Annotated in this window: 39 protein-coding genes; 20 read left to right on the plus strand and 19 right to left on the minus strand. The window is 62.4% G+C overall.

The features are described 5' to 3' along the window. Positions 1-118: 118 nt before the first annotated feature. The 5 genes from ybiB to AQ12_RS14310 all read left to right on the plus strand — a co-directional run bounded on the left by ybiB (position 119) and on the right by AQ12_RS14310 (position 3,978). A complete protein-coding gene (gene ybiB, locus AQ12_RS14290; RefSeq protein WP_048440612.1) occupies positions 119-1,030 on the plus strand; it encodes a DNA-binding protein YbiB in 912 nt (303 codons plus the stop codon). An 11-nt stretch (positions 1,031-1,041) separates the two neighbouring features. Beyond that, the gene (gene cobA, locus AQ12_RS14295; protein ID WP_048440647.1) at positions 1,042-1,818 is read left to right on the plus strand and encodes a uroporphyrinogen-III C-methyltransferase; all 777 of its coding nucleotides are present in this window, start codon (positions 1,042-1,044) and stop codon (positions 1,816-1,818) included. Beyond that, complete coding sequence (locus AQ12_RS14300) at positions 1,818-3,062, plus strand: NAD(P)/FAD-dependent oxidoreductase (RefSeq protein WP_048440613.1); 1,245 nt, start codon at positions 1,818-1,820, stop codon at positions 3,060-3,062. The genes cobA and AQ12_RS14300 overlap by 1 nt, the downstream gene beginning before the upstream one ends. Positions 3,063-3,217: 155 nt before the next feature. Continuing rightward, the gene (gene rpsU, locus AQ12_RS14305; protein ID WP_012346814.1) at positions 3,218-3,430 is read left to right on the plus strand and encodes a 30S ribosomal protein S21; all 213 of its coding nucleotides are present in this window, start codon (positions 3,218-3,220) and stop codon (positions 3,428-3,430) included. Between the two features lie 98 nt (positions 3,431-3,528). Beyond that, positions 3,529-3,978 (plus strand): GatB/YqeY domain-containing protein, encoded by a 450-nt coding sequence (locus AQ12_RS14310; RefSeq protein ID WP_048440614.1) that lies wholly within the window; start codon positions 3,529-3,531, stop codon positions 3,976-3,978. A gap of 118 nt (positions 3,979-4,096) precedes the next feature. Here the strand turns inward: AQ12_RS14310 and pmbA are convergent, their stop codons facing one another. After that, positions 4,097-5,473, minus strand: coding sequence for a metalloprotease PmbA (gene pmbA, locus AQ12_RS14315; RefSeq protein ID WP_048440615.1), 1,377 nt, complete (start codon positions 5,471-5,473; stop codon positions 4,097-4,099). 24 nt (positions 5,474-5,497) lie between these two features. Here pmbA and yjgA point away from each other — a divergent pair, with 24 nt between their 5' ends. Then, positions 5,498-6,160, plus strand: a complete 663-nt coding sequence (gene yjgA / locus AQ12_RS14320; protein ID WP_048440616.1) for a ribosome biogenesis factor YjgA — start codon at positions 5,498-5,500, stop codon at positions 6,158-6,160. Between the two features lie 9 nt (positions 6,161-6,169). Further along, positions 6,170-6,769, plus strand: a complete 600-nt coding sequence (gene mog / locus AQ12_RS14325) for a molybdopterin adenylyltransferase (protein WP_048440617.1) — start codon at positions 6,170-6,172, stop codon at positions 6,767-6,769. Here the strand turns inward: mog and AQ12_RS14330 are convergent. From AQ12_RS14330 to AQ12_RS14350, 5 genes are all read right to left on the minus strand, one after another. After that, positions 6,694-8,697: a response regulator gene (locus AQ12_RS14330; protein ID WP_048440618.1), complete on the minus strand. Its 2,004-nt coding sequence runs from the start codon at positions 8,695-8,697 to the stop codon at positions 6,694-6,696. The genes mog and AQ12_RS14330 overlap by 76 nt on opposite strands. Next, positions 8,690-9,148: a response regulator gene (locus AQ12_RS14335; protein ID WP_048440619.1), complete on the minus strand. Its 459-nt coding sequence runs from the start codon at positions 9,146-9,148 to the stop codon at positions 8,690-8,692. The genes AQ12_RS14330 and AQ12_RS14335 overlap by 8 nt, the downstream gene beginning before the upstream one ends. A 2-nt stretch (positions 9,149-9,150) precedes the next feature. Next, positions 9,151-11,331 (minus strand): ATP-binding protein, encoded by a 2,181-nt coding sequence (locus AQ12_RS14340; RefSeq protein WP_053076745.1) that lies wholly within the window; start codon positions 11,329-11,331, stop codon positions 9,151-9,153. 175 nt (positions 11,332-11,506) lie between these two features. After that, entirely contained in the window at positions 11,507-12,292 is a 786-nt protein-coding gene (gene cysE, locus AQ12_RS14345; RefSeq protein WP_048440621.1) for a serine O-acetyltransferase, read from the minus strand. A 30-nt stretch (positions 12,293-12,322) separates the two neighbouring features. Continuing rightward, positions 12,323-13,093: an RNA methyltransferase gene (locus tag AQ12_RS14350; protein ID WP_048440622.1), complete on the minus strand. Its 771-nt coding sequence runs from the start codon at positions 13,091-13,093 to the stop codon at positions 12,323-12,325. A gap of 110 nt (positions 13,094-13,203) precedes the next feature. Here AQ12_RS14350 and AQ12_RS14355 point away from each other — a divergent pair, with 110 nt between their 5' ends. Further along, positions 13,204-14,136, plus strand: coding sequence for an inositol monophosphatase family protein (locus AQ12_RS14355; RefSeq protein WP_048440623.1), 933 nt, complete (start codon positions 13,204-13,206; stop codon positions 14,134-14,136). 237 nt (positions 14,137-14,373) lie between these two features. On the opposite strand, the gene AQ12_RS14360 is transcribed toward AQ12_RS14355, so the two are convergent. Beyond that, complete coding sequence (locus AQ12_RS14360; protein WP_152682805.1) at positions 14,374-16,494, minus strand: hybrid sensor histidine kinase/response regulator; 2,121 nt, start codon at positions 16,492-16,494, stop codon at positions 14,374-14,376. A 211-nt stretch (positions 16,495-16,705) separates the two neighbouring features. Between AQ12_RS14360 and AQ12_RS14365 the strand changes: the two genes are divergently transcribed. The 4 genes from AQ12_RS14365 to AQ12_RS14380 are packed head-to-tail and all read left to right on the plus strand — an operon-like array spanning position 16,706 to position 21,044. Then, positions 16,706-17,872, plus strand: coding sequence for an acyl-CoA dehydrogenase family protein (locus AQ12_RS14365; RefSeq protein WP_048440625.1), 1,167 nt, complete (start codon positions 16,706-16,708; stop codon positions 17,870-17,872). Then, the gene (locus AQ12_RS14370) at positions 17,869-18,675 is read left to right on the plus strand and encodes a crotonase/enoyl-CoA hydratase family protein (RefSeq protein ID WP_048440626.1); all 807 of its coding nucleotides are present in this window, start codon (positions 17,869-17,871) and stop codon (positions 18,673-18,675) included. The genes AQ12_RS14365 and AQ12_RS14370 overlap by 4 nt, the downstream gene beginning before the upstream one ends. A gap of 19 nt (positions 18,676-18,694) precedes the next feature. After that, positions 18,695-19,846: an acyl-CoA dehydrogenase family protein gene (locus AQ12_RS14375; protein ID WP_048440627.1), complete on the plus strand. Its 1,152-nt coding sequence runs from the start codon at positions 18,695-18,697 to the stop codon at positions 19,844-19,846. Between the two features lie 34 nt (positions 19,847-19,880). Then, positions 19,881-21,044 (plus strand): acyl-CoA dehydrogenase family protein, encoded by a 1,164-nt coding sequence (locus tag AQ12_RS14380; RefSeq protein ID WP_048440628.1) that lies wholly within the window; start codon positions 19,881-19,883, stop codon positions 21,042-21,044. Between the two features lie 28 nt (positions 21,045-21,072). Here the strand turns inward: AQ12_RS14380 and AQ12_RS14385 are convergent, their stop codons facing one another. Together AQ12_RS14385 and AQ12_RS22200 are read right to left on the minus strand one after the other, a co-directional pair. Further along, on the minus strand, positions 21,073-21,885 hold the full coding sequence (locus tag AQ12_RS14385; protein WP_048440629.1) for an enoyl-CoA hydratase-related protein: 813 nt from the start codon (positions 21,883-21,885) through the stop codon (positions 21,073-21,075). Further along, positions 21,882-23,039 (minus strand): ABC transporter substrate-binding protein, encoded by a 1,158-nt coding sequence (locus AQ12_RS22200; RefSeq protein ID WP_053076746.1) that lies wholly within the window; start codon positions 23,037-23,039, stop codon positions 21,882-21,884. The genes AQ12_RS14385 and AQ12_RS22200 overlap by 4 nt, the downstream gene beginning before the upstream one ends. 295 nt (positions 23,040-23,334) lie before the next feature. Between AQ12_RS22200 and AQ12_RS14395 the strand changes: the two genes are divergently transcribed. The 5 genes from AQ12_RS14395 (at position 23,335) to AQ12_RS14415 (ending at position 29,482) form a co-directional block, all read left to right on the plus strand. Further along, on the plus strand, positions 23,335-23,841 hold the full coding sequence (locus AQ12_RS14395) for a hypothetical protein (RefSeq protein WP_048440630.1): 507 nt from the start codon (positions 23,335-23,337) through the stop codon (positions 23,839-23,841). Positions 23,842-23,849: 8 nt separating this feature from the next. Further along, complete coding sequence (locus AQ12_RS14400) at positions 23,850-24,323, plus strand: DUF2442 domain-containing protein (protein WP_053076747.1); 474 nt, start codon at positions 23,850-23,852, stop codon at positions 24,321-24,323. A 220-nt stretch (positions 24,324-24,543) separates the two neighbouring features. Continuing rightward, positions 24,544-26,844, plus strand: a complete 2,301-nt coding sequence (locus tag AQ12_RS14405; RefSeq protein WP_161799033.1) for an ATP-binding protein — start codon at positions 24,544-24,546, stop codon at positions 26,842-26,844. Positions 26,845-26,929: 85 nt separating this feature from the next. Continuing rightward, positions 26,930-28,498: a DUF2779 domain-containing protein gene (locus AQ12_RS14410; protein WP_048440632.1), complete on the plus strand. Its 1,569-nt coding sequence runs from the start codon at positions 26,930-26,932 to the stop codon at positions 28,496-28,498. Positions 28,499-28,534: 36 nt separating this feature from the next. Next, positions 28,535-29,482: a YafY family protein gene (locus tag AQ12_RS14415; protein WP_238587728.1), complete on the plus strand. Its 948-nt coding sequence runs from the start codon at positions 28,535-28,537 to the stop codon at positions 29,480-29,482. A 9-nt stretch (positions 29,483-29,491) separates the two neighbouring features. Here the strand turns inward: AQ12_RS14415 and AQ12_RS14420 are convergent, their stop codons facing one another. From AQ12_RS14420 to AQ12_RS14465, 10 genes are all read right to left on the minus strand, one after another. Further along, a complete protein-coding gene (locus AQ12_RS14420; RefSeq protein WP_152682807.1) occupies positions 29,492-30,307 on the minus strand; it encodes a hypothetical protein in 816 nt (271 codons plus the stop codon). 52 nt (positions 30,308-30,359) lie between these two features. Then, positions 30,360-30,677 carry a hypothetical protein gene (locus AQ12_RS14425; protein WP_048440635.1) on the minus strand — a complete coding sequence of 106 codons (318 nt, stop codon included), beginning with the start codon at positions 30,675-30,677 and terminating at the stop codon, positions 30,360-30,362. A gap of 105 nt (positions 30,678-30,782) precedes the next feature. Then, entirely contained in the window at positions 30,783-31,736 is a 954-nt protein-coding gene (locus tag AQ12_RS14430; protein WP_053076749.1) for a hypothetical protein, read from the minus strand. Beyond that, positions 31,733-31,960 (minus strand): hypothetical protein, encoded by a 228-nt coding sequence (locus AQ12_RS14435; RefSeq protein ID WP_048440636.1) that lies wholly within the window; start codon positions 31,958-31,960, stop codon positions 31,733-31,735. Before AQ12_RS14435 ends, AQ12_RS14430 begins: the two co-directional genes overlap by 4 nt. 48 nt (positions 31,961-32,008) lie before the next feature. Further along, on the minus strand, positions 32,009-32,977 hold the full coding sequence (locus AQ12_RS14440) for a YafY family protein (protein ID WP_048440637.1): 969 nt from the start codon (positions 32,975-32,977) through the stop codon (positions 32,009-32,011). Positions 32,978-33,211: 234 nt separating this feature from the next. Further along, a complete protein-coding gene (locus AQ12_RS14445; protein WP_048440638.1) occupies positions 33,212-34,225 on the minus strand; it encodes a hypothetical protein in 1,014 nt (337 codons plus the stop codon). A gap of 59 nt (positions 34,226-34,284) precedes the next feature. After that, positions 34,285-35,187 (minus strand): hypothetical protein, encoded by a 903-nt coding sequence (locus tag AQ12_RS14450; RefSeq protein ID WP_152682808.1) that lies wholly within the window; start codon positions 35,185-35,187, stop codon positions 34,285-34,287. 53 nt (positions 35,188-35,240) lie between these two features. Next, entirely contained in the window at positions 35,241-35,666 is a 426-nt protein-coding gene (locus AQ12_RS14455) for a DUF3293 domain-containing protein (RefSeq protein WP_048440640.1), read from the minus strand. Further along, positions 35,663-36,529 carry a hypothetical protein gene (locus tag AQ12_RS14460; protein WP_048440641.1) on the minus strand — a complete coding sequence of 289 codons (867 nt, stop codon included), beginning with the start codon at positions 36,527-36,529 and terminating at the stop codon, positions 35,663-35,665. Before AQ12_RS14460 ends, AQ12_RS14455 begins: the two co-directional genes overlap by 4 nt. Further along, entirely contained in the window at positions 36,526-36,837 is a 312-nt protein-coding gene (locus tag AQ12_RS14465) for a hypothetical protein (RefSeq protein ID WP_152682809.1), read from the minus strand. Before AQ12_RS14465 ends, AQ12_RS14460 begins: the two co-directional genes overlap by 4 nt. A gap of 430 nt (positions 36,838-37,267) precedes the next feature. Here AQ12_RS14465 and mutS point away from each other — a divergent pair, with 430 nt between their 5' ends. From mutS to AQ12_RS14485, 3 genes are read left to right on the plus strand one after another with little or no spacing between them, the layout of a single operon-like run. Next, positions 37,268-39,832 (plus strand): DNA mismatch repair protein MutS, encoded by a 2,565-nt coding sequence (gene mutS, locus AQ12_RS14475; RefSeq protein WP_048440644.1) that lies wholly within the window; start codon positions 37,268-37,270, stop codon positions 39,830-39,832. Next, positions 39,829-40,656 carry a proteasome-type protease gene (locus tag AQ12_RS14480; protein ID WP_048440645.1) on the plus strand — a complete coding sequence of 276 codons (828 nt, stop codon included), beginning with the start codon at positions 39,829-39,831 and terminating at the stop codon, positions 40,654-40,656. The genes mutS and AQ12_RS14480 overlap by 4 nt, the downstream gene beginning before the upstream one ends. Next, positions 40,653-41,459: an alpha/beta hydrolase gene (locus AQ12_RS14485; RefSeq protein ID WP_048440646.1), complete on the plus strand. Its 807-nt coding sequence runs from the start codon at positions 40,653-40,655 to the stop codon at positions 41,457-41,459. The genes AQ12_RS14480 and AQ12_RS14485 overlap by 4 nt, the downstream gene beginning before the upstream one ends. Positions 41,460-41,759: the final 300 nt, after the last annotated feature.

A 41,759-nucleotide genomic window follows, 5' to 3' on the forward strand; every position in this document is an offset into this window, starting at 1 on the left:
GGCTGTTCGGGAAAATTACCGGACAGTAGTGGACTTGATCCGCAATCCATCTTCGACACCTTCAATCCATCATTTACCAAATAGCCACCGGTCATGAGCCGTGGGAGACAATCGCCCCATGTCCATTGCGCACTACATCAAGGAGATCGGCCGCGGCAAGCAAGGCGCCAGGCCGCTGGATCGCGCGCAGGCAGCGGACCTGTTCGGCCAGGTGCTCGATGGCACGGTGACTGATCTTGAAATCGGCGCTTTCTGTCTTGCCATGCGGATCAAAGGCGAGACGGCGCAAGAGATGGCCGGCTTTCTCGATGCCACGGCCGCACGCACAAACAGGATCCCGGCCTGCGAAAAGCCGCTGGTGGTCTTGCCCAGCTACAACGGTGCGCGCAAGCTTCCTGTCCTCACGCCACTGCTCGCGCTGCTCGTCGCGCAACGCGGCCTGCCGGTGCTCATCCATGGCACGGCAACGGAATCCAATCGCGTCTTCGTGCACGATGTGCTGCAAGCCCTGGGCATCCACGCGCTGGAAAGCATTCGCGCCATCGCGCCGGGCGAGGCTGCTTTTGTCCCCACCGAATTGCTATGCCCCGGATTGAAGCGCCTGCTGGACGTGCGCCGCACCGTCGGATTGCGCAATTCGAGCCACAGCCTGGTCAAGCTCATGAACCCGTGCGACGGCCCGGCCGTCATCGTGAGCAGCTACACCCATCCCGAATACGCGATCTCGATGGGCGAGGTGTTCGAGCTCATGCATTCCACCGCCTTGCTCCTGCGCGGCACCGAAGGCGAGGTCGTGGCCGATGCGCGGCGCCTGCCGCAGATGGATGGGTTCATCGCGGGGAAGCGGATCGCACTCGAAGAAGGCCGCAAGGGCACGATCACCGACATGCCTTTTCTGCCGAAGGAAATCGATGCGAAATCCACTGCCGCGTACATCCAGAGTGTGATGAGCGGTAACACTCCCATACCAGCGTCTTTGGGGCTGCAGGTGGAACACATATTGCGTCTTGCGTCCACACAATCACAATGACGCGAGGCGACATGAACACGAATAACTTCAACGCAAAGGTGACCCTGGTGGGCGCTGGTCCGGGCGATCCCGAGTTGCTCACCATCAAGGCCCTGAAAGCGATCCAGGCTGCAACCGTGCTGCTGGTCGATGACCTCGTCAATGCAGATGTCGTTGCGTTCGCATCACCCACAGCGCGCATCGTGCATGTCGGCAAGCGCGGCGGCTGCAAGAGCACACCGCAGGCTTTCATCGAAAAGCTGATGGTGATGGCCGCACGCGAAGGCGAGAACGTCGTTCGGCTCAAAGGCGGTGACCCGTTCATCTTTGGGCGAGGCGGTGAAGAAGTGGAGCATCTGCTGGCAGCAGATGTAGAAGTTGAAGTCATCAATGGCATCACCTCCGGCCTTGCTGCGGTCACCTCGCTGCGCGTTCCACTGACACATCGGGAACACGCGCACGGCGTGGTCTTTGTCACCGGGCACTCGCATCCCGGCTCGCAAGGCGCCGACTGGCGATCGCTGGCCGTGGCTGTGCGCGAAGCAAAGCTCACACTGGTGATTTACATGGGTGTCAGCGGGGCGGCGCGCATTCAGGAGCAACTGCTCACCGCGCTGCCCGCGGCTACCCCCTGCGTGATCGTGCAGCGCGCCAGCTTGCCCGATCAGCGCCAGGCCGTGACCACACTCGGCGACCTCACACAGACCATCGCGCGCGAAAAGCTCGCCAGCCCTTGCGTCATCGTCATCGGCGATGTCGTCAAGGGTGTGGCCGCAGCAAGCTGCGCTCCTGCTGTCCGCGTTGCCTGATGCAGGAAGGGTCCGCACGCTTTGATGCAGTGATCATCGGAGCCGGTGCGGCGGGGCTTTTTTGCGCGGCGCTGGCCGGGCAGAAAGGCCTCAAGGTCCTGCTGGTGGATCACAGCGAAAAGGTGGCAGAGAAAGTGCGCATCGCTGGAGGCGGGCGGTGTAACTTCACCAACCGCGACCTCGACATCAAGGCACCCCACAAGCACTTCCTGGGAGAAAACCAGAACTTCTGCCGCTCGGCCCTATCGCGCTACACACCATCTGATTTCATCGCGATGGTGCAAAAGCACGGCATCCCGTTTCATGAAAAGCACAAGGGACAGCTTTTTGGCGACCGCTCGTCCGAAGACTTCATCCAGATGCTGCTGCGCGAATGCGATGCCGGTGGTGTTACCCGATGGCAGCCGTGCAGTGTTGACGGCGTTGCTTCGTCGCCGGACGGGTATGAACTCAAGACATCCAGGGGCGCCGTCAGCTCGCGCTTCCTGGTCATTGCAACGGGCGGGCTCTCGATTCCCAAGATCGGCGCGACCGATTTCGGCTACCGGATCGCCAGGCAATTCGGCCTGCGCATGGCAGCAACCCGGCCTGCCCTGGTCCCGATGACATTCGACGGTGAAGGCTGGGCTCCCTACTCCCAGCTTGCGGGGTTGGCGCTACCGGTGGTGATCGAGACGGGTGGCCCTTCGACTGGCTCAGGACGATCGGCCAAGGTGACTTTTCACGAAGACCTGCTGTTCACCCACCGCGGCCTGAGCGGGCCGGCGGTGCTCCAGATCTCCAGTTACTGGCGCGAGGGTGAGCCGATCCGCATCAATCTGGCTCCCGATATCCATGTCCCCCAGGCGCTGGCGCATGCCAAGGCCACATCCCGCAAGCTCGTCGCCAACGAACTCGCCCAGATCGTGCCTTCGCGGCTGGCCGATGCCTGGGTTGCGCAGGATCCCGCCCTGCAGCGCCCGATCAACGAGGCGAGCGACAAGGCGCTGGCACAGCTGGCCGAGCGCCTCACGCGCTGGACGCTAACACCATCGGGCACCGAGGGCTACAAAAAGGCAGAGGTCACAGCCGGTGGGGTCGACACGCGCGACCTGTCGTCGCAGACGATGGAATCGACCCAGCCGGGCCTGTATTTCATTGGCGAAGTGGTCGATGTGACGGGCTGGCTGGGCGGATACAACTTCCAATGGGCATGGGCCAGCGCCGCGGCTTGCGCAAACGCCATGGCAGAGGTAGCGGCCTAGCCACTTGCTGCACCCCGGATCAGGGCTATAATCTCAGGCTTTGCTGGCAAACCCCAACGGCCTGATCATCCCTAGTTGGGGAACATCGCCGACCAAGGCGCCTGGGCCCGATCTCCCTGGCACCCTCTGGCGGCACATCTGGAATTCACGAGCTGATGACGACCATCCGAGTTAAAGAAAACGAACCTTTTGACGTGGCACTTCGCCGCTTCAAGCGCACCATCGAAAAGCTGGGCCTGCTGACCGAACTTCGCGCACGCGAGTTCTACGAAAAGCCCACCGCAGAGCGCAAGCGCAAGAAGGCAGCTGCCGTCAAGCGCCATTACAAGCGCGTTCGCAGCATGCAGCTTCCCAAGAAGCTGTACTGACCGCGAAAGACACCCTTACCGGTGTCACCAAAGCCCGACTTGGGGACGCTCAAGCGGGCTTTGTCGTTTCTGGCCCATTTTCGAACAGGACAAACCTCATGACCACCCTCAAGGAACGCATCACCGAAGAGATGAAGGCCGCCATGCGCGCCAAGGACAGCGAGCGGCTCGGCACGATCCGCCTGCTGACGGCAGCCATGAAGCAAAAGGAAGTCGATGAGCGCATCGAGCTGGACGACGTGGCCGTGATCGCCATCGTCGACAAGATGCTCAAGCAGCGCAAGGACAGCATCGAAGCGTTCGAGAAGGCCGGTCGCCAGGACCTTGCCGACAAGGAAAAATCGGAAGTGCTCGTGTTGCAGGCCTACCTGCCTGCACGCCTTTCGGCGGACGAAGTGACCGCCGAGGTGAAGGCTATCGTTGCTGAGCTGGGCGCCACCGGCCCTGGCGATATGGGCAAGGTCATGGGCGCAGTGAAGTCGCGCCTGGCCGGCAAGGCGGACATGGGTCAGGTCAGCGCCGCGGTGAAGGCGGCTTTGGCTGGCTAGTGTTTCATTGCGAGCTTGAATTGGCTGTCACTGCGGCCTTGAGCCGCAGTCCATGCCTTCGACGGCCGTAGCCGCTGCGCGGTGGATACCGGGTCGAGCCCGGTATGACAGCCCTTTTTTAGCTGCCAGCCACCTTCATCTTGTTGACCAGCACCGACCCGACCGTCTTCGCGCCGTAGTTGTAGGTGTCGGCGCCAACGGCCTGAATCCCGGCCAGCATGGTCTTGAGATTGCCGGCGATCGTGATCTCTTGCACCGGATAGGCGATCTCGCCGTTTTCCACCCAGAAGCCACTTGCGCCTCGCGAGTAGTCGCCCGTCACGTAGTTCACGCCCTGGCCCATCAGTTCAATCACAAACAAGCCCGTGCCCAGCTTGCGCAGCATGGCGTCAAGGTCGTCTTGCGGCTTGGTCAGGCGTGATGTCAGCGTCAGGTTGTGCGACCCGCCCGCATTGCCTGTGGTCTTCATGCCCAGCTTGCGCGCCGAATAACTGCTGAGGAAATAGCCCTGAACAACGCCCTGGTCCACGACCTTGCGCGCCTTGGTACGAACACCTTCCTCGTCGAAAGGCGCGCTGCCCTTGCCGCGCTTGACGTGAGGGTCTTCCAGAATGTCGATATGGGCCGGCAACACCTTCTTGCCCAGCGAATCGGTCAGGAACGTGCTCTTGCGATACAAGGCCCCGCCGCTCGTGGCCTGCACGTAGCCTCCGAGCAGTCCGGCGGCCAGCGGCGACTCGAACAACACCGGGCATTCGCGCGTGCTGATCTTGCGCGACTTCAGCCGCGACAAGGCTCTCTGCGCCGCATAGCGCCCGATGGATTCCGGCGATGACAGCTCCGATGCGTTGCGCATCGAGCTGTACCACGCATCGCGCTGCATGCCGTCGCCCTTGCCTGCAATCGGCGCCACGGACACCGAGTGCCGCGAGCTGGCGTAGCCCCCTCGAAAGCCGCCGGTGTGAGAACTGAAGAAGTGGCTCTGCTGGGCCGAAACGCCTGCGCCTTCGCTGTTGGTGATCTTCTTGCTGGTGGCAAACGCCGCAGCTTCGCAGGCCAGTGCAATCTGCGCCGCCTCTTCGCTATTGATGCTCCACGGGTGGAACATGTCCAGGTCGGGCTGTTCAGCGGGCTGCGCGATTTCGTCGGGGTCGGGAAGGCCCGCGAAGGAGTCTTCGGCGGTGAAGCTGGCGATGTCATACGCCGCGCGAACGGTCTGCTCGATCGCGGCTTTGGAGAAATCAGAGGTGCTCGCATTGCCGCGGCGCTTGCCGACGTACACCGTCACGCCGAGCGACTTGTCCCGATTGCGCTCGACGTTTTCAAGCTCGCCCAGCCGGGCCGAGACGCTCAGGCCGCAACCTTCGGAGGCTTCAGCGCCGGCCGCGGTAGCACCGAGTTTTTTGGCGTGGGCCAGCGCCGTATCGACGAGTTCCTCGAAAGTGGCGCGGCTATAAGCGAAGCCATCTTGCGCGCTTGAATCTTTGTTCTTCATGTGGCAGCTATGATAGCTGCCCCCATGTCACGCAAACCCAAAAAAGGCTATTTCGTCCGCGGCCAGTTCGTCGCCGAAGGCAGCGAGCTCGACCTCGAACTCAAGGCGGAGCTCAAAGGCACGAATGAGGCGAGCCGTACGGACCTCAAACGCGAGAGCGACCAGCTGCAAAAGCTGGGCGAGGCTTTGCTGACACTGCGCGCCGATCTGTTCGAAGGCTTGCCGCTGTCCGAAAAGCTGGCCGACGCCATCGCCGAAGCCAAGCGCATCACCAACTTCGAAGGCAAGCGCCGCCAGATGCAATTCATCGGCAAGCTGATGCGCCTGCTCGACCCGGACGCGATCGCGGCTGTGAAAGAAGCCCTCGAAGCACAGCAAAAGGGATCAGCGCGTGAGTCCCAGTCACTGCACGAAGCGGAAAAGTGGCGCGATGACCTCATCGCGCGCGATGAAGCCTTCGAGGCCTGGCTCACCGCCAATCCCAAAACCGACACGCAGCAGCTGCGCGCCCTGATCCGGCAGGCACGCAAGGATGTGCAGCCCACGCCTGATCAGGTATCAAAGGGCCTGGTCCCCCGACACGGCCGCGCCTACCGCGAGATCTTCCAGCTGGTGCGAGACGGCCTGGACAGCGCCCACGATGCGCCGGAAAACGACGACGACTCGTACGACCCCCGCGATTCATAGCCGCCGCTCATGACACCCACCCATGACCCCGTAACGATTGGCATCGTCTCCATCAGCGACCGCGCCTCCAGCGGCGTCTATGAAGACAAGGGACTGCCCGCCTTGAAAGACTGGCTCACACGCGCGCTGAAGAATCCGATCACATTCGCGCCGCGCCTGATTCCTGATGAGCAGGCCGGCATCAGCGCCGCGTTGATCGAACTGGTGGATGCCGGTTGCTCACTCGTGCTCACAACGGGAGGCACCGGCCCCGCACTGCGCGATGTCACACCCGAGGCGACCCTTGCCGTCGCAGACAAGGAGATGCCCGGTTTCGGTGAGCAGATGCGCCAGATCAGCCTGCGTTTCGTGCCCACCGCCATCCTGTCGCGCCAGGTCGCGGTGATTCGCGGCAAGAGCCTGATCATCAACCTGCCCGGCCAGCCCAAGTCGATCCAGGAAACGCTGGAAGGCCTCAAGGGACCGGACGGCGCACAGCTCGTGAACGGCATTTTTGCGGCCGTGCCTTACTGCATCGACCTGATCGGCGGGCCTTACTTTGAAACCGACGAATTGGTCTGCAAGGCGTTTCGCCCCAAATCGGCCTTGCGTGCCGCAAGCGCTGCCTGAAGCGACTGATGAACGGTCTGCGGATCCGCAGGCTTGACCAGGTGCCCCGCAAAGCCAGCCAGAGCCGACCGCCGCAGGTCCGGTGCCGCGCCGTAACCACTGAGCGCCACCACCGGCATCCGGTCGCTGAGCGCCTGCCCCACGTCGATGCCGCTGCCATCGGGCAGGCCCAGATCGGTCAGGACCGCATCGAAGTCGTGTGAGCGCGCCAGCTCAAGCGCCTTCGCGCAGGTATCGGCATGCGTGACCCGATACCCGTAGAACTCCAGCAACTGCGCGAGCGTTTCAGCCGCATCGATGTTGTCTTCGACCAGCAGCAGCCGGCAGCCCTGCGAGGCACGCAGTTCGGAGCCGGCCTGCACCCCATCACCAGTGTCGGGTGAATCCAGGGCTTGACTGGGGAGGTCGAGCCTGAACGTTGCGCCCGTGCCGGGACCATCACTGTGCGCCGACAGTGTGCCGCCATGGTCCGCCGCCAGTCCGCGCGCAATCGCCAGGCCCAGGCCCAGGCTGCCCAATGGCCGCGGCACCTCGGGGCTGGCCTGTTCGAAAGCCGAGAATATCCGCTCGATGTCATCGGGGTGAATACCCACGCCCGAGTCGGTGCAAACGAATTTCACACGCTGCCCATCGAGCGCGGTGCGCAGCGTGATCCGCCCCCCATGCGGCGTGAACTTGACGGCGTTGCGAACCACGTTCCACACCACCTGCTGCAGCCGGGCTTCATCACCTTCCACGCGCGCGTTACCCGACGCCAGATCCTGCGTGACGATGACGCCCGCTTCCTCGATTTGCCCGGCCAGCATGTCCACGACATTGGCGATCACGCGATGCATGTCAACGCTCGCTTTCTTGAGCGACACCTTTCCGCACGAGATGGCCGTGACATCGAGCAAGTCGTCGATCAGCCTGGCTTCGAGGGCGACGTTGCGCCGGATCATCGGCAGCAGGTTGCTCTGCTGCTCGGGCACCACGGCGAGTCGTTCCAGCAAATGGGTTGCGGTGAGGATGGGCGTGAGCGGCGTGCGCAGTTCATGCGACAGGACCGCCAGGAACCGGTCCTTGGCCTGGTTGGCGCGCTCGGCCTGTTCCTTGGCCGCACGCAGCGCCTCGGCATTTCGGTATTGCTCGGTGGCATCGCGCACGATCTTGCAATAGCCATTGAGCTCGCGGTCGTCACCGTACAGGGGCGTCAGCACGCCTTCGGCCCACAGTCGCAGGCCGTCGCTTCGCATCATCCAGCGGTCGTCATTGGCCTTGCCGCGCTCGCGTGCGTCACGCAGCTCCTGCTCGAGAACACCCGCCTCGCGGTCTTCAGGCGTGAACAGCAACCGCGCAGATCGGCCGATGACGCCCGAACGCTCAAGCCCGAATATCTGCTGCGCGGCACCGTTCCACGAGCGGATTGCGCCCTGCTCGTCCATCAGGATCACCGCGTAATCGCGAAGGGCTTCCACGACCCTGGCGAACACCGCATCTGCCTCGCGCAGGCGTGCTTCCGCGCTCCAGCGCGCATCTTGCGCGGCTACTTCGCGCAGCGCCCGTTCGATCACCAGTGCCAGCCGTGACAGCCTGCCCTTGCTGACGTAATCGGTTGCGCCGCGCTTGAGCATCTCGACTGCGTTGTCTTCGCCGATCACGCCCGACACGAAAATGAAAGGCGTTGCAGGCAGGCGCTCGCGTGCTTCTTTCAGTGCCTGGGTCCCGCTGAAACCCGGCAGCTCATAGTCCGACAGGATCAGGTCCCAGCCGCCCTCGATCAGCGCGTCCACAAACGATTCCTCATCGGAGACGGTGACCACGCTTGCGCGTGGATGGCTGCGGGCCAGGCTCTCGCGCAGCAGTTCCGCGTCAAAGCGCGAGTCCTCCAGCAGCAGCAATTTCAGCGGCGTGGCCGAAAACAGGGTCGAGGTCGCGGTGTCATTCATAACGGCGGCTCGACTTCAGGGAGCCGGGCGGGGGCTCATTGAGAACGGCCCAGAAGATTCCCAGGTCTGCGATGGCGGCCACGAATTGCTTGAACTCCACCGGCTTGACCACGTACGCATTCACGCCCAGTTCGTAGCTTTGCACCACATCGGACTCTTCATGCGACGACGTGAGCATCACCACCGGCACGCTTCGCAGCGATGGGGTCGCGCGCACCGTCTGCAGCACTTCCAGTCCATTGACCTTGGGCAGCTTGAGGTCGAGCATGATCACCGCCGGATTGCCCTCTTCCCGGGTGCGAAAGTCGCCGTCGCGCAAGAGGTAATCGAGCGCCTGCGCGCCGTCGCGCACGACGATGACTTCGTTGGAGAGCTTGCTGCGCTCCAGTGCGACAAGGGTCAGTTCGAGGTCGCGCTTGTCGTCCTCGACAAGCAAGATGGGCTTGAGCATCTTTAAGGTTCCGGGTTGGGAAGGAAAAAACCAAACGTGGCGCCCTGGCCGGGTTCGCCGCGCGCCCAGACAGTGCCGCCGTGTCGCTCGACGATGCGCCGCACATTGGCCAGGCCGATGCCGGTTCCTTCGAACTCCTCGGCCTGGTGCAGGCGCTGGAACACGCCGAACAGCTTGTTCACGTATTTCATCTGGAAGCCGACGCCGTTGTCGGACACCTCGATGCCGACACCCGCAGGCGAGCGGATGCCGCGAATCGCAATTCGTGCCGGCGTGCGGCCGCGCGTGTATTTGACGGCGTTGGACAGCAGGTTGCGCACGGCGACCTGCAGCAGGAACGGATCGGCGCGAAGGGACGGCAACGGATGCTCGACCTCCCACTCGATGGAACGGTCCTTTTCATGCAACGCGGCCTCTCTCGTCAGCTCGCGCACGAGCGACGACACATTGACTTCCGACAGCTTGAGCGCCGATCGCCCCATGCGCGAAAAATCAAGCAGCGCATCGACCAGCTGCCCCGCATAGGCCGACGCTTCCTTCACATGCGAAAGATAGCGCCGTGATGTGTCGCCCAGCTGTTTGCCGTCCAGATCGAGTACGAGATCGACGTAGCCGGCGATGTGGCGCATGGGTGCCCGAAGGTCGTGCGAGACGGTGTACGAGAACGCTTCAAGTTCCTTGTTGACCCGGCCCAGCTCGGTAGCCACTTCGGCCATCTCTTCGGCACGCCGCAAGACGATGCCTATCAACGCCTGCCGCAACTCGTCGGCCGCGTCAATTTCCGAAGGCGACCACGGTGCAGACCGTCCTCGCACCTGCTCGCGCCAGCTCGCAAAGCTTCGCCGCGGATGAATGCGCCCGTCGCTGCCGCGTATCTCCTTGCGCGGATCGCCCGCCCACTGGATGGTTTGCACCAGCTCCGGCCGGAACCACATGACCAGATGACGGTGGACCTGCGAAATCGAAATGGCCAGCAGGCCCGCAGGCGCGTCCGGCTGATCGCCAGATCGGGCGAAACCGGCGAAATCCGCAGGCAGCCGGTCCGTCGAAAAGACAGCACGCCCTCGCGCCACCACCCACGACGCGAGCGCCTGCAAAGTCTCTGTCGGCGGCGTACGGCCCACCGTCCAGCATTCGTCATCGAGCACCACGGCGGCGCCTGTTGCAGACGCCAGCCGCAGCAACGGCACCGGCTCGCTCACCAGCCGCTGCAGCGTGGCGTCGCTTTCGGCCAGGTGCGACACGATCTCCAGCGTGAGCTTGCGAAGATCGCCGGCCACCGACACTTCGGCCTTGTCCTGCTTGGCCTCCACCTGCAACGACATCAGCTGGCCCAGGTGCTCGCAAGCGGCACGCACGGGATACGGCAGCATCAGCGGTTCATGGTGATGGCACGAGATCAGGCCCCAGAGCTGCCCGCGCACCACGATGGATACCGACATCGATGCCAGCGTGCGCATGTTCACCATGTATTCGAGATGCACCGGTGAGACGCTGCGAAGGCTCGCCCAGCCCAGGTCGATCGAACGAGGATCGAATCCCGGCTGGGCGCCTACCAGCGCAACCGGTTGATAGCTCGCGTCGGGAATCAGCCGGATGCGATTGATGCGGTAGAGCTCACGGGCCTGGGCAGGAATGTCCGCGCCGGGAAAGTGATGGCCCTCGTAGGAGTCGTAGTCCTGCTCGATGCGCTCGGCCAGCACCTCGCCATGACCATTCTCGTCAAAGCGATAAACCAGGCAACGCCCGAACCCGGTCAGGCGCTTCATTTCACGCGCTGCCAGTTGCGCCAGCTCGATGACGCCGGGGGCTTGCTGCAGCTCCTGCAGGAACCGGCGCGCAAGCGAATAGATCGGCGCCTGCGTGCCACTGCCCGCGACTGCAGGCTCGAACTCGAAGACGAGGAACTCGCCGCTTCGGTGGGCCAGAACGTCGCACGCCCCGCTCGAAAGCTCGACCGGCGGCAATGGCGTGGGCGCATCGGCTGGGGGCAATCGGGCGAATTCCCCGAACGCCAGGGCCTGCACCGCCGCGAGCGCCGATCCGGCCGCCTCGCGCGCACCCCAGTTCTCGCTCCAGGCGACGAGCTGCAACTGCCGATCGGCCACGACCAGACGGCCATGCGGCTGAATCGCTCCGGGCACGCGGATAGGCTCGTCAGCGCAATGCTGGATGTCCGGCACTGGCGACGAAGCTAGGGGGTCCTGAAAATCCAAGGTCCGGCGTAATTCGGGGTGGAGGGGAATACGTGCGTCCGCGCAAGTGCTGCGGACAATCGGCCAATATGCCAAAAGTCAGGCTGATCGAATGTAGGAATCGGCTGACGCGCAAGTCAGCGCAAACCGACTCAGGCCTGAATCACTTGCCCACCAGCTGGGTCAGCTTCTCGGCCTCGAAGCATTCCTTGAGCGCCGCGTCGCAAGGCACGCAGTCGCGACCGCCTTTGCCGGCGGCGGACGCCTCGGACAGCTTTTCGATCGCCTGCCACAGCAAGGCAATCTGGTGCTCCTGGGACGAAGCGTTGTCGATCAGCCCCTTCATGGCCTGCGACAGCGGATCGTCTTCCAGCGTGATGCCGTAAGCGGAGAACTTCGACGATGCCGTGGTGACATCAGCGCTGGTGCCCTCCTTCGAGGGAATGATCCGCGCCGGGATTCCCACCGCCGTCGCACCCGCAGGCACCGGCTTGATCACCACCGCATTGCTGCCGATCTTGGCGCCATCACCGACCAGGAAGCCGCCGAGCACCTTGGCGCCTGCGCTCACCACCACGTCGCGTCCCAGCGTCGGGTGGCGTTTCTCGCCCTTGTAGAGCGATGTGCCGCCCAGCGTGACACCCTGGTAGATGGTGCAGCCGTCGCCAATCTCGGCCGTCTCGCCGACGACGACGCCCATCGCATGGTCGAAGAACACGCGGTTGCCGATGATCGCGCCGGGATGGATTTCAATGCCGGTCAGCCAGCGCGACACCATCGACACAAAACGGCCCAGCCATTTCAGGCCGTGCGTCCAGAACCAGTGCGCAAGCCGGTGCATCACGATGGCATGCAGGCCCGGATAACACGTGAGCACTTCCCACTTGCTGCGCGCGGCAGGATCGCGGTCGAGGATGCACTGGATATCGGAACGCAGGCGGCTGAACATGACTCGTGGCTATGAGGTTATGCAGGCAGTCTATCGTTTAACTTTTGCGGCTGCTTGCGACATGGCCTTGGCAACACCACGCAGGATGTGGATTTCTTCGGGGGTCAGGTTCGCCCGGTTGAAAAGCGCGTTCAGGCGCGGCATGAGTTTCTTGGGCGCGGCAGGGTCGAGGAAGTCGATGTCGATGAGGGATTGCTCCCAGTGCGCGAGCATGCCGGCGACGGATTTGGCGTCGGCAATCGGCTCGGAGGCTGTCATTGCGGACTCGATCCGCAATCCATCTTCGACAGGGTCACTGCCTTGCGCAGCGAACCCTCCCAACGCCCCACGCCACTCATACGCGATCACCTGGATCGCCGCCGCGAGATTGAGCGAGCCGAACTTCGGGTTGGTCGGTATCTGCAGCGCTGCGTGGCACCGGTACACGTCGTCGTTGCTCATCCCGAACCGCTCCGAGCCAAAGAGAAAGGCGACGCCCTGATGGCCCTGCACCCTGGCCAACCCAGGCAAATGCTCGCGCGGCGAAAAAGTGGGTGGGCCGAAATCGCGCGGCACCATCGCGGTGGCGCACAGGTAGCTCATGTCGTCGAGCGCTTCGTCCAGGGTTTCGACGATACGCGCGTTCTGCAGCACATCGAGCGCGCCGCTCGCACGCTGGATGGTCTCTTCGCGCCTGAGCACGTTGGGCCAGCGCGGCGCGACGAGCACCAGATCATCGAACCCCATGACCTTCATCGCGCGTGCCGCCCCGCCGACATTGCCTGCATGGCTGGTATGGATGAGGATAAAACGGGTCTTCACGTGTGGGACAGGCCCATGTCAGGCCCCGGCTGTAAAATCACGCCATTGTCGCCGCCTGCATCGCCGGGCCGCGGTTCCGCCCTCACGGCGCCTGCTCCTCGATTAACAACATGTCGTCTCCCAATCTCCACCCCATGCTCAACGTGGCCGTCAAGGCCGCACGCGCCGCCGGCGCCATCATCAACCGCGCAGCGCTGGACGTCGAATCGGTCCGCATCTCGCAAAAGCAGGTCAACGATTTCGTCACCGAAGTCGACCATGCCAGCGAAGACACCATCATCGAGACGCTGCTCACGGCGTATCCACACCACGGCATCTGGGCTGAAGAATCGGGCAAGACGCATGGCGCCAAGGATGCCGACCACATCTGGATCATCGATCCGCTGGACGGCACCACCAATTTCATCCACGGCTTTCCGGTCTACTGCGTGAGCATCGCCTTGCAGGTGCGCGGCAAGATCGAGCAAGCAGTCATCTACGACCCGAGCCGAAACGACCTCTTCACCGCGACCAAGGGCCGCGGCGCCTACATGAACGACAGGCGCATCCGCGTGTCCAAGCGCATCGACCTGCGCCAGTGCCTGATCTCCACCGGCTTTCCGTTCCGTCCGGGCGACAACTTCAACAACTACCTGCGCATGATGGCCGACGTCATGCAGCGCACCGCCGGCCTGCGCAGGCCCGGCGCCGCAGCGCTCGACCTGGCGTATGTGGCGGCAGGTTTCACGGATGGATTTTTCGAGACCGGCCTGTCTGCATGGGACGTGGCCGCGGGCTCGCTGCTGGTGACTGAAGCTGGCGGTCTCATCGGCAATTTCACCGGCGAATCCGAATTTCTGGAGCAACGCGAATGCGTGGCAGGCAGCCCCAAGATTTATGGACAGCTCGTCGCGATCCTGTCGAAGTACAGCAAATTTGCGACGGCAGGCGAGAAGGCTGCATTGCGCCAGTCAACGCCAGAGCTGGTGCCCGCCGACACCACGCCCAGCGCCAAGCCCGACCCGGACGCCGAGCCTGATCTGGACGCCGAGCCTGCTGCCTGAGGCGCGGATTCCAATTGCCGGTCATTGCAGCCTTGAGAAAGCCGCGAACACAGCTGCCTCCCCCGGCTGTCATGCCGGACTTGATCCGGCATCCACCGCGAAGCGGCGACTGCGCCTGATCAGAGATGGATTGCGGATCGAGTCCGCAATGACAGCCTTTGGTTATCCGCAATGACAGCCTTTGGTCATTCGCAATCACGGCGTCTGGTCAGCCGCACTCACAGTCCTCGTGAAAGTTCAGCGCGTGATCCCCGTCGCGCGCGCCAGTGCGGCGCTCAGGACTTCCGCCGAACAGGGCTTGGGCAGCACCTCAAAGCCCAGCGCCGCAATCGATTCCAGCTGCTCGGCATAACCGGTCATCAGCACCAGCGGCAAATCCGGCCGCTCCTGGCGCAACGCCTTCGCCAGTCCGATGCCGTCCAGCTCGCCGGGCATGACCACATCGGTCAGGACGACGTCGGGCAACCGTTCCTGCGCAGCCAGCCATCCGCGCGCAGCGTCAGCACGGTCCAGCCGCGTGACCGTACAGCCGAGCGCCTCCAGCAAGGGAATGAGCGCGCCCGCAACCTGGTTGTTGTCTTCGACCAGCAGCACCGACTTGCCCAGGTCGCGATTGATGGGCGCCAGAACGCGAGCCGCCGCGCTTTCGGTGCCACCGGCCGGCGGGAAAAAGAGGCATACCCGCGTGCCCACGCCCACCGTGCTGTGAATCTCCGCGACACCGCCTGCGCGGTCGCAAAGCGCGTACACCTGCGCGAGCCCCAGGCCGGTGCCCTCACCCACCGGCTTGGTGGTGAAGAACGGTTCAAACACCTTGGCGAGCGCCGCCGGCTCGATGCCAACGCCGGTGTCCGCCGCTTCGATGAGGACCGCTTCCCGGCCCAACTTTTCCGGCACCTTTTCAAGGGCGTTGCGCGCGCTGATCGAGAACTTGCCGCCACCCGGCATGGCATCGCGTGCATTGATTCCCAGGTTGAGCAGAGCCAGTTCGAGCTCGGCCCAATCAACCATGACCGGCTTCGTATCGGGCGCCACCGCGACCGACAAGGCAATCTGGCTGCCCAGCACCGGGCCGATCAGATCCACCACTGAAGGCAGGCGCTCCTGCAACTGGACCCGCTCGGGTACCAGGGCCTGCCGCCGCGAAAACGCGAGCAATTGCCGGGTCAGCTTGGTGGCCGAATCCACGGCCCTCATGATCGAGCCGAGCTGCTTTTGTCCCGGCTCGGCCACATGCCGCTTGAGCAGGAACGAGTTGTTGCTGATGACCATCAATGCGTTGTTGAAGTCGTGCGCGACACCCCCTGTCAGACGCCCGAGCGCCTCCAGCTTTTGCGCCTGGCGCAAGGCGTCCTCGGCCCGCTGCCGGGTTGCGGTTTCGGTCCTCAGCCGCTCGGCCGATTCCAGCGCGTCGCGCGTGCGGCGGTAGGCGACCTGCGCCGTGTAGAACAGTGCAGCAAAGGGGACGAGTCCCAGCGCCAGCAGCAACGCGAGTTCCTTGCCGAGCTCGTAGCGCTGGATCGACAGGTTCATTCCGGTGCCCACATAAATCGGATACGCGCCCACACGCCGGAAAGACAGCAGCCTGTCGGCACCATCGATCGACGAGATGCCGCGAAACTGCGCGAACGATTCACCGTTCAAGACTCGCTTGAGCACGGGACTGTTCGGGCCCAGGCGATCCGGGGCCTTGTCCACCAGCGGCCAGCGCGTGTAGATGGCACCGTCCTGGTGAAACAGGTTCACCGCGAGCCCCGGCTCATCGGAGACGAGGTCGGCATAAAAGCGTTCGAAATAGGAGGCGTAAAGGCTGATGTTGACCACGCCACCGAACTGCCCCTGCGGCCCGTTGAAGCGCGCGCTGATGTCGATGATCTTCTCGCCGGTCGTGCGCGACACGAACGGGGCCGAGACAAAGCGGCCGCCCTGCCCCGATTTGTGGAACTGGAAATACGCGCGGTCCTGGAAGTCCAGCGCCTGCACCGGCAAGAACCTGCTGGTCGCGATCGGCGCGCCGTCGGCACCGATGATCCAGATCGACTGGATCTGCGGCCGGTCTTTCATGTAGGCCAGCAACAGGCTGTGCAGGCTCTCCTGCGAATCGCGCAGTTCCCCCAGCGTCTTGCCCGAGACCTGGTCGAGCAGGCGGTCCTGGGAGGCTTCAGCGCTCTTGAGGACGTTGGTTGCATGGTCATACGCGACCCGCAGCGACCGGGTCACGCGTTTTTCGGCCAGCACGTTCGAATCAAAATAACGAAACGCACCGAATGCGGCATAGATCAGCAACGGGATCGCCAGGCTGAGCACCCCGAGCAAACGAAGCGTGCGAAGCGGCTTTGCGGGCGAAACCTCTTCCATCAGCCGGCCTGCACGGGCGCCGAGTACCCGCCGCTGAGAGAGTCTGTACGGCCAGGGACAAGCAGGATCGGTTTCATCGCCGCGATTTTGCCGCATCGCCATGCCGCTCGCATGACGCGCAACGGTTGAGCTGCGCCGCAAAGCATCCGGATACGGGCTGCCGGGAAAACCATTAATAGTCCGCCGTGTCGGTTTATTATATGATCCGCAAATGACCCGACCGACGTCCTTCGACGACCCTCGCATCGTCCAGCTTCAAGGTGCCGCGAGGCGTCACGTGCGGGAACACATCACGCCTCACGGCGATGCCTGGGAAGAAGCCGGCACCACGCCGCACTCGGCGTTCCGCGCGCTCGGTGCTGCGGGCCTGCTGGGGGTGTGCCATCGCACAGAAGACGGCGGCACGGACCTGGGGCCTATCGGCTCGGTGGTGTTCTCGCAGGAGATCTCTGCCTCGTCGTACGGGGGCGTCGCCGAGGCGGTGCTGATCCACACCGACATGTCATCTACCCACATCGCGCATCGCGGCACCCCCGAGCAGCGCAAACGCTTTCTGCCCGGCATGCTCGCTGGCGACCTGATCTGCGGCATCGCGGTTTCGGAGCCCGAAGCCGGCTCGGACCTCGCCGCGATGCGAACGACCGCGCGCCGCGAGGGCGATGGCTGGGTGCTCGATGGCGTGAAGACCTATGCAACTAACGCCGTCCACGGCGACGTGATGGTGGTCGCGGCGCGCACCGACATGCAGGCCAAACCCACTCGCGGCATCTCATTGTTCATCGTGCAGCCGGACACGCCCGGCCTGCAGATCAGGCCGATGCCGCGCAAGCTGGGGCTGCATTCCTCGGACATCGCCGACATGGTGTTCACCCAGGCGAAGTTGCCCGCAGATTGCCTGCTCGGCGAAGAGAACGCGGGCTTCCAGGCCATCCTGCAGAACTTTCAAAACGAGCGCCTGGTGCTCGGCGCGATGGCGGTGGGCCTGGGGCGAAAAGCCCTGCAGGTCACGCTGTCGCACGTCAAGTCACGTCGCGCTTTCGGCGGCACCTTGTGGGACCTGCAGGCGACGCGCCAGCGGCTTGCCATGCTGGCCGCGCGCCACGAGGCCGTGCGGTCGCTGGTGCAAGCAACCGCCGTGCGCGTGGCGCAGGGCCATGACTGCGTGCGCGAAGTGTCGATGGTCAAGGCACTGGCCGGCGAGACCGTGCAGGACGTCATGCGCGAGTGCCTGCAACTGCACGGCGGCGCGGGCTACATGGCCGACTGCCCGATGGAGCGCATGACGCGCGACGCCCGCATCCTGACCATTGGCGGCGGTGCGACCGAAGTGATGCTGGAAGAAGTGGCGAAACGCCTGACCGAGGAGTCCTTTGAATGAACGACAACGAACGGGTTTCAGTACAGGTCGATGGTGACGGGGTGGCCCGCGTGACGCTGGTGCGCATCGACAAATCCAATGCCCTGGATGGGCCGATGTTCGACGCCCTGATTGCGGCGGGCGAACGCCTGCGAGCAGACCGCACCGTGCGCGCCGTTGTGCTGGCGGGCGAAGGCAAGGGCTTTTGCGCAGGCATCGACATGCAGGTGCTCGCCGACATGAAAGATGGTTCGATCGCCGGGACGCGCGACCTTGTCGAGCGCACGCACGGCCTGTGCAACCGCTTCCAGTATGCGGCTTGGATCTGGCGCGAACTGCCGGTGCCAGTGATTGCGGCCGTGCACGGCTTTGCGCTGGGGGGCGGGCTCGAACTGGCCCTGGGCGCCGACTTTCGCTACGCAACGCCCGACGCGCGCATGTCCATCATGGAAGTCAATTGGGGCCTGGTGCCCGACATGGGCGGCACGGTGCGGTTCTACGACCTGATGCGCGACGACGTGGTGCGCGAACTGGCCTTCACAGGCCGCACCTTCGAGGCCGTCGAAGCACAGGGCTACGGCCTGGTCACGCGCGTGGTTGCCGATCCGAAGGCGCTCGCGCTGAACACTGCGCGCGAGATCGCCAGCAAAAGCCCTGAAGCCGTGCGCGCGATGAAGCGATTGCTGGGCGCCCAGAGCGCTACAGCCGCAGCGCCGGGCCTCCTGGCCGAATGCGTGGAGCAGCAAAAGCTGCTGGGCACGCCCAACCAGGTCGAGACCGTGCGTGCATCGCGCGAGAAACGCATCGCTGTTTTCAACGACTGAATTCCCCCGGAGTGACTTCATGCTGAACCTTGACGAGACCTACCTGTCGCACGAACTGCGCGAGTTCCGCGAACAGCTGCGCCGATTCATTGCGCGTGAGGTCGTTCCTCGCGCGCACGAATGGGAAGCCGCATGCATGCTGCCGCGCGAGCTCTACCGGCAGATGGGCGAGCTCGGCTTTCTCGGGCTGGCGATTCCCTCGGAGTTCGGCGGCACTGAACTTGATGCCAGGGGCGCGCTGGTGTTCGGCGAAGAAATCGGCCGCTCCAGCTTCGGCGGCTTCGCAGCGTCGATCTCGGACCATGCAGACATGGCCGCCCCCGTGATCGTGCGGGCCGGCACGCAAGCACAAAAGAATCGCTACCTGCCCGACATCGCATCGGGCAAGCGAATCCTGGGATTTGCAGTGACCGAGCCCGGCGGCGGGTCTGACCTCACGCGAATGAAAACATCCGCCGTGAGAAAGGGCGACCACTGGATCCTGAACGGCCAGAAGACCTTCATCACCAACGCGCACTCGGCAGACCTGTTCATCACCATCGCCCGCACCGATCCCGAATCGAAAGGGGCCAGCGGCTACTCCATCTTCCTCATCGAAAAAGGCGGCGCGGGTTTCACCACCGGCAAGCAGTTCGAGAAAACCGGCTGGTGCGCCTCCGACATGAGCGAGCTGTTCTTCGACAACTTCGCTGTGCCCGCCGACAACATGCTCGGCGAAGAAGGCCGGGGCTTCTACATGCTGATGCAGGGACTGGAGCGCGAACGCATGAGCATGTGCGCGCAGTGCGTTGGCATGATGGAGCGCGCACTCGTCATCACGCTCGAACACGCGAAGACGCGCGCCGCATACGGCCGCACGCTGTGGGACCTGCAGGCCATCCGCCACGAACTGGCCGGCTACGCATCCGAACTCAGTGCCGCCAAGCTGCTGCTCTATCACGCTGCGCAAAAGAAGGACAAGGGCGAAAGCGTCCGCCTGGAGACATCCATGCTCAAGGCAAAGATCCCCGACATGCTCAAGCGCATGGCCGATGGCTGCGTGCAGATCCATGGCGCGGCCGGCTACATGCGCGGCACCGAAATCGAGCGCATCTTCCGCGATGCACGCCCCTTCTCGCTGGGCGGCGGCGCGAGCGCCGTGATGCTCGACGAAGTCGCCAAGCTGCTTTGAACCACACAACACGCATCCGACCATCCACGCACCCATGAACGCCACATTCGAGCTGACCGACCCGCCCTGCATCACCGAGGAGTTGCGCATGCTGCGCGACCAGATCCGTCGCTTCGTCGTGCAGGAAGTCATACCCGCTGCCGATGCCTGGGAGAAGGAAGGCTGCATACCGCGCCCCATCTTTCGCCGCCTCGGTGAACTCGGCCTGCTGGGCATGCGCCACCCCGTCGAGCATGGCGGCACCGACATGGGGCCGGTCGCTTCCGTGCTCTGGGCCGAAGAGCTCGGGCGCAGCGGCTACGGCGGCGTGCCCGCATCGGTGCTTGTACACACTGACATGTCATCCACGCACATCAGCCGACGCGGCAATGAGGAGCAAAAGCGCAAGTACCTGCCGGCGATCATTCGCGGCGAAAGCATCGTCGCCATCGCAGTCACCGAAGCGGGAGCCGGCTCGGATGTGGCCGGCATGAAGACGCGCGCAGTGCCAGACGGCGACCATTGGGTGATCAATGGCTCCAAGCTGTACATCACCAACGGGGTGTACGGCGATATCTACATCGTGGCTGCGCGCACCGATCCGCAGGCCAAGGGCAGCCGCGGCATTTCGCTGTTCATCGTCGAGAAGGGCACGCCGGGCCTGGTGGTCGCGCGCGAACTTGAAAAACACGGCGACCTGTGTTCGGACACCGCCGAGCTTTACTTCGACAACCTGCGCGTGCCGGCGGCCAACATGCTGGGCGAGTTGAACAAGGGCTTCTACGCCGTGATGGACAACTTCCAGAACGAGCGCCTGGTCATGGCCGGTTGCAGCATAGGTGCGAGTGCGCGTGCGATCGAAATCACGCTGGACCACGTTCGCACGCGCCAGGCTTTTGGCGCAACGCTGTGGGACCTGCAGGCCACGCGGCAGAAACTGTCGATGCTGGCCACCAAGGTCGCAGCAGCGCGAGCGCTCACCTACTCGGCAGCCGAACTGGAAGCGCAAGGCAAGGACTGCGTGCGCGAAATCTCGATGGCCAAGATCTTTGCGTGCGAGGTCAACGTCGAAGTGGTCAACAGCTGCCTGCAACTGCACGGCGGCAGCGGCTTCATGCGCGGCATGGCGATCGAGCGGATGACCCGCGATGCACGCATACAGACCATAGGCGGCGGCGCCACCGAAGTCATGCTCGAAGAAGTGGGCAAGCGCCTTTGACGGCAGGCCCGGTGGTGGGCGGCGGCCTTCAGCGGCCGCGAAACACGGGCTTGCGCCGTTCCACGAACGCGCGCACGCCTTCCCCAAAGCTCTCACCGTCGATGAGGACCTGCTGGCGCTGGCGCTCGAGCTCCAGGTGCTCTGCAAACGTGTTGGTCTCGGCGGCGTCGAACAAGGCGCGCGTCTCGTCAATCGCATGGCCCGGCAACGCGGCCATCCGGCGGGCGACGCGCATCGCTTCGGCCTGCAGTTCGTCGTCGGCAACGCTGGCCCAGATCATTCCCCACTCGGCGGCCTTGTCGGCTGACAACTTGTCGCCGCACAGGGCAAGGCCCATGCCACGAGCCCGTCCGACAGACCGCAGCAGCGTCCACGTCGCGCCCATGTCCGGCACCACGCCCAGCGCCGGCACGAAGGGCAAATAGAAGATCGCGGAACGCGCGGCAATGACGATGTCGCATGCCAATGCGAGCCCGAATCCGCCACCCGCAGCCGCGCCATTGACGGCGCACACCACAGGCACCGGCATCGTGGCCAGGCCGTTGGCGATGGGGTTGCCGGTCGTCTCCATCATGCGGCCCACGTATGCGCCCAGCGAGTCGCCGGGCTGCAGTTCAGCGCTGCGCTGGCTGAAGTCTTTCAGGTCCGCGCCCGAACAAAAGCCCCGCCCACGCGCGGTGAACAGCATTGCGCGCACCGAGGTGTCTGCGCGAATGCGGTCCATGGCGTCCAGCAGGCCCGCCTGCAGTGATTCCGAGAGCGCATTCATGCGCTCGGCTTCATTGAGTGTGACGATGGCGACGCCATCGTTCACCTCGTACAGGACGGACGCTTGTGTCACTCAACGGCCTTGTAGGTCGCCGACGCCGTATCTGCCTTCAGCAGGAACAGCTTGGGCGCGGCCAGATGGTTGGTAGGGCTGAAGCTGATGGGGGTCATCGCGCCGGTTTCCAGGTTGCGGACTTTCTCCAGTTCGGCCTTGGTGCAATCCCAGGTCAGGGCCTTGCCGCACCGACCGATCGCATCGAACAAGGCACGCGTTGCCGAGTAGCCGGTGAACGAATAGCGGTTCACCCGCGGCAGTTCTTCTGCCGCGAGAAATTTGGCCAGCTTCTCCTGGAACACCTTGGCCTGCGGTGTGCCTTCCAGGTACACGTAGTCCACCGTGTAGACGTTCTCGGCGGCCGAACCCATCAGCTTGGCGCTGGCAGGCACGCGAGACACATACGTCACGCCCGTCGGAATCTTGTGGCCGATGCGCTCCAGCTCCTTGGTCATGGCGACGTTTTCGCCAAGCACACCACCGGCCATCAACGCATCCGCGCCCGACTGCTTGACCTTCAGGACTTCAGACGAGAAGTCCTGCTGGCCCTTCTTGTAGATCTGCGTGGAGACGACCTGCAGCTTCTTGTCCTTCACGGCGCGCTCGAAGCCCGCACGGACATTCTCGCCATAGTCATCGTCCTGCGAGATCAATGCCCACTTCTTGCCGGGGTAGCGCTCGGCCATGCGCGACACCAGTTCGTGGACCGCATCGGCCATGTCGTAACCCACCGCAAACACGTTCTTGACCACAGGCTTGTACAGGCCCTCATAGGTGGTGAGCGGCGCCATCGCGGGAATGCCCGATTGCTGGATCAGCGGCATGGCCGCCTGCGCCTGCGCAGTGCCCGACACCGAAGTGAGCGCGAAAACCTTGTCGCTGTTGATCAGCTTGCGAATGCCCTGCACAGTGCGCGACGGCACGTATCCATCGTCCTCGGAGATCAGGCGTACCTTGCGGCCATTGATGCCGCCGCTGGCGTTGACCTCGGCCACTGCGGCCTTGACGCCCAGGTTGTGCGCGACGCCCAGCAGCGCCGGCGGACCGGTCAGCGGCAGGATGTCGCCAATCAGGATCTCGGTGTCGGTGACGCCCTGCTGCGCCGCTGCAGGCCCGAAGGCACAGGCGGCCAACAACGCCACCGACGTGAGTTTGAAAAGTGTCCGGTTCATGCTGGCTCCTGGTGTGGATGGTAGATCAAATAGACCGTCGCGTCGGTCTTTAATCAGAGCGGATTATCGGAGGGTTGGCCGGCGCGGTGCCAGCTAGGACTTACCCGCAACGGGAGCCGGCGGGACTGTGCGCTGGAGGCAGGTGGGGCGGCACCCGTCACCCACCGCCTCGAGGCAGTCCACTCATCTGGGGGAAGCCTCCCGCGCTCCGAATCGTCTTTAACCCTTTACCAACCCAAGCCGTTGGGTTATTCTGAGTTCTATAACCCAAACAGTTGGGTTTTCGGACATCATCTTGGGGACCATCGCAAAGATACCGGGCACCGTCCTATTCATCCGAACGGCGGATCACTGCCCTGCGCACGTTCACGCCGCTAATGCGCAGCAGGGGTGGGAGATTCGCGTGTTCTTCTCATACGCCTCTGACGAACTGGACTGGCAGATCAAGTGCGGCCAGCCAGCCAAGAGCGAGATCGAAGACTGCATGGCTGAGGTCTGGGCTCGTATTGAAGACTGTCGTGCGCAGTGGTGGAGAGACCTGAAAAAACTCTGCCTCGACAACAAGCAAGTTGAGCTCAATGGCGCAATCCTCCGGACGGTGCCGCCTCAAAAATCGGTGAAGACTGCGAAACCAACGATGCCCGCCAGAGGGCCCAAGGGAAAGGCGAAGATGGTCAAGTCGGTCATCTCGCCGGCCGTGTTGACGGTTAAGCCGAAGTCGGCGACCTACGACCCTGCAACGAAATCCGTCGAATTCACGGCGCTTGGAAGCGATGTCATACACACGGGCAAGTGCCCTTAGGAGCAAACATGGCCACGCGCAGGAAATTTGAGATCAGCGATGAGAAGTATGAAGCAGAGCTTCGTCGGGCCAAGGTCGCTCCGCGCACGGGATTGAACTCGGTTGAGTACGACCGCGCACATCGGCAGCTCGTTCTCTTTTTCGCCCAAGGCGGCAGCATTGGCTTGCCATTGGCGGATGTCAGCGAGCTAAGTGGTGCCACCTCCAAGGACCTTCAATCCCTCTACCTGACACCTTCAGGCGACACGATCGTGGCCGAGCGTCTGGATAGGTTCATCAATGTCGAAGCTTTGATGAATGGATTCGCCGCCAAGAACCTGGCGAAAGCGGTAGCACGAGTTTTTGGCGCGGCAGGCGGCGCACGCACCTCAGAGCGCAAGAAGGCAGCCGCAGTCGCCAATGGCATCAAAGGTGGAAGGCCGAAGAAGGAGATTGCTCACGCAGCAGCGTCGCCCGCAGACAAGTCCGCAAGAAATCGATGATCGAGCGCAGCCCCGATTAACCTCGCAACTGCGGACTTTTTCAGTTTCATTGATACGGCGGTAGGGGTCGGTCACTGTTAATACGGGCAGAACGCACCGTCACATGCCTCAGCCTGAAGACCTCTGCGAAGCAAGCGCATAAAGCCGTCCCAAACCTGTGCGACACAAGATGTCGCCTCAATACCGACACTGCGATGCTCCCCAGACTGAGGCAGCATCGATGACCAGACGACACCCGACGCGCCATTCGCACCGGCATCAGTGGACCCCCGAATCGAAAGACATCGTCAGTATCGCCAACAACCGGGTGTGCCTGAGCCTTCTGCGAATCTACCGATACATACCCTATAGCGCCGACGAAGTGGACCTTCATGAGTTGCTTACGCCGTTCTGGCCGCTCATTCGCAGGCAGCCAAAACTGCTGCGCCAGGCGCTGATGGAACATGCACGCCGAAGCGCACCGCGTTCGACCCAGAAGCTTGAAGCACCAGAAGCCAACCTGCTCCCGCCATGGGTCACGTCGCGAGCCACTGCAAAGAACCCCATCCCCGAGGACACACCCGATCTCGATGTGATGACATTGCTGGCCGAGGGCCTGGTCTTCGCAAGGCCGATCTTCAGGCCGCTCTTCAACGCCGTCGAAGAACAGCTTCAGGGCTTCGTCGAAACGCAACACGCTCCCTCTGACGCCAACGTGTCGCTTCTCACCGACTTGCTGGGGCTATCGAATACTGAACGCGCCATGCTCGCACTCAGTAGTGCGATCGAGACGAGCACGATCGGGTCTTCGCCCTTCGCACGATTCACTCGACCGTCGCGCCAGGTTCAGGCATTGTCCGCCGCACTCGAGGTGCCATGCGATCGGGAAGCCCGGGCATGCCTTGGCTCACAGAACAACCTGAGACGCAGCGGCCTGCTGGGCCGATTGGCGCTGAGCGAGCGTGACCTCGAAGAGGCGCTGAGGCTCACCCGACAGGGCTCCACGCTCCTTGGCAGCAGGGTGCATCGCATGGAAGACATGGCGGCGCTGATTCTCAAGCCGCTGTCGCAGCAGCGCTGCTCCATCCCACTGGCGTGGCCCCATCTCGAAGAGCGAAGCCAACTCCTCACCGCACTGCTCACCAACACACTCAAGACAGGTGCTTCCGGCGTCAACATCCTGCTGTACGGTGCGCCGGGGACCGGCAAGACCGCTTATGCAGCCGACCTCATTGCCAGAGCAGGTGCCCAGGGATTCAGCGTGACCGACACCGACGCGGACGATGCCGCTGCCTCACGCAATGAGCGTCTGGCCAATATGGCCCTGACGCAAACCTTTGCACCCGCGCAGCGCAGCATCGTGGTCCTGGATGAGGCTGAAGATATCTTCGAAGCCGACTACAACAGTCCGCTGGCGCGCGTGTTCGGAAAGAAGGAAGGCAGCAAGGCGTGGATGAATGGATTGCTCGAAGGCAACCTGAACCCGGTGATCTGGATCAGCAACCAGATCGATCATATCGATCCAGCCTACCTGCGCCGTTTCACCTACTGCATGCAGTTTCCAACGACGCCGCGCGGTGTTCGCCAGGCAATTGCACATGCTCATCTCGATCCGATCGGGTGCTCACCGGACCTCGTGAGTTCGATTGCCAGTCATGAACATGTGAGCCCTGCCATCCTGGCCACGAGCGCCCGATTTGCCACGCTCGCTGGCGTGACAGGTCCTGCTATCGATACCGCCGTGCGCCACATGCTCACAGACAACCTGCTCGCATTGGGCAAAGACATTGCTGCGTCCGTGCCTGTGCGGGCAACCCGCTTCGATCTGCGTTACATCAACGTCAAGGAAAAACTCGATCCTGAAGCGATCCTGGGCGGCCTGCAAAGACTGGGGAGGGGAACATTGCTCCTGAGCGGTCCACCAGGCACCGGCAAGACGCAACTCGCAGCCGAGATCGCGCAGCGCCTGGGCAGGGAGTTGGTTTACAAGACCGCCGCCGATATCAACACCATGTGGTTCGGCGAGAGCGAACGAAACGTGGCGCGCATGTTCACCGAATGCGACGCGCAGCGCGAGGTGCTGTTTCTCGATGAAGCCGACACGCTCCTGAGCGAGCGCGATGCAGCCAACCACCGTGGTGATCTGGCTGTGACTGCCGAATTTCTGCGGCGCGTCGAAGCGTTCGACGGCGTCTTCGTCTGCGCAACCAATCACGCGCGCAGACTCGACCCAGCCCTCATGCGACGCTTCACATTTCGGCTGGGGTTCCTGCCATTAAGCGAGCAGCAGCGCCTCGAAATGCTGTACGAAACCGCGCTCGGATGGCAGCCGACGTCAGACGGCGCGGCTCCCCGACCAAGTCACGAGGTTCTGCGGCGAATGAACAGGCTGGATCAGCTCACACCCGGCGACTTTGCCAATGTCGTGAAGCGAGTCCGGGCGCTTGAACTCACGCTCGACATCGATGAATGGGTGACCGAACTGGAATCAGAGCACGATGTGAAGCCCGAGGGTTCCAGGGCTGCGATGGGCTTTATCTGACGCTTGCGTATTTCGCTGACATCACTACCATCAGGGCGGTATTCCATGCGACACATTCTGTCGTTGCATTCCATAGAGTGGAGACATGCGAACTCTCTCGAAATCCAAGCTGATTGCCTTCAGGCAATGCCCCAAGCGCCTCTGGCTGGAAGTGCACCAGCCCGAATTGAGGTCTGACTCTGCGGGTACGCAGGCGTCTTTCGCGGTGGGCCACTCGGTCGGCGGCATCGCCAGGAAACTCTATGACACCACGGGCACCGGCGTTGAACTGGACCTGGGTGTTATCGGCATGTCCGCACTGTTGAACCAGACACGCGAGCTGCTGACGGGGAGACAGCCGATCTTTGAGGCGGGGTTCTCGGTAACCATAGCGACGGAACAGGCAGCGCTCGCGCTTGCTGATGTTCTGCTGCCCGACACCCATGGCAATGCCACAAGCTGGCGGATGGTCGAGGTCAAGTCCTCGACCAGGGTGAAGGACTATCACCGCGACGACGCAGCCATCCAGCACTACGTCGCCACACAGGCCGGCGTACCCCTGTCTGCCATAGCCGTAGCCCACATCGACAGCAGCTGGACCTATCCTGGCGATGACGACTACCAGGGCCTGCTGGTGGAGGTGGACCTGACAGAAGAAGCAAGCTCGCGGGCGGATGAAGTGAACGAGTGGATCAGGCAGGCCCATGAGGTGGCGGCCCGCGCAGAACCACCGGCGGTGGACACGAGCGACCACTGCGACGATCCATTTGAATGCGGCTTCATGACGCACTGCCGCGAGCAGGACGAAGCGCTGCGCGGGGTCGTCCAGTACCCGGTGCACTGGTTGCCGCGCGTTCAGGCGAAAGCGCTCAAGGCACATGTCGCATCGCGCGACGTGCGCAGCCTGTCAGATGTACCAGACAACCTGCTCAACGCAACGCAGCAGAGGGTCAAGGCGCACACCTTGCGCAACGAGATCTACTTCGATGCAGCGGGTGCCGCAGCTGACATTGCGGCGCACAGCCTGCCTGCGCTCTTCCTGGACTTCGAGACGATCAACTATGCGGTGCCTCGGTGGGCCGGCACGCGGCCTTACCAGCAAATCCCCTTTCAGTTTTCAGTGCATAGGCTCCTGCCTGACGGAAGCCTCCAGCACGCCGGATTCCTCGATCTCACCGGGAACGACCCGCGCCTGGCATTTGCCGACGCACTACTGAGATGCGCGCAAGGCACCGGGCCCATCTTCGTCTACAACAGAGGCTTCGAAGGCGCACGGTTGCGGGAGCTGGCTGCGCAACTCCCCCATCTGGCCGCAGGACTGCACGCAATCGATGCGCGACTGGTTGACCTGCTGCCCATTGCTCAGGCCCGCTACTACCACCCTTCGCAGCAGGGCAGCTGGAGCATCAAGGCGGTGCTGCCTGCCATTGCCCCGGAGTTGCGATACGGTGACCTTGCGGGCGTGCAGGATGGCGGCGGCGCACAGGTTGCGTTCGTGGAGGCATCGGACCCGACCACGTCCCCTGATCGCAGGCTGGAGCTTCGAGAGCAGCTCTGGCGGTATTGCCGTCTCGACACCTTCGCGATGATTCGCGTGTGGGCGCACTTCGCGGGAAGCAGCCACTCGATCAACCCAGTCGATGACGCGCCAAGCATCGACGCGGCGCGCCAGTAGTTCAGGATGCCGCGCAAGCCAAACACATTGGAGACAGTGCATTTCGCACTGGAGTTGCTCAAGCGAATTCCGCGTCAGAGAAAAATCTCTGCTGCCGAACTCCACCAGCAGATGACCGAGGCCGGTTGGCAGCGCGACCTGCGCACCGTGCAACGCCAACTGGACGAACTGTCCCAGAACTTCGAGATTGACCGGGACGATCGCACGCGGCCTTACGGTTACCAATGGAAAGATCAGGCCAAGGGCCTTTCGGTGCCGGGGCTCAATGAACGGGAGTCGCTGATGCTGGCCCTTGCCGAACAGCATCTGCGCAATCTGCTTCCTGCCGAGGTGATGAAGTCCATGTCACCCTTCTTTGCGCAGGCACGAACCAGGCTCGCGCCACACAACGACGGCCACGCGCAGACCCGTGCAGCCCGGGACTGGATGAAGAAGGTTCGCGTGGTGAGTACGACGCAGCCACTGCTTCCACCCGCGATCAAGCCCGGCGTGTTTGACGCCGTCAGCTCCGCGCTCTACGCCAATTGCTGGCTGGAGGTCGAGTATCAGAACTCGTCAAACCGCCGCGTGACGGCGAGTGTCATGCCGTTGGGCCTGGCCCAACAAGGCCCGCGCATGTATCTCGTTTGCCGATTCAAGGGCTACGACAACGAGCGCAGCTTGGCCCTACACCGCGTGATCAGCGCGTCGGCCACCACCCTTGAATTCGAGCGTCCGAAAGAATTCGATCTGCAGAAGTTCGACGACGACGGGCGATTCGGGTTCGGCGACGGGACGAAGATTCGACTCGTGATTCGGGTTGGCAAGGCAGCTGGATTGCATCTGCTTGAATCGCCGCTGTCGGCAGATCAGGTCCATCGCGAAGTGGCGGGGGACTATGAGATCTCTGCGACGGTCACACGGACGGAGCAGTTGAAATGGTGGCTGCGAGGGTTTGGGGATGAGCTACGCGTCGTATCGCCGAGGGGGCTGTTGGGGCGCTAGCGGCCGGGCTCACTGCTCGCACCTGCAGCTCATTCCGCTGGGTGGGACGAACTTCACTCCCGCCTTGTGGAGTCGTTCGAACACACAACCCTTCTCCCATTTCCAGTCTGCTGGCATCGAGTCCCGCAACCGCAAAGGTCCGTCGAGCCGTGCTGCATCCGTTTTCCGGATGACGACGATGGCCATGAGCGGCTCGATCCACCAAGCCATGTCGTCCACTGACCAGTTCGGGTCCAGCTGGAATCGTCGCTCGGCTTCTACAACGATTGCGCACTTGGGCACGACATGCTCGTTCCAGAGTTCACTACCCTCAAGGTCAGTTGCGCTGCCCATAGGGATCCACGCCCTCTGCACAAACCACTCCACCGCGCGGGTGTCCCTGGCCACAAAGCCCCGGAAATTAGCCTTCAAGTACCGCGCGTACCGCCAAACCGCGCGCGAATGCCGCTCTTCTCGCGTTGGTTCCGGGACAAGTATTGGCACCTGTGCCTCACCCGAACACATCTGCCTGATGCGGCCGACAAGGCCCTCTACGTCCGGGTCCGGAAGCTCGCTTACCGGGCAGTGCCGCACCATCTCCGCTGCTACTTCGGTCAGTGGGAGACCACGCTCACCGAACAACTGGTAGTTAACCAGCTTCTTGAAGGCCGTTGGGGTGGCGTTCCAGGGTCGCAGCATCTTGATGGCCTTGGTATGACCGCCCTCACCGATTTCAATGACATCCCGAAAGAAGATGGCGGTCTCCATGACGCGATTGAGGAATCTGTCGACGTCGTGCGCAAGATTTGCGCTGACTTCAGTGCCATTGTTTTCGGTGCTGATCATGGGATCCCTTTGCTGCATCTGGATGGGAGTTGAGTTCTCTTGAGGCCGGGACTCAGTGAAAGTGCGCTCTGCGTGTGCGGTGCGCCGCAGTAATCACTGCATGGTCGCACGACACGACTGCATAAACGTCGAAATATCGCTCGGCATCCGCATATTCGGTGCGCGACAAAACAGCCTGCAGCTTTCGGCGCGTTGCCTTGTTCACAGTCTTCAGCACAGCGCCGTGGCCGTCATGAATGGTCTTGCCATGCTGGACCAGGAGCGCGAGGTACCAGGCAGGGATGCCGCGCTGCTGCAGGCGAGCAGAAGCGTGTGTGGTCATGCGGTAGTTCGGCTTAATCGGGGGAACCGTGGATGCTGGAATCGTCATGGGTCGCTCCTGGTGAAGTGGAGTGGCCATGATGCAAGTCGACCATCTCGCCGCAAGACCTTGAAGCACTGGAACTTTCAACAGCGAGATGCGGACTCCCACAAGTTATTGAGGCTCATCCTGTGAGCCTGCGGGTACAAGCGCTATCGGATCGTTCAATCGGCTGAAATCCAGATACCTCCCATAGAGCTCAGCGACCCACGTCGCGGAAGTGGCGAGGCTCAGCACCCCTACCATCTCATCCAGGGTCCAGGTATCGAAGGTTGAGTCATCGAGCAGACATTGCCGATAGGCCCGGACGGCTGCCCGGCAATGCGGATTCGCCGCCGGATAAATGACGATGAAAGCACCTTCCGAATAACCAAGATCGCGGTCCTTCAACATGCTCCCCGCCAGCAGGTGATCGCGCCAAAGCTGTTGCAGCGGCGCTTCGCGCAGTTGTGGAAAGCATGAAGGCCTGAAACACTCCATCAGACCTGCAACTTCGTCATATCGCGGCTTGTGACTGGCAACCTTGTCCGATAGGTCCTCGTGATACTTGACCTCGATTCCGAGGAAGCCCTTTCCCCCGTCTATAGCTTCATACTCGACAAACACATCGAAGGCAGATCGGTCCTCGGTGAATCGTTTGCTCGAACGCTCGGGCGAGTGCTCGAACTCGATGTTGGAAACTCTTCGGATCTTGCCGGGACGCAAGGCGCTTATAACGCTGGTGGCCAGACCCAGGTCGCGCTTCAGCTCCCCAAAGAGGTTGAAGCAAAGGGGCTGGCTCGAAAGCAGGTTTGTGTAGATGCGTGGGGTGCCGTACAACTTGCCATTCGAACTTGCAGCCTTTAGCTCCGCGCTGACCTCTTCACGAATTCCAGGTGTGAGGTAGTTGAGCAGTTCGGCCTCGGCGATGTCTCGCGGTAGCTCAGAGCCCAAGGCAGCCGCAGCTTGCAGGTTCTGGCGTTGGCGCCAAATCGATTGCAGTGTTCGCGCCGCTCGCTGAAACCCCTGTCGGTCCCCTTCGTAATAGGCGGAATGCTGCCTGGCGATGGCATTGAAGTCATGAGTCATTGCTTTTCTCCCTTTTGAAAAACATTCCGCAGCACACCGTCGGGCAAAAGCAGCTCTCGCTGCTCAATGCAAAACGGCAGCACCCACAGCACGAGTCCGTTTGAGACGGGAAAACGAAACTCTGGAAGCGGCCCAGAAAAGGTCTCGGTCTTCGGGTAGATCAACACGATGTCGCCTGTGCCGTTCAGATAGTGGTGGCCGTAGGCGTACAGGTGGGCAATCAAGGTTAGTTATCGCGACATTGTGGCGGTTGCCCCCGAATGCCGAATCGGTCAGACATAGCGCGCAACAAGTGCCAGCCCTGCCTGCTGCACTTTCTTCCTCAGTTCCTTCGGCTCCATCACTGCCACATCCGCCCCATACCGCAAGATGTCCCCCAGAATCTCCCGATCATCCGAATACGGAACCGACAGCACGTAGCTGCCATCCGGCTCTTCCCGGCTCTCCTGCATCGGATGCCACTGCTCCCCCCTCACCCAGCGCGCACGCTCCGGCGTGAACTTCAAGACGGCCCATGCACTGGGTGCGCCACCGAAGATCCCGTAACTCACGCTCAACATCTCGTCCAGGCGCTTCGCCGCGATCTCTTTCGCACTGGTCTCCAGCACATGAGCATCGGTCAGCGCATCCACAGAAAAGCTTCGCAAGTCGTCACGCAGATGGCACCAGGCATCCAGGTACCAGTTGTCTCGATAGTGAACCAGCCGCTGCGGCGACACTTCACGTTCCACCGTGTCGCCTGTCTGCCGGTTGAAGTGCGCAACGCGCAGTTTCTTGCGGCCGATCGTTGCGGCAGCAACAGCCTCAAAGAACTGCGGCGTGACTCGCCGCTTGCCCGCATGAACAAGGCGAATGCGTTGGGCCACGTCTTCGGCAGCCAGCCCATGCTTTTCCATTAACTGGCTAAGCCGCCCTTGCAGCGGCTTGAGCTTGGAGCCGAGCAAGCCTGGCGCGAGCTGCGACAGCAGTTGCTGGATCGTCGTCAGCGCAAGGATCTCGCGGTCGTTGAACCAGAGTCCCGGCAACTCCGAGTCGGTGTGACCCTGGCCCTCTTCGATGACATACCCACCCTGATCGCGATCGAAACGGATCGGAACGCGAAGCTGGTCTCGCAGCTTGGCGATGTCGCGCTTCACCGTGGCGCGCGAAATCTCCAGGGCGGCCATCAGATCTTCGACTGATGTCGCACGCTTTGAGCCGAGCAAACTTTTGTATTGATAGAGACGTACTACTTCGCTCATTGGCGATTTCCCCTCCGCTTGCAGCTACAAAGTGTTTCACAGGACGCAGCGGTTGCATAGCGGAGTGAACCCTGCTTGCGGCTTCGTGAATCCGGGTGACCAGTGACTGCCGTCAGTGGCAGGTTGGAACGATCAAGATCATCTTGAGGGGCAGGCTCATCGTATGAGCTGGCACCACTGATGGTTTGCGCAGCTCGTGCGGCATCGCCAATGGCCCTCTGCGAAGCGGATCGCTCAGGAGAACTCGGTCACCATGTGCAGGGATGAGCGGGACGGCGGTCCATAGCTCACAAGTCGCACATCAAGGTCGTGCCCGGCGCAAAGTCGCAAAGCATTGCGAATAGCCTCGTCGATCCACGTGTCGTCGTTTCCGAAGGCGCCGCCACCCAGCCGCGTCAGCAGGACGACATTGGACGCCCCTCGCCTGGCATTAAGAATTGCCGCGAGCACAGTCGCCTCATAGGCGGCCTCCAACACGAGCGAGGCAAATGCCTTCCAGGCGGGCCTGCTGATGTCGCTGTATGCCACTGGAAGAGCCGAGCAATAGGCCTGGGAAACCACAGGTCGACTCGGTCCATCGGCATCGGTCACTTCAACATCCCAATGCAGCCCGATCCGAAGCAAGCCTGACAAGGCATTTCGCTCAGCACCAGGGATTGACGCCAGATGGCCGTCTATCGCCTGCAACCCTTGCCTGGAACATAGCGCGTATCCATTACGCATGGTCCAGAAAGTCTCTACAGGGCGGCGCAATGCAACGCTGAACGCATGACCCAAATCCGAGAGACCATCCAGCTGATGGCTGCTCGACTGACCCGTTGCACTCCCGACGGGCACAAAGTAGTTTCTATAAATCGTCGCAGCACCTGCGGCAATCGCACAAGCGGGGCCCTGTGTCCGGTCGTGTTCGTAACGGGTGACGCCCATCTCGGGGGTTACATGCGGCGACGTCATCTCCAGCAAGTTGAACTGCGAGGCAACCTGGAAGAGCGCACCTTCGAACTCGGGGGATCGGTGCAGCGCGCGAATATCACCGCTGATCGCTCCGACCCGCACGCACCCCTGCTCCATCCCAGCCCCCGCGACTCGATCACGCAAGGTCCGGAGTGAAACAAGCTCCAGGTGTCCGATGCCGTAGGTCTTTCCATTGACGAGGGACCGTAGTTGTTGGCCGTCAATTTCGAGCTGCGCTCGTGTCGCTTCATACGGCAACTCGCGAAATCCGGTGAGGCGTTCAAACCAGTCCATCGAGCATCTCCTTTTCAGTCCCGCGTGACTACATGAAAGTTGCCTGGCAACGCCTACGGTCAGTCCAACGACTGCACCTTCTCGATTCGCAGCTTCATGCCGGCGTCTTCCAGCTTCCGACGATGCACGTTCCAGGCGGCCTTGCTGCGCGTTGGAAGTTCGCGCGTGGGCAGCGCCACCAGCAAGCCCGGTTGATCGGCCAGCACCAGAGTTTTTCCACTTGCCAGCGCACGAAGCTCCGCGCCCAGCTGCTGCTCGGCGTGGATGGACTGAGCCAAAAGCTGCAGCACCTTCGCACATCGCTGGTATGCCGAGCAAACCTGGGTCGCACGGTGTGGATCGGACAGGAATTTCTGATACGTCTTCACCTGCCTCAAGATGCCGCTATCGGTAGGCAAAGGTCCGCTCGTACGGATGCGGGCGTCGTCGAACGTTTTCACTTCCCAGAACATCAGCCGTGTCGTGGCAGCGTCAACGTGCTCCAAAGACACCATGTCGATGCGAAGCGCAAACTTCTGGTCGCCGCTCGCCGGAAGACCCATCTCGAGGTCGATCACGTTGGCGTCGTGATCCAGGATTTCATCGATAGCGATCTTCTCCGCGCCGGCTTTGCCCTCGGCGGCCTTCACCCAGCGGGCAAGCTGGACGTCGGCAGGCGCAGTCAGATAACGGCGACCGGCGTCCATATCCCCACGCTCGGTGCGCTCGATGTACTTGCGGTGCAGTATCCATTGCATCTGACCAGCCCGGTTCTGGCGCACCTGGGCCACCGACTGCCCCTTGCGATAGAGATTCAAAGTGCCGTTGCGAATTGCCAGGCGCAAGCCCAAAGCGCCAGCGGGTGTTCCGGCGGGACACCAAAGCGAGAGCAATTCGGGCCACCAGGCCGGGGGGTTGTTCAGAGCGACGTCGAGGAATGAGAGTTCTCGCCCAAACGTTGTGGAGGAAGTGGAAGTGCTCATTGGGCCCTATTCGCAACAGAGTGATGTGCCGCTTCGATGCAAGCCCCGAGCACTCACTTCATCAAGACCAACTCGGGGACTGCGTCGCTGCCGCACCAGACAACAGCGTTCTGCTGATGTCGATCGCCAAGTGCCTTCGCTTCGTCGCGCGTCACGCAGATGATGAGAAAGCTCGCCTCGCCATAGTTGCTGATTGGATGTCGGCCCTCTCCTTGAACAAAAGCCAACCCGCGTGCCTGCAGTTCGGCAACGAGAGTCGCATTGCGCGCATTGTTTTCGCCAGGCTCCAGTTCACGGCTGAACGGATTCCATGCGGTTACGTAGGCACTGCAGTCAAGCCCTTGCGCTTCATGCAGCTTGAGCAACTCGGCCGAAGGTTCGCCGATCTTGAGGAAGAAAGGTGCGTCCGAAAACACGTGGTAATGGGTCTCCAGGTAGGCCTGGATCAGCCCCGGGTCGATGAGTGAGTCGGGTTTCATGGCTTCTCCTGGTGGGCGACAAGCGCTGCACGCAACGTGTTTCTGTGGAGGCGCAGCACCGGCGCTATGCCCCCAGTGTCATCCACCTGATAACCACCCGCCAGATTCCAGACCAGCGCGCGCCCTTGAAACTGAGTGAAGACCTCCGCATCGCGGCGCGACATTTCCGCCGTGGTCAAAAGCCCTCCGAGAGGATCGTCGATATGCGGATCCGCACCAGCCTGGTAGATCACGAGATCGGCTTCGCGGCAATCTTCAACCGCGGTTTGCAGCCAGCTGAAGAAGCCTCTTGCGCCAGGGCCTACGTCGGATCGGCTGCGAAAGCGATTGCCCATGGTGTGATGCTTGATCTGTTTCCTCACCCTCAACCGCCCAATGATGTCTTCTGTTCCATCGGCGAAGTGGACATCGCAGTCGATGATCCCGACTTGCCGGACTGCGCCCTCCTTCAACAACTTCATGGCGACAACCATCAACCCGTTGAAGGTGCAGTATCCGCCCGCCCGCGCGTAGCCCGCATGGTGGAAACCACTGGTAGGAGAGCAGGTGATTTCGTTCGCGCCAAGCGCCTGCCGGGACGCCGCAAGGAGCGAACCCGTGGTGTAGTAGAGCGAAGTGGTCAGCTCCGGATCTGTAGTTCCAAACCCATTCTCGATCTCCAGGTCCAGAATCCCCTGAACGAAATCCGGGTCGTGTGCGAGCGTGAGATCAGCTCGCGTCACCGGGGGGAAACTGTGGATGTCGCCCTGGGTGATCAGTCCACGCCGCAACCAGTCATGGACGACCAGCGCAGGCTTGCAGGCTGACGGCGAGAATGACGCCGGTTGGTTTGCGACCTGCTCATTGCGGAAGAAGATTTTCATTGCCCGCCTCCGACAACTCCAACCGGAGCACCGGTCTTCACCTCAAGGCTGTCTCGCGCCGGGTTCCCCCGGATGGGCCGCAGGCACTCATCCGGGATCGGTCCCTTGGTGCGCAGGAATATGCGCGAACCTATCGTCCAGGTCATTGCCTGTGGACAGGCAGCGAGCCATACCTGACCGCGGCCCATCATGGCGAGCTTGCCGCGGCCGCTATGCGGGCCGACGATCCGCACGATTCGACCAATGTTGGCCACGTTCTCAGCCATGACAACGACGGCAAGGTCACCGGGTCTGCAGTTTATTTTCATGAGCGTTCTCCTGGCCCAAAAAGGGGAGATCGCCGGCACGCAGGGCAAGGCGTGGCGCGACGGTTTAGCAGCATTTATGCGTCGCCCTGCAAGTGTCAAAAATCGGCGACAACTGACTATCGTTGATCAGAGGCTCACAGCGTGAGCCTGGTGCGGCGGAAAGGCGGCCAATTCGTTGGGCTCGATGTTGTCCTTCTCTTGCTTGCCGAACAGGAGCGCGGTTGTCCTCGAAGTCGAGCTTGGGCTTCTGGAAGATGCCCAAATGAGCATCAGCCGTCCCAGACTACATAATTTGGCCTATGGGCCGGCTTGCATCGAACGCCGATGCCAGGCACCTGACAAAGACAGACAAGAAAGCAAACGATTGAAATCCACGGACACTCTTGCGATTGACGAGAAAGCACGTCCGCAGCCTGCAGCTCACACCCCCATGATGGCGCAGTACCTCGCCATCAAGGCCGAGCATCCCGACACACTCGTTTTCTATCGCATGGGCGATTTTTACGAGCTGTTCTATGGCGATGCAGAAAAGGCAGCGCGGCTGCTCGACATCACCCTCACCCGGCGCGGCAACTCGGCAGGCGAGCCTGTCGTCATGGCGGGCGTTCCCTTCCACTCGATGGAAGGCTATCTCGCGCGCCTGATCCGGCACGGCGAATCGGTGGCGATCTGCGAGCAGGTTGGCGATGTCGCCACATCCAAAGGGCCGGTCGAACGCAAGGTGATGCGGGTCGTCACGCCCGGCACCCTCACCGACACCGAGCTGCTCAATGACAAGTCCGAAGCGATGCTGCTGGCCGTGCACCAGGGCTCGCGCCACAAGCTGGGCCTGGCATGGTTGAGCGTGACGCAAGGCGCGTTGCAGCTGGCAGAGTGCGCAGGCGATGAGCTCGAATCATGGGTGGCACGCATAGCCCCGAGCGAAGTGGTGTTCAGCTCGGGCGTCACACCCGTCTTTGCGCAACGCCTGAAGGCCATGAAGGCGGCGTCTTCGTTTTCACTGACCGAGCGTCCGGAGTTTCAGTTCGATTCAGGCCTGGGCTTGCGCAAGCTCCTGGGCCAGCTCAACAGCGCGACGCTCGCTGCATGGGGCGCCGATGAGATGCTGCACGCGCATGCCGCTGCGTCGGCCTTGCTCACCTTTGCCGAGCACACGCAGGGCCGCGCCCTGTCGCATGTGCAGAGTCTGCAGGTGCAGCGCGACGACGAGCTGATCGACCTGCCCGTCACCACGCGGCGCAACCTCGAACTGGTACAGACTCTGCGCGGCGAAGACTCACCCACCGTGTTCTCGCTGCTCGACACCTGCATGACCGGCATGGGCAGCCGCATGCTCAGGTGCTGGCTGCTGGAGCCGCGTCGCGAACGCACGCAGGCTGTGCTCCGGCATGAGGCGATCGACACGTTGCGCGGCGGTCTCTGGCAGCGCCTTCGTTCAGAGATGAAGGGTTGCAGCGATGTCGAGCGCATCACGGCGCGCATTGCGTTGCGGCAGGTCAAGCCGCGCGAACTGGTGGGCCTCAAGCAATCGCTGGAGAAGTCGGCGCAGCTCGCTTTGCAATTGCACGGCGTCGATGGGTTGCTGGGCGAAATCGCTGCGTCCATGTCGCCGCCTGCCGGGTGCACCGAATCGCTGGCACGCACCATCCACGCCGAGCCCGCTGCACTGGTGCGCGACGGCGGTGTGATTGCGACCGGCCTGGACGCCGAGCTCGACGAACTGCGTGCCATCCAGGACAACTGCGACGGCTTCCTGCTCGAACTCGAAGCGCGCGAGCGTGCGCGCACCGGCATCGCCAACCTGCGGGTGCAGTTCAACAAGGTGCATGGTTTCTACATCGAGATCACACAAGGGCAACTCGACAAGGTGCCGGCCGACTACCGCAGGCGCCAGACGCTCAAGAACGCCGAGCGGTTCATCACGCCCGAGCTCAAGGCCTTTGAAGACAAGGCGCTATCGGCCCAGGACCGCGCGCTGGCCCGGGAAAAGTGGCTGTACGAACAACTGCTCGATCAACTGCAGGCGCATGTGCCGGCACTCACGCGACTGGCGCGCGCGATGGCCTCGCTCGATGCACTGTGCGCGCTGGCCGAACGCTCGCTCACACTCAACTGGTGCCGCCCGCAATTCACGCGCGAACCCGGCATCGAGATCGTGCAGGGCCGACACCCCGTCGTTGAAAGCCGCCTCGCCGAAACGACTGGCGGCAGCTTCATCGCCAACGACACGCGCCTGGGGCCCAGGCAGCGGATGCAGGTCATCACCGGCCCCAACATGGGCGGCAAGTCGACCTACATGCGGCAGGTCGCCCTGGTGTGCCTGCTGGGTTCCATGGGCTCCTACGTGCCGGCCGCCTCGTGCAGGCTGGGGCCTATGGATGCAATCCATACCCGAATTGGTGCAGCCGACGACCTGGCCAATGCGCAATCGACCTTCATGCTGGAGATGACCGAAGCCGCGCAGATCCTGCATGCCGCTACAGCGAACTCACTGGTGCTGATGGATGAAATCGGCCGGGGCACTTCGACATTCGATGGGCTCGCTCTCGCATCGGGCATCGCCGCGCACCTGCATGACAAGACGCAGGCGTTCACGCTCTTTGCCACGCACTATTTTGAGCTGACGGAGTTTCCGGCCAGGCACCACTGCGCGGTGAACGTGCACGTGAGCGCTGCCGAATCGGGCAGCGACATCGTCTTTTTGCACGAAATCCAGCCCGGCCCCGCCAGCCGCAGCTATGGCATACAAGTTGCAAAACTGGCCGGTATGCCTGCTGCTGTAGTCAACCACGCGCGCCACGCATTGACGGCCCTTGAAAACCAGCAAACACTGGCTCGCGAGCAGGTAGACTTGTTTGAAGCGCCACCCGCCGCCGACGCGCCCATGCACAGCGCGGTTGAAGCGGCGGTCGGCGCGCTGAACCCCGATGCGATGAGCCCGCGTGAAGCACTCGACGCCCTGTACCAACTCAAGAAGCTGACTGAAAAAAAATGACCTACTGCGTCGGCATCAAGCTCAACGCCGGACTGGTGTTCCTCTCCGACTCACGCACCAATGCGGGCGTCGACAACATCAGCACCTTCCGCAAGATGATCGTGTACGAGCGCCCCGGCGATCGCTTCATGGTGCTGCTTTCTGCGGGCAACCTCAGCATTGCGCAGTCGGTGCGCGAGATGCTGCAGGTCGAGCAGCTGAAAGAAGGCAAGGATGGCGAGGCCATCACGATCTGGAACGCCACCAGCATGTTCGATGCCGCGCGCGTGCTGGGCAACGCCGTGCGCCACGTCTATGAGCGCGACGCCGAATCGCTCAAGAACTCGGGTGTGGACTTCAACGTCGGCCTGATCTTCGGCGGCCAGATTCGCGGTGAAGGCATGCGCTTGTTCCAGGTCTATTCGGCAGGCAACTTCATTGAAGCCACGCCCGAGACGCCCTACTTCCAGATCGGTGAATCCAAGTACGGCAAACCCGTGCTCGACCGCGTGATCGCACCCGACACGCCGCTCGATGAGGCCGCCAAGTGCGCGCTGGTTTCGATGGATTCCACGATGAAGTCGAACCTGTCGGTCGGCCCGCCGCTGGACCTGGTCGTGTATGAAGCCAACAACTTCCAGACCGAGAAGATCGTTTCCATCGACATGCAAAACCCCTACTACCGCATGCTGCACAGCAGCTGGGGGCAAAAGTTGCGCGAGGTGTTCGACAGCCTGGACGACCCGGTCTGGGACGACGCGCACACCGACACGCCGCTGAAGGTGGACACCGGGCGCAGCAAACCGCTCAAGAAGATCACGCGGCCTGATGAGCGGCTGATTTGACACCCATCGTTTTTTCGCACGCGAACAGTTTTCCGGCGGCGACCTATACCGCGCTTTTCAGCGAATTGCGATCGCGCAGTTTTCTGGTGAAAGCGGTGGAGAGTTTCGGCCATGACGAGCGGTATCCGGTCACCAACAACTGGCCCGGGCTTGTGCAGCAATTGCACGACTTCACGGTGCCTATCGTGGAAAAGCGCGGTGAGCCGGTGTTTCTCGTGGGGCATTCGCTGGGTGGATTTCTGAGCCTGATGTGCGCGGCTCGCCATCCGCATCTGGCGCGCGGGGTGTTGCTGCTGGATTCGCCTTTGCTGGGTGGATGGAAGGCGACTGCACTGGGGGCGATGAAGCGCACGCAGATGGTGGGCTCGGTGTCACCGGGGCGCGTGAGTCGCAAGCGCAAGAATCGCTGGCCGTCGGCCGATGACGCGCTGGAGCATTTCCGGCACAAGAAGGCATTTGCGAAATGGGAAGACCGCGTGCTGGCGGACTACATCAGGCATTGCACGCACGATGAAGACGGTGAGCGCGTCTTGAGTTTCGATCGCGACATCGAGACCGCGATCTACAACACGCTGCCGGACAATCTGGATCGTTTGCTCAAGCGCCATCCATTGAAGTGCAAGGTCGCTTTCATCGGCGGTCGTCAGTCTCAAGAGATGAAGCAGGTCGGCATGGCGATGACGCTTGAAGTCACGCAAGGCCGCACCATGATGCTCGACGGCAGCCACCTGTTTCCGATGGAAAAACCGGGTGCAACAGCGGCCGCGATCGAGGCGGCGCTGCGAGGTTTTGACTTCGACTGAGTTCTGCTGGCCCTGAGCCTGGGTCACAAGGGCTGTCATTGCGGGCTCGACCCGCAATCCATCTCAACTCAAGCGCCGCAGCCGCTTCGCGGTGGATGCCGGATCAAGTCCGGCATGACAGCCGGGGGAGATCTGTCATTGCGGGCTCGACCCGCAATCCATTTCAACTCAAACGCCGCAGCCGCTTCGCGGTGGATGCCGGATCGAGTCCGGCATGACAGCCGGGGGAGATCTGTCATTGCGGGCTCGACCCACTAGTGTCCGGAGATTTTTAGAGCAGCGGTAGTTGGAGGACCGGGC

Origin of the sequence: Caenimonas sp. SL110 (assembly GCF_001044395.1) — a bacterium.
Lineage (GTDB): Bacteria > Pseudomonadota > Gammaproteobacteria > Burkholderiales > Burkholderiaceae_C > Ramlibacter.

What these genes read in the sequence shown, in the direction of transcription:
- AQ12_RS14455 (WP_048440640.1), bottom strand. Translation starts at nt 35,666, where the DNA reads ATGAAACCCGACTCACTCATCGACCCGGGGCTGATCCAGGCCTACCTG.
- AQ12_RS14335 (WP_048440619.1), bottom strand. Translation starts at nt 9,148, where the DNA reads ATGCTCAAGCCCATCTTGCTTGTCGAGGACGACAAGCGCGACCTCGAA.
- yjgA (WP_048440616.1), top strand. Translation starts at nt 5,498, where the DNA reads ATGTCACGCAAACCCAAAAAAGGCTATTTCGTCCGCGGCCAGTTCGTC.
- AQ12_RS14375 (WP_048440627.1), top strand. Translation starts at nt 18,695, where the DNA reads ATGCTGAACCTTGACGAGACCTACCTGTCGCACGAACTGCGCGAGTTC.
- AQ12_RS14430 (WP_053076749.1), bottom strand. Translation starts at nt 31,736, where the DNA reads ATGACTCATGACTTCAATGCCATCGCCAGGCAGCATTCCGCCTATTAC.
- AQ12_RS14460 (WP_048440641.1), bottom strand. Translation starts at nt 36,529, where the DNA reads ATGAAAATCTTCTTCCGCAATGAGCAGGTCGCAAACCAACCGGCGTCA.
- AQ12_RS14445 (WP_048440638.1), bottom strand. Translation starts at nt 34,225, where the DNA reads ATGGACTGGTTTGAACGCCTCACCGGATTTCGCGAGTTGCCGTATGAA.
- mutS (WP_048440644.1), top strand. Translation starts at nt 37,268, where the DNA reads ATGATGGCGCAGTACCTCGCCATCAAGGCCGAGCATCCCGACACACTC.
- AQ12_RS14360 (WP_152682805.1), bottom strand. Translation starts at nt 16,494, where the DNA reads ATGGAAGAGGTTTCGCCCGCAAAGCCGCTTCGCACGCTTCGTTTGCTC.
- AQ12_RS14370 (WP_048440626.1), top strand. Translation starts at nt 17,869, where the DNA reads ATGAACGACAACGAACGGGTTTCAGTACAGGTCGATGGTGACGGGGTG.
- AQ12_RS14450 (WP_152682808.1), bottom strand. Translation starts at nt 35,187, where the DNA reads ATGAGCACTTCCACTTCCTCCACAACGTTTGGGCGAGAACTCTCATTC.
- AQ12_RS14310 (WP_048440614.1), top strand. Translation starts at nt 3,529, where the DNA reads ATGACCACCCTCAAGGAACGCATCACCGAAGAGATGAAGGCCGCCATG.
- ybiB (WP_048440612.1), top strand. Translation starts at nt 119, where the DNA reads ATGTCCATTGCGCACTACATCAAGGAGATCGGCCGCGGCAAGCAAGGC.
- AQ12_RS14365 (WP_048440625.1), top strand. Translation starts at nt 16,706, where the DNA reads ATGACCCGACCGACGTCCTTCGACGACCCTCGCATCGTCCAGCTTCAA.
- cobA (WP_048440647.1), top strand. Translation starts at nt 1,042, where the DNA reads ATGAACACGAATAACTTCAACGCAAAGGTGACCCTGGTGGGCGCTGGT.
- AQ12_RS14300 (WP_048440613.1), top strand. Translation starts at nt 1,818, where the DNA reads ATGCAGGAAGGGTCCGCACGCTTTGATGCAGTGATCATCGGAGCCGGT.
- AQ12_RS14400 (WP_053076747.1), top strand. Translation starts at nt 23,850, where the DNA reads ATGGCCACGCGCAGGAAATTTGAGATCAGCGATGAGAAGTATGAAGCA.
- pmbA (WP_048440615.1), bottom strand. Translation starts at nt 5,473, where the DNA reads ATGAAGAACAAAGATTCAAGCGCGCAAGATGGCTTCGCTTATAGCCGC.
- rpsU (WP_012346814.1), top strand. Translation starts at nt 3,218, where the DNA reads ATGACGACCATCCGAGTTAAAGAAAACGAACCTTTTGACGTGGCACTT.
- AQ12_RS14465 (WP_152682809.1), bottom strand. Translation starts at nt 36,837, where the DNA reads ATGAAAATAAACTGCAGACCCGGTGACCTTGCCGTCGTTGTCATGGCT.
- AQ12_RS14405 (WP_161799033.1), top strand. Translation starts at nt 24,544, where the DNA reads ATGACCAGACGACACCCGACGCGCCATTCGCACCGGCATCAGTGGACC.
- cysE (WP_048440621.1), bottom strand. Translation starts at nt 12,292, where the DNA reads ATGTTCAGCCGCCTGCGTTCCGATATCCAGTGCATCCTCGACCGCGAT.
- AQ12_RS14410 (WP_048440632.1), top strand. Translation starts at nt 26,930, where the DNA reads ATGCGAACTCTCTCGAAATCCAAGCTGATTGCCTTCAGGCAATGCCCC.
- mog (WP_048440617.1), top strand. Translation starts at nt 6,170, where the DNA reads ATGACACCCACCCATGACCCCGTAACGATTGGCATCGTCTCCATCAGC.
- AQ12_RS14480 (WP_048440645.1), top strand. Translation starts at nt 39,829, where the DNA reads ATGACCTACTGCGTCGGCATCAAGCTCAACGCCGGACTGGTGTTCCTC.
- AQ12_RS14330 (WP_048440618.1), bottom strand. Translation starts at nt 8,697, where the DNA reads ATGAATGACACCGCGACCTCGACCCTGTTTTCGGCCACGCCGCTGAAA.
- AQ12_RS14355 (WP_048440623.1), top strand. Translation starts at nt 13,204, where the DNA reads ATGTCGTCTCCCAATCTCCACCCCATGCTCAACGTGGCCGTCAAGGCC.
- AQ12_RS14440 (WP_048440637.1), bottom strand. Translation starts at nt 32,977, where the DNA reads ATGAGCGAAGTAGTACGTCTCTATCAATACAAAAGTTTGCTCGGCTCA.
- AQ12_RS14420 (WP_152682807.1), bottom strand. Translation starts at nt 30,307, where the DNA reads ATGATCAGCACCGAAAACAATGGCACTGAAGTCAGCGCAAATCTTGCG.
- AQ12_RS22200 (WP_053076746.1), bottom strand. Translation starts at nt 23,039, where the DNA reads ATGAACCGGACACTTTTCAAACTCACGTCGGTGGCGTTGTTGGCCGCC.
- AQ12_RS14425 (WP_048440635.1), bottom strand. Translation starts at nt 30,677, where the DNA reads ATGACGATTCCAGCATCCACGGTTCCCCCGATTAAGCCGAACTACCGC.
- AQ12_RS14380 (WP_048440628.1), top strand. Translation starts at nt 19,881, where the DNA reads ATGAACGCCACATTCGAGCTGACCGACCCGCCCTGCATCACCGAGGAG.